Below are 52403 nucleotides of genomic sequence, written 5' to 3' on the forward strand. Positions count from 1 at the left end.
GGTGACCGATCCAGGCCCTGATCGCATGGTGGTGTTTCAGAACTATTCGCTGTTGCCCTGGCTCACGGTGCGCCAAAACATCGCCCTTGCCGTAAACACCGTCTACCCCTCCAAAAGCAACCAGGAGCGGCGCGAAATCGTTGAGCGCAACATCCAGACGGTGAATCTCAGCGCCGCCGCCAACAAATTTCCAGCCGAGCTCTCTGGCGGCATGAAGCAGCGGGTGGCGATTGCTCGGGCCCTGGCCATTCGGCCCAAGCTGCTGCTGCTCGATGAACCCTTTGGCGCCCTCGACGCCCTCACCCGAGGCAATTTGCAACAGCAGCTGATGCAGATCTGTCAGGAATCGGGGCTTACCGCCGTGATGGTCACCCACGACGTTGACGAAGCCCTGCTGCTCTCAGATCGGGTCGTGTGCCTGAGCAACGGACCTGCAGCCGGCATCGGCCACATCTTGAAGGTGCCCCTGCCGCGCCCCCGGGACCGGCTCACGGTGATGGACCACCCCGCCTACTACCAGCTACGCGCCGAGCTGATCCACTTCCTGCAGGAGCAGCGCCGGCTCAAGCAACTCGCCGCCACCTCGCGATGACCACCGCTACCGCTAGCCCTGCCTTCCTCGAGTTTCGGGACGTGGGCCAGGTGTTCCAGACTCGGCGCGGGCCATTTGAGGCCCTGCGTGACATCAATCTCCAGGTGCGGCAGGGGGAATTTCTCTGCGTGATCGGCCACTCCGGTTGCGGCAAGAGCACCCTGCTCAACATGGTGTCTGGCTTTCTGCAGCCCAGCCACGGTTCGGTGACCCTGCACGGCAAACCGATCACAGGGCCGGGTCCTGACCGGATGGTGGTGTTTCAGAACTACTCCCTGCTGCCCTGGCTCACGGTGTGGCAAAACGTGGAGATGGCCGTCAAAGCGGCCCGGCCCGAACTGGCTGCCGGCAGCCGGCGCGAGGTTGTGACTCACCACCTGGAGATGGTGGGCCTGATGGAGGCGCGCGCCAAACGCCCTGGGCAGATTTCGGGGGGCATGCGCCAGCGGGTGGCGATCGCCCGCGCCCTGGCCGTGTCACCAGCTGTGCTGGTGCTGGATGAACCATTCGGCGCCCTCGACGCCATCACCAAGGAGGAGCTCCAAGAAGAGCTGCTGGCGATCTGGCGCGAGCAGAAACCCACCGTGCTGATGATCACCCACGACATCGACGAGGCCCTATTTCTGGCCGATCGGGTCGTGATGATGACCAACGGCCCTGCCGCCGGCATCGGCGAAATTCTCGAGGTGCCCTTTGAGCGGCCCCGTCGCTACGAAGCCATCCAGGACGACCCCCGCTACGGCCAGCTGCGCAACCACGCCCTCGATTTTCTTTATCGCCGCTTCGCCCACGACGTGGATTAGATCAGGCCGGCGTCAGCGCCACCGCCGCAGCCTTGAGCTCCGGCTGCTTCGAAATCGGGCAGCCCAGCTCATGCATCAGTCGATTGGCTTCGCAGGCCAGCTCGCCTTGGGAAGCGCCCCAGTGCATCGGCAAAAACACGGTGCCGGGCCGAATGCGATCAGTGATTTGCACCTTCACCGATACCGCACCGCGGCGGGAGCGCACCTGGGCCCGGGCCCCAGCCACCAAGCCGGCGCGAGCCGCATCGCTTGGATGCACCTCCAGCAGCGGCTCGGGGTGGGTCTTGAGCGTCCGCGCCACATGGGCCGTGCGGGTCATGGTGTGCCAGTGGCCCAGCACCCGCCCCACCGTGAGCACCAGTGGATAGGAGTCGCAGGGGGGTTCGGCCAAGCCCAGGGGCGGATCGGCCCAGAGGCGTGCCTTGCCGGAAGGGGTAGGGAAGGCCAGATCGGCGTAGAGGCGCGCTGCGCCGCCGCCGGGGGCGGTGCCGGCGGGGAAGGGCCACTGCTGGGGGCCGTGCTCGGCCAGGAGCCCGTGGCTGAGGCCGCTACTGTCGCAGAGCCGGCCGGCCGTGAGCGCCACGAATTCGGCATACACCTCCGCTGCGGAGGCGTAGCTGAACTGATCGACAAAACCGAGGCGCCGGCCCAACTCCGCAAAGATCGCCCAGTCGGGCCGGGCCTCGCCGGGGGGCTGGCGGAAGGCAGAGCAGAGGGTGACGCGGCGCTCGGAGTTCACCATTACGCCAGCCTTCTCGCTCCACTGGGCCGCCGGCAGCACCAGGTGGGCCAGGGCCTCGGTTTCCGTGCCGGCATAGGCCTCGCTCAGCACCACCAGCGGGCAGTTCGCCACCGCCGCCCTCACCCGATCGAGGCTGGGCAGGCTTACTAAAGGGTTGGTGGCCGCCACCCACCAAAGATCGAGCTCGCCGCGCTCCATCGCCTCGATCTGCTGCCACACCGCCAAGCCGGGCTCTGGCGAGATCGAGCCAGCAGCAAATCCCCAGTGGCTCTCCACCTCGGCCCGGTGCGCTGGATCACCTACGGCGCGGTAACCGGGCAACAGCTGGGCCAGCCCACCCACCTCGCGGCCACCCATGGCGTTGGGCTGGCCGGTGAGCGAGAAGGGACCGGCGCCAGGGCGGCCGATCTGGCCACTCACCAGGTGCAGGTTGCAGATCCCGGCCACGGTGGCGCTGCCCTCGCGGCTCTGGTTCACCCCCATCGACCAAAGGCTGAGCGCGCCGGTGGCTTGGCACCACCACTCAGCCAGCTGGCGCAGGTCGGCCTCGGCGATGCCGCACACCGCCGCCGCCCGGGCCGGCTGCCAGGCCCGCCAGAGGGTCTCGAGCTCGGCAAAACCCTCGGAGTGGGCCGCCACGCAGGCCTGATCCACCCCGCCATGCTCCAGCAACAGGTGACCCAGGCCACAGAGCAGGGCCAGGTCGCTGCCGGGGGCGATCGCCAGGTGCAGGTCGGCGGCATCGCTAGTAGCGGTGGCCCGTGGATCCACCACCACCAGACGCGGCCCATTCCCCTTGCGCCGGCGCTTGAGCAGCCGCTGGAACAGCACCGGATGGCACTCGGCCGTGTTGGTGCCGATCAGCAGCACCAGATCGGCCAGATCGAGGTCGTCGTAGCAGCAGGGCGGGCCATCGGAGCCGAGGCTGCGGGCATAGCCAGCCACTGCCGAACTCATGCACAGGCGCGAATTGGCATCGAAGTTGTTGCTGCCCAGGGCGCCCTTGAGCAACTTGTTGGCTGCGTAGTAGTCCTCGCTGAGGAACTGGCCGGAGCCGTAGATCGCCAGCGACTGTGGCCCCTTGGTGGCCAGGGTGGCATCGATGCGCTCCACCAAGATGGTGAAAGCCCGCTCCCAGCTGATTGGCTCAAAGGGCTGGTCGGTTCGCGCACGCCACAGGGGCTTGGTGAGGCGGTTGGGGTGCAGGGTTTCACCCACCGTGGCGCCCTTGATGCACACCTGGCCCAGCGACGAGGGATGGTGGCGGTCGCCGCGGGCGATCCAGGCACCGCCGGGCTCAGCTGGAGCCTTCAGTTCCAGGCCGCAGCCCACGCCGCAGTAGGGGCACTGGGCTAGGGCAGCTGGAATGGCGGCAGGGCTGGCGGGATCACTGGCCATGGGGCCATTGGATCAAGCCAGCGCGCCCGATGATGGTGCCAGTTGTTACCGCAGTTCCCCCTGGGCTCTCCCCAAGCCAGCACCTGCTTCCACTTCGAAGCCGACTTCAGCGCCGTCCTGCGCTGCATTCCGATGGCCGTGCGGCGCAAGCTCGATCTGGCCGGCGTGAAGCTGAAGCTGCAGCACTGGAGCGAGCTGGGCGAGGCCGAGCGCGCTGAGCTGCTGGCCTGGGCTGACGACCCCACCGCCATCGAGGCGTTGCGCCAGCACCTGCTGGCACGCACCACCGCCCTCAGCGCCGGCCAGGCCAAGGACCTGCCCCGACCCGACGCTGAACCCTGGCAGCAGTCCGACCAGCTGCCCGAAGTGCTGGCCGCCTCCTGCGCCCAGCTGGGCCTGGAGATCCGCAGCGGCGGCTGGGCGGAGCTGGACGAACTGCAGCGCTTCGCCCTGGTGAAGCTCAGCCACCCGGGCCACGAGCACCGCAACCTGCCGCGGGCCCTGGCGGAGTTTGGGCTGCTGGCAGAGGCGCCCTGACCTGCCGCCAGCCGCTCAGAGCGTCACCACTTGCGGTAAGGCAGGAACTTGCCGTTCATCGTCACCACCACCCGATCACCCTTCGGGTCTTCCTGCTTGGCCACCGTCAGGCTGAAGTCGATCGCCGACATGATCCCATCGCCGAACTGCTCCTGGATCACGTCCTTGAGCGGCAGGCCATAAATCTGCAGGATCTCGTAGAAGCGGTAGAGCAGCGGATCGGCGGGGATCACCGGATCGAGGGCCCCCTTCACGGGATAGGTGGTGAGAGCAGCCGGAAGGGCAGGCTGGCGGTCCACACCTCACCTTGACCAAGACAGTCGCCAAGATCGGCGAAGCTGAGCCCGCTGCAGCGCTTGGCGTCGAGCAGGGTCGTGGTGTGGGGAGGCAGAGCCATGGAGGAACCGGACATGCGGCGGGACCCTACGGATGGGCACGGTCATGCCTGGCAGCCGTTGCTACAACTGCCCCTGCGCGCCTGCCTGCTCAGCGGTGGGGACAGCCGGCGCATGGGCCGGGACAAGGCGTTACTGCCCCACCCTGAAGGCGGCACCTGGCTGGAGCGCAGCTTGCGCCTGCTAGCCCAGCTGAAGACGCCGATCACCCTGCTGAGCCGCCATGGGGCGCATCTGGAGCAAGCGGAAAAGTTGGCCCTCGAGCTGGCCCCGGGCTCGCCGATGACGGCCCTGGCAGAACCACCGCCCTGGGAGGGGCCGCTGCTGGCCCTGCACCGGCTGATGCAGCAACACCCGAACGAGCAGCTACTGCTCTGCCCAGTGGACATGCCGCATCTCAGCCTGGCCGCCCTGCAAACCCTGCTGGCGGGCGCAGCAATAGGGAGCCCGACCAGGCTCCATCTGGCCCACGACGGTGAGCAGCTGCAACCGCTGCTGGGCCTGTATCCGAACAGCGCCCCAATCCGCGCCCACCTGGCCGCGGCGGTGCAGCGGGGCGAACGGCGCCTGCAGAGCTGGCTGGTGGAACTGCCCTGCCAGGCGGTGCCGCTGGATCCCCGGGCCATCCGCAACGTGAACCGGCCTGAGCTTGGTCAGTTGGCCTAAGCCAAGTCAGGCGTCTTCAGCCGGCGACATACAGCACCCGGCCATCACGAGCCACATCGCCAAACACATGCCAACGGGAGCCACTCATGCGCCCGGCATCAGCGCTCAGTTGAAGCGCTTCCAGCGGGCCAGCTTCTCCGCCGGCGTGAGCTGGGGCTGGCCCACGATCACCGCAAGATCCAGATCTGAGCCGGCTCCAGCGCCAAGGGATGGCGCCAGGGAATGGTGGGCGGCGTGAAAGGCTCGGCAGCGGAGGCGACCATGTTGAAACGCTACCGCCAACATCAGCCCGCGAAACCCAGGAGCTTCGAGGCGGCCAGCAGCAGCACCAAGGCCAGACAGCGACGGATCCAAACCACAGGCCAGTGGCGGCTACCAAGCCGCGAACCCACCGCACCGGCCAGCAGCACTATCAGCAACATCCAGCCCAGCTGGGACGGCAGGGCCGGCAGCAGGGCTTGATGTTGCTGGCGGGCCAGCAGCAGGCCGGCCAGGCCGCTGAGCGAGTTGCCGAAGATGAACAGCGACGACACCGCTGCCGCCTGGCGGGTGGAGGCCCAGCTGCAACACAACAGCAGGGGCGTGAGAAACACGCCGCCGCCGGTACCGGTGAGGCCGGCCAGCAGCCCCAGCCCAGCACCGCTAAGCACCAGCAGAATCAGCGGCGGTTGCGTCAAGCGCTCGGGATCGCCGGGCTGGCACAAAAAGCGCAGGGCCGAGGCCAGCAGCACCAGTGCGACCAACCGCTGAAACCAGAGCGTGGGCAGATCTAGCCACCCCCCCAGAAAGGCCATCGGCAGGCCGGCCAGCAACACCGGCCAGAACAGCCGCCAGCACAGGTGGCCGGCTCGCCAGAACTGCCAGCTGCCCTGGGCCGCCACCGCGGTGTTCAGGATTAAGGCAAGCGGCTTGATCTGCTCCGCCGGCAGACCTGCCAGAGCCAGGACGGCGATATAGCCGGAGGCGCCAGCATGGCCCACGGCGGCATAGAGAAAGGCCACCAGGGCCAGGAGCGGCAGCAGCCAGAGGGTCACAGCCAGCTCCGCAGCTTCACCACACCCTCAAGCCACAATCAGCCCTCTGCCGCGCACCAGCACGGGCACCCGCTTGAAAGCCGGCGTGCCGCTCTCGGGATCGCTAACCGCCCGCATCAAGACGTTGGCCTCTGGATAGAACATCAGCGCCGCGCCACGCCGCACCGAGCCGGGGATCAGCTCGATCCCGTCGAGCTGGCCCGCTTCGCCCTGGACGGTCACCCGCTGGTGGGCCCGCAGACCACAGGCGGTGAGATCCTCCGGGTTGACCAGAATCGTCTGGCGGTGCGGCATGCCCCGATAGCTGTCGCCCTGCTTGTAGACCACAGTGTTGTGCTGACCGTAACTGCGTGCTGTGATCAGGTTCAGCACTAGTCCCTGCTCGCCGACAGCCAGCCCGCCGAAATGATCCGCATCCGGCAATCGGAGCTCAGGCAGCGGCGTGACCGCCAGCTGGGCCCGGCCAGTGGCGGTGGCGAAACGGGGCTCCTGGAACACCCGGCCGGGCACCTCGAATTCCTTCTTGCTGGCGTCAATCTCGGCGATCGCGGCGTAACCGGGCACGGTGCGGGCGATGAGCTCGCGCACATACACGGGATCCTGCAGCCGCCGCCAATCGATCGGCTCGATGCCGTGCAGGCGGTGGGCCAGCTCGGCCAGGAACTCCACCTCGCTGATCAGCTGGCCGCTGCCCAGGTGGGTGCTGCCGGGCTCGTTGATTCGCACCCAATTATTGCCCGATTCCACCGTGGTGCGGTGGGGGGTTTCGAAACGGTTGAACACCGGCAGCAGCAGGGTCTGGCGCGCCGCCAGGCCGTGGAAGTGGCCGGTGTTGGGCTTGGTGGCCAAGTAGATAATCGTGTCTATGCGGCCGAGGGCGGCCTGGGCCTGGCGGCTGTCGGGGTTGGCGCCGTACAGGTTGCCGCCCAGACAGAGCAGGGAATCGACGGCGCCGGCAGCGGCCGCCTCGATCAGGGCGCGGGTGTCGTAGCCCCGGGTGGGGCTGAGGGGCCGGCCGAGCAGCTGCTCGAGCGCCAGCCGCATCGGCTCGCGCAAATTCACCGTCACCCCCATCGAGCCGAAGCCCTGCACGTTGGAGTGCCCGCGGATCGGCATCGTCCCCGCCCCCGGCCGGGCCACGTTGCCCGTGAGCACAGCCGTGTTAGCGATCGCCTGCACGTTGGCGGTGCCGTTGGCGTGGTGGGTGATGCCCATCGCCCAGGCGAACACCACCGCCTTGCACGCAGCCAGCCGGGTAGCGGTGTGCTCCAGCTCCTCGCGGCTGAGGCCGCAGCAGCCCGTGATCGCCTCCCAGCTGGTGGTCTCGATCTGCTCGATCAGGGCCTGCCAACCATCGGCATGGGCCTTCACGAAGTCGAGGGCGATGGCGCCACGCTCCAGCAGGGCCTTCTGCAGCCCCAAAAACACGGCGGTGTCGGAGCCTGGAATCGGCTGCAGGAACAGCGAAGCGATCTCACTGCCTCCGCCGAGCATCGAGCGGATCGGGAAGGCGGGCGAGCCGAACTTGAGCAGCCCCGCCTCCAGCACCGGATTAATCACGATCACCGTGCCGCCGCGCTCGCGCAGGCGGATCAGCTCGTTCATCAGCCGCGGATGGTTTGCCGGCGCATTGGAGCCCACCAACACCACTCCATCGGCTTGCTGGAGGCTCTCGAGGCTCACCATCGAGGTGCCGCTGCCAAACACCCGGCCTAGGCCGATGCTGGAGGGGGCATGGCAGAGGTCAGAGCAGTCGGCCAGGTTGTTGGAGCCGAGAGCCCGCAGCAGCAGTTGCAGCAGGTAGGCGGCCTCATTGGAGGAGCGCCCGGAGCTGTAAGAAGCAACCCGCTCCGGCGACGGCCTAGCGAAGGCCGCGGCGCTGAGGTCTTGCACTTCTTCCCAGCCGATCGGCTCGTAGTGGTCGCTGCCGGCTCGCTGAATCAGGGGTCGATCGAGCCGGCCCAGCTGGTCGCATTCGGCGGAGCTGAGCTGCTGCAGCTCGGCCAGGCTGCGGCCGGCAAACACCTCCGCTGGCACCGCGGACTGCAGTTCCGCTCCGATCGCCTCCACACTCTTGAGGCAGCGCTGCAGCCGCTCACCCAGTTCATCGCGAAAGCCACCGTTCTGGCCGCCCGTGCCCCAGGCGCAACTCAGGCAGGCGCTTTTGTGGTTGAGGGTCTGCCAAAGCCGCAACCCCGTTGGTGAGAGGGTGGCGCGGGCCCAGCCGTCGATCAGGGGCCAGCCGCCCCCGCTGGCGGCGTCTTCTGGGGCCGGTGGCTCAGACGATGCCTTTGACTGGAAAGCGGCTGGCGAACCAGATTGCTCAGGCGCCATGGCTGCTATGCCGGTGTTTTTCAGAGCCTAGGGGTATGGCAAGGTCGCTCTTTATGAATCGCAGCCCAGCCAACGCAGCAAGCAGCGCCCGAAACCCCGAGTGGTAAGTGGGGCTGGGCTGTAGCTATAGCGTTGCGGCCATGGCCAGCGCCACTAACCATCCCAAAACCGTAGCCAGCCGCGTCCCCCCAAACGACCGACTGGGCCGGCCACTTGGGGTGCTGCGGCTGTCGCTCACGGCCCGCTGCAACCTGGCCTGCCCCTACTGCCTGCCGGATGGCAAGGAGCCACCGGGCCTGCTGACGCTGAAGCAGCGGCTGGGGGTGATCGGGGCGGCGGTGAACCTGGGAGCCCGCAGCCTGCGGCTTACCGGCGGAGAGCCGCTGCTGCACGGGGGCTTGGAGGAGCTGATCGCCGCTGTGCAGCCCCTGCGCGCCACATACCCGGAGCGTCCCGGCCTGGGGGAGATCGCTCTCACCAGCAATGGCCTTTTACTAACCGCTGAGCGAGCCCAGCAGCTACGCGCCGCAGGCCTCGACCGGATCACCCTCAGCCTCGATGGCACCACGGCTAGGTCTGTTGCCCACATGGCTGGCCTGGCCGATGCCGCCGCCGGCGAGCGGGCCTTGGCGGCGGTGCTGGCGGCGATCGAGCACGCCCGCGCCGCCGGCTTTGATCCCGCCCGCGGCGCCCTCAAGCTCAACGCTGTGATTCAGCGCGGCGCCAACGATGACCAGGTGCTGCCCCTGGCGGCTTTGGCACGGGAGCGGGGGCTGGAGCTACGGCTGATCGAGTTCATGGACGTGGGCAGCCGCAACGGCTGGCAGTACGAGGCGGTGTTGAGCGCCGCCAAGATGCTGGAGCAAATTGGCAGCAGCTGGCCGCTTGAGCCGCTGGGCCGCACCGCCCACGGCACCGCCAGCCGCTGGCGCTACCGGGATGGGGGCGGCAGCCTGGCTGTGGTGGCATCGGTGAGCGCACCTTTCTGCGGGGACTGCAACCGTCTGCGGGTTACCGCAGATGGCGTCGCCTACACCTGCCTTTTTGCCGCCCCGGGCAGCGGCTTAGATCTCAAACCATGGCTGAAGGAGGAGTCAGACGCCGCAGAACTCGAGCTAGCCATGGCCGCCCTCTGGAATCAACGAAGCGACCGCTATAGCGAAGAGCGCAACACTGCAAAATCTGCCAACAGCACACACGCCGAGATGGCCTACCTAGGGGGCTGAATGGATAACCAAACAGCATCAGCCTCGCCAAGTGGGCATACCTCCAGCCATGAAAGTGCCCCGATGGCGCCATAGGGCCTCAGGAGTCACAGTGATGTGGTTGGCGGCTGCCAACTCAGCGGCCTCCTGGGTAGACCGGGTGGTCAGCAAAGCGGCAGTAAATGCAGGATCGCGCCGCGCCAGCTCTTTGAGATCGTGCAGAGCAGCCGTAGATTGCGCTTGGCAGGTAGTCATCTCACTTTCCTCAACTATCTGTATTCAGGCTAAGAAGCCTTATTGAGTTCAGAGGTGAGTAAAAACACCCGTCTTGTCTGACATCTAAGGACAAGGCTCATACCTCCCGCAACCGCGGCAGGAGCTGCACCAGATTGCAAGGGCGGGTATCTGCATTGAGCTGGGCAGCAATCAGCCGGTCCCAGGCTGTCTGCACCGCATCAAGGGAACCCGGCAGCACAAAAATCACGGTGCCATTAGCCACCCCCGCCAGGCAGCGGCTCTGCAGGCTGCTGGTGCCAATCGTTTCAAAGGAGAGCACCCGAAACAACTCACCAAAACCATCGATCGTCTTATCGAGCAGGGGTGCCACCGCCTCCGGGGTGCCATCCCGGCCGGTGAGCCCGGTGCCGCCACTGCTGATCACCACCTGCACAGCAGGATCAGCAATCCAGCTACTGATGGCGGCACGGATCTGGTAGCGGTCGTCCGGCACCAGCAGGCGCTCCACCAGCCGGTGACCGGCCGCCTCTAAGCGCTGCTGCAGGGCATCACCGCTGGAGTCCTCAGCCAATGTGCGCGTGTCCGACACCGTGAGCAGGGCGATGGCGAGGCTCACGGGCAGGTCTCAGGCGTTTGGGGCATTCTGGGCGGCGCAGCTAGGAGCTCCCTAGCGATCACTTAGCCCCAACCCTGCTGCTGCAAGCCATGGCCGTCTCCACCGATCCGGCATCGCAAGTGCAGGTACGCCTTTTCGCCGGCTTGCGAGAAGCGATGGGCTGGAGCGAGCAACTGGTCGAGCTAGCCCCAGCCGCTGGGGAAGCCAACCCTGCTGGCACAACACCTGAACAGCTCTGGCGGCAGCTAAACCTGCAGCCCGCCTATCCCCCCGCCGGCGTGCGGGTAGCAATCAATCAGCAGTTCGCCGCCTGGGACTCAAGCCTGTTCGCTGGCGATGAGCTGGCCTTCCTGCCGCCAATCAGTGGTGGCTAACGCGATGTTGGCAATCCAGCTGGAAACGGTGCCGTTCGAGCCGCTGTCGGTCCTGGCCGAGTGGCAGGCGCAGCTAGCCCTTTTGCCTGGCGGCATGCCGGCGGCCGAAAGCCAGTTCATCGGCAGGGTTCGGGGCTGCGATGCCACCGGAGAGCCCCTGGAAGCTTTGGAGCTGGAGCACTACCCCGGCATGACCGAGGCCTGCATCGCCTCCCTGTCAGCCGCCGCCGCGGGCCGGCACGGGGCGACTGCAGTGCTGGTGAGACATCGGATCGGTCTGGTGTTGCCGGGAGACCCAATCGTGCTGGTGGCGGTAGCGGCTGATCGCCGCGGCCCGGCCCAGCGCTGCTGCCAAGAGCTGCTGGAGGCCCTCAAGCACGAAGCCCCATTCTGGAAACGGGAATGGAGCCAGGGGGTGGGTAGCTGGATCACGGGCAATACGCCCCTATGAAGCTCGGGCCCAGGGAGAAGTCCGCGACTCAGCAGACCCCAGCTGTCTGTGCCACATTCAGAGAAATAAAAACTTGGAGAGCTGGCCGTGCACATGGTGGCGAATTTTTGGCCCGGAGCGACGCTGGAGCAATTCCAAGTGGAACTGGCCCAGCTGGAGGGGAAGGAGCAACCTCAAGCCCAGCTGCTGCGCACGGTGGCGGAGGTGGAAGGGGGTCTGATGATCGTGTCCCTTTGGGAAGGGCAGGCGCAATACGAGAGCTGGGCTGAAGCCACCCTGATGCCCCAGATCGATCTTCCAGGGGGCATGGACGGTCGCCCGGAACAACGCAAGGGGCTGGTGGTAGATCACTACTCCGTGCTGGCAGCCAGCTGAGCAGTTGGGGCCGCGGCAGGCTCGCGGCTCAGAAGATCGGCAACCGCAGCAGCTGGGCCCAGAGCTGCGTTCCCGCCGCAAGATTGCCCAGCTCCGCCGGGATTTCCAGCAGCAGATCGGCCCCCTGCAGCGAGCCGATGCGGGAGGAGGCCTGGGAGCCCTCCACCCGGGCCAGCAGAGCCCCATCTGCCGCCACCACCAGCTGGGCGCGGGCCAGCTCCGGCCTCCCCGCCCCGCGCCGCAGCTCCTGATCCAGCCGCACCCGCAGACGGGGGAGCACCTGGATCACGCCACCCTCCAACCGCTGCAGCGCCGGCCAGAGCAACTGCAGAGCCGTGATCGCCGCCGCCACCGGATTACCCGGCAACCCAAAAAAGGGCACGCCTGCCACCTCTCCCCAGGCAAAGGGCCGCCCCGGCTTGAGGAACAGCTTCCAGAAGCTCACCTCCCCCAGCTCCCCCACCAATTGGCGGATCCAGTCGCTGTCGCCAGCGGAGACGCCGCCGGTGCTTACCACCAAATCGCAGCCGGCCGCCAGCTCCCGCAGGGCCTGGCGCAGGGGCTCGGGCTGATCGGCTACCAACCGCTGCTGCGTCACCCCATAACCCAGCTGCTCCAGCAAAGCGGCAAGCAGGACCGAATTGCTCTCCCAGATCTGGCCAGGGCCCCGAAGCAATCCGGGACTGAGCAATTCATCACCACTGATCAACAAACCCAGCCGCGGCCGCTTGGTCACCGTGAGCTGCTGCACACCGCAGCTGGCCAGCCTGCCCAGCTCGGCAGCCCCCAGCCGGCAGCCCACCGCCACCAACTCCTGCCCGACGGCAGCCTCCTCCTCTGGCCCGCGGATCCAGGGGTTAGGACCGGCCGGGCGCACCAGCTCCAGGCTGGGACCTTGGGGCAGCTCCAGCGGTTGCACCAGCTCTTGGGGCAGCACCCGAGCGCTGCCCGTGGGCACCACGGCGCCGGTGAGGATGCGCACCGCCTCACCCGCTGCCACGGCCGAGCCATAGGGGGCACCGGCGGCCGAAGTGCCCCGCAGGCGCCAGCGGGCACCCACCAGCGGCTGCTCGGATCCGGCAATGGCGTAGCCATCCATGATCGAAGCCCGGAAACCCGGCACGGCTGCCGCCGCCAGCACCCGTTCAGCGGTGATGCGGCCCAGACAGGCCGCCAGCGGCAACGCCTCGCAGCGCCCCAGGGGCTGCAGCGACTCCAGGATCTGGGCCCGGGCCTGGTCGAGGGGCAGGCCCTCCGGGCCGAAGGGCTCACTCATGCCGTTGCCAATCCCCGCTGCGGCCGCCACTTTTGGCCAGCAGCCGCACCGGACCGATGGTCATGGCGGGATCGGCGCTCTTGAGCATGTCGTAGAGGGTGAGCAGGCCCACCTGCACGGCCGTGAGCGCCTCCATCTCCACTCCGGTGGGACCGGTGGTGCGGGCGATGGCGCGCAGCCGCAGGCCACTGCCATCGGTGGCAGGCTCCAGCTCCACGCTCACGCCGCTGAGGGCAATCGGGTGGCAGAGCGGAATCAGTTCCCAGGTGCGTTTGGCCGCCTGGATCGCTGCCACCCGCGCCACCGCCAGCACATCGCCCTTGGGGGCCCGGCCCTCCAGCACCAAGGCCAGTACTTCGGGGGCCATCTGGATGAACCCCTCAGCCGTGGCCTGGCGGGCGGTGGCGGGCCGATCGCCAACCTCCACCATGTGCACCTCGCCAGCGGCATTGAGGTGGCTCAACTGAGCTGCCGACATCTCCTAGTCCTCAAACCGAGCGCCAGGCCCAAGCATGGATTGCCCGACGCCAAACGTCCCCACCTTCCCCCATAACGTGAGGGTCGCTTCCCCCTCGCGATGACCGCTCGCCGCACCATCCCGGTCCTGCTGCTTCTGGCCGCCGGCCTCGCCCCCCTGGCGCCACCCAACGCCCAGGCCGGCCCACTGCTGCGCCGCGCCCAGGAACGCAAGGCCTGCCAGGAATTCGCCGGCAAACTCCAGGCAGCATCCGCCAATCTCCAGCAGGCCCAACTGGTGTATCAGCAGGGAGTGCTGAAGCTGGTTGAAACCTTCGGCGAAAACCCCTGTGGCGACATCCCTGCACCCACCGCAGCTGCTCCAGTCACCGCACCAGTCACCGCGAAGCCCGCCAATCCCCAGCAGGCTCAGGCCTGCCAGGAGTTTGCGAGCAAGCTGCAGGGCGCCCAGGGCAACCCGGCCCAGGCCCAGCAGATTTATGCGATGGGCAGCCAGAAACTGAGCGGCATGTTCGGCCCGAACCCCTGCCCCAACTTGCCCAAGCCCTGAGCGCCCCCCCTTGTCTTTACCCCGCCCCTCCACCTTCTTCTGCGCCTTCCTGACCCTGCTCAACGACCGGCTGGGGGAAAGCATCGTCTTTCCGCTGCTGCCCTTTTTGCTGGCGGGCTTCACCAGCGATGGCCGGGTGCTGGGGCTACTGGCGGGTAGTTACGCGGTGGCTCAGTTCGCCTTCACGCCCCTGATCGGTGCCCTCAGCGACCACTACGGCCGCAAACCGGTGATCAGCGTCTGCGTGGCAGGCTCGGTGCTGGGCCTGGCCCTGTTTGCTCTCACCATCAGCTTGCCCTGGGCCAACCTTTGGCCCGCCGCCCAGGCCGCCGGGTTGCCCCTGGCCCTGCTGTTCGGGGCTCGGTTGATCGATGGGGTGAGCGGCGGCACCGCCGCCACAGCCAGCGCCGTGCTGGCCGACATCTCGCCGCCAGAAAAACGGGCTAAGGCCTTCGGCTTGATCGGGGTGGCCTTTGGCCTGGGCTTCATTCTTGGCCCCGCCCTAGGCGGGCTGCTTGGCCAGATCAACGTCACCCTGCCGCTGCTGGTTGCCGTAGCCATCGCCGTGCTCAACCTGGTGCTGGTACTCACCGTGCTGCCAGAAACCCACCCGCCAGAAGCACGCCGGGCCATGCCGCGCAAACGGGATCTCAACCCATTTGCCGCCCTGCAACGGGTGTTCACCAACCCCCAGGTGCGGCGGCTTTGCGTGGCATTTTTTCTGTTTTTCCTGGCCTTCAACGGCTTCACCGCCGTGCTGGTGCTCTATTTCAAGCAGGCCTTCAACTGGGGGCCCGGCCTCGCGGCCTCAGCTTTCCTGGTGGTGGGCGTGGTGGCCACGGTGGTGCAGGGCGGCCTAATCGGCCCGCTGGTGAAACGCTTCGGCGAATGGCGCCTCACCCTCGCTGGGTTGGGCTTCGTGATCGCCGGCTGCCTGCTGATTCCCCTGGCCACCCGGGCCAACGCCCAACCAGTGGTATTCAGCGCTGTGGCGATCCTGGCCCTCGGCACCGGCCTGGTCACCCCCTGCCTGCGCAGCCTGGTCTCCCGCCGCCTCGACAGCGAAGGTCAGGGCGCCGCCCTGGGCAGCCTGCAGGGGCTACAAAGCCTGGGCAGTTTTCTAGGCCCCCCGCTGGCGGGCCTGGCCTACGAGACCACCGGGCGCCAGAGCCCCTTCTGGCTTGGCATCGCCTTGCTTGTGGGCGTGGCCCTGCTGGTGGCCGGTGGCCTACCTGGCCGAAATTCAGCGATGACAGCAGGACTACACGGATCGGACAGTTGAGATTGCTACGTTGCCGCTAATCACAGTCAGGATGCGGCATGGCGGAATCAACGGCTGAAACCCAGCTAGCTCCCGAGCTGTATTTAAACCGTGAACTTAGCTGGCTGGAATTCAACTACCGGGTGCTGGCACAAGCCCTAGACGAGCACACACCGCTACTTGAGCAGGCGAAGTTCAGCGCCATCTTCAGCAACAACCTCGATGAGTTCTTCATGGTGAGGGTGGCCTCGCTGAAGTCCCAGATCGATGCCGGGGTGAGCAGTCTTAGCGATGACGGACTCACCGCCCAGCAACAGCTTCAGGCGATCCGCACCAAGCTGCGCCCCCTGCTGGAAATGCAGCAGCAGCACTACCGCCACTCCCTTAAGAGCCATCTCTGCGACTACGGCGTTCACCTCACCGACTACGCCAACCTCAACGCAGCCCAACGGGATTGGCTGAACGCCTACTTCCAGAGCGCCATTTTCCCGGTTCTCACCCCCCTGGCGGTGGATCCCTCCCACCCCTTTCCCTTCATCAGCAACCTGAGCCTCAACGTGGCCGCCCTGGTGCGTGACCCCGATACGGGTCAACAGGAATTCGCCCGGGTGAAGGTGCCGCAGAAAAACCTGCCCCGCTTCGTCCAGATCCCCCCCCATCTGAGCGGCAAGCAACCCGAAGCCGTGTACACGGCCGTGCCTCTGGAGCAGGTGGTGGCCTTCAACCTCGGCCTGCTGTTCCCAGGCATGCACGTGGAGGGTCACTACTTCTTCCGCGTCACCCGTGACGCCGACCTGGAATTGCGCGACCTAGAGGCCGACGATCTGATGGAGGCCCTTGAGGAGGGCCTACGCAAACGCCGCCGCGGCGGTGAGGTGGTGCGGCTGGAGGTGGCCGATGAGATGCCGGAAGCGGTGGTGCAGCTGCTGATGGAGGGCACCGCCGTCGAGGCGGAAGACGTCTACCGGGTCAACGGACCCCTGGGTCTCGACGATCTGATGAGCCTGCTGGCCATTCCCTTGCCCCAGTTAAAGGAGAAGCCCCACAAGGGCCGCACCACACCAGCCCTGGCCCGCACCCAGAAGAGCCAGCTGGAAGACGGCTCGATCAAGGCGGAGGAATTTGAAAGCATCTTCTCGGTGATCCGCCGGGGAGATGTGCTGCTGCATCACCCCTACGACCTGTTTTCCACATCGGTAGAGGAATTCCTCAACCAGGCCGCCGATGACCCCTCGGTATTGGCCATCAAGATGACCCTCTACCGCACCTCTAAGAATTCAGCTGTGGTTGCGGCACTGATCCGGGCCGCTGAAAACGGCAAGCAGGTGATGGCCCTTGTTGAATTAAAAGCCCGCTTCGATGAAGACAACAACATCCAATGGGCCAAGCAGTTGGAGGCATCTGGGGTGCACGTCGTCTACGGCGTGCTGGGCCTGAAGACCCACACGAAAATCCTGCTGGTAGTTCGCAAGGAGAAGGAGCGCCTCAACAGCTACGTACATATAGGTACGGGCAACTACAACTCCAAAACATCCAGCCTCTACACCGATATCGGCCTACTCACAGCCAGGCCGGAATTCGGTGCCGACTTAGTGGAGTTGTTCAACTACCTAACCGGTTTCTCAAAACAGCAAAGCTTCCGCCGCTTACTGGTAGCTCCAGTGACGCTGCGCAGCCGCATGGAAGGCTTGATCCGCCGCGAAATCGAGCATGCCCAGGCCGGCAGGGGCGGCCATATCCGGGCAAAGATGAATTCCCTAGTGGATCCATCGATCATCGCCCTGCTGTACGAGGCCTCTCAGGCTGGCGTCATGATCGAGCTGGTGGTGCGTGGCATGTGCAGCCTGCGGCCCCAACTGGAGGGCATCAGCGACAACATCCAAGTTGTGAGTGTGATCGGTCGCTTCCTCGAACACTCGCGGCTGTTTTGGTTTGGTAATGGCGGCGAACCCGAACTTTTCTTCGGCAGCGCCGACTGGATGTCTCGCAACCTAGACAGACGAGTTGAAGCGGTAGCCCCAATAGAAGATCCAAAACTGCGCCATCAGCTTGAGCAGGTCATCGATCTCTACCTGAATGACACCGGTGCCTGGCACATGGACAATCAAGGAAAGTTCAGTCAACGACAGCTCGAAGGCGAACAACATCTGGTTCAGCGGGAGATGATGCGTCGCTGGCGAGGCGGTTTGGTGGCTTGATCTGCAGCATTCCATACAGGAAATCTTCCAAATCAAGCAGACACAACCAACGCAACAGTGCTACATTTCGGCCAAATTCAATACGGAGGCTTGGGTGTGGGGACGCCTTTGCAATCCGCTTCAGACGCTGTTGACAGCAGCGTCTCGAAGCAGTCGCCATCATTGATGGCGCCAAATGCTGCAGCTAGCAAATCTGCCTCGGCAAAGGTACGCGCCGCCACAGGCCCCAAAGCCGGGGGCCGGCTTAGTGCCGATTCAATCGGCTGGTATCTAGGCACCATTGGCCGGGTGCCCCTGCTCACGGCCGCCGAAGAAATTGAGCTGGCCCACCACGTGCAGGCTGGCAAACGCTTGCTGGAGCTGCCTGCAGGGGAACACACCCCCAAGCACAAGCGCCAGCTGCGCATGGCCCAGCGGGCACGTGATCGCATGATGGCCGCCAACCTGCGCCTGGTAGTGAGCGTCGCCAAAAAGTATCAAAACCAGGGGCTTGAGCTGCTGGATTTGGTGCAAGAAGGGGCGATCGGCCTAGAGCGAGCCGTTGACAAGTTCGACCCAGCAATGGGCTACAAATTTTCGACCTACGCCTATTGGTGGATCCGTCAGGGGATGACCCGGGCCATCGACAACAGCGCCCGCACGATTCGTCTGCCGATTCACATCAGCGAAAAGCTGTCGAAGATGCGGCGGATCAGCCGGGAGCTTTCCCATCGCCTCGGCCGCCAGCCGAATCGCCTCGAGCTTGCCCATGCCATGGACATAGCCCCGCGGGACCTCGAAGAGCTGATGGCCCAAAGCGCTCCCTGCGCCTCCCTCGATGCCCACGCCCGCGGCGAAGAAGATCGCAGCACCCTGGGCGAACTGATCGCCGATCCGGCCAGCAACGAGCACCTGGACTCGATGGACCGGCACATCCAAAAGGAGCACCTGGGCACCTGGCTCTCCCAGCTAAACGACCGGGAACAGCAAATCCTCAAGCTGCGCTTCGGCCTGGAAGGGGCCGAACCTCTCACCCTCGCGGAGATTGGCCGACTGATCAATGTGTCTCGGGAGCGGGTGCGGCAGCTGGAGGCAAAAGCGATCATGAAGCTGCGCCTGATGAGCGACTACCAGCAGGCCGCTTGAGCCCATGGCCGCTGGATGGTCGCAGCAGCTGCTGGGAGTGGCGGCCGTTGCTGGCTGGCTAGCCCTGTTGGCGCTAGCGGCGCTGCAGGTGCGGCGGCGCTGGAATGGTCAACGGGAATGGAGTCGCAAGTTGGTTCACATCGGCACCGGCGCCGTGGTGCCGATCGCCTGGGCCAGCGGCATCGATCGCCTGATCGCCATCCCCGCCGCCGGCATGGTCACGCTGCTGGCGGCAATGAACCATCGCTTCCGCCTACTGCCAGCCATCGAAGATGTGGGTAGGGCCAGCTACGGCACCATCGCCTATGGGGCCTCAATCACCCTGCTGCTGCTGCAGTTTTGGCCGCAGCAACCCGCTGCCGTAGCCGCTGGCGTGCTGGTGATGGCCGTGGGTGATGGCCTCGCCGGACTGCTGGGTCCCCTGGTGAGCTCCCCTTGCTGGCTGGTGTGGGGCCAGCGCAAATCCGTCGTTGGTACCGGCGCCATGGCCGCTGGCAGCCTGGCCATGCTGCTGCTGGTTCGCCAGCTGGCGATCGCGGCTGGCCTGCCCCACCCGGAGCTGCCCGCCCTGCTGGCCATTAGCACCACTGCAGTGGTGCTGGAGCAGGTGGCGGTGGGGGGCCTCGACAACTTCACCGTGCCGCTGGCGGCCGGCTGGCTCTGGCAACGGCTCAGCTAGCGCACTGGCTTAGCTAGCGCACCGCCTCAGCCAGAGTTTCGAGCACCTCCGCGGTGGTGGCCAGATCGATGCAGGCATCGGTGATGCTCTGGCCGTAGGTGAGCTGGCTTAGGTCTGACGGAATCTTCTGGCTACCAGCCACAAGATGGCTCTCCAGCATCACGCCCATCACGTGGCCAGAGCCGGCGCGCAGTTGTGCGGCCACCTGGGCTGCCACCTCGCCCTGGCGGCGATAGTCCTTGTTGGAGTTGCCATGGCTGCAATCCACCATCACCCGAGGGGGCAGACCGGCTTTAGCCAGCTCAGCAGCGGCTTCCTGCACCGCCTCTGGGTGGTAGTTAGTGCCACGCTTGCCGCCCCGCAAGACCAGATGGCCATCGGGATTGCCCGTGGTGGTCACAATGGCGGCGTGACCGTCGTGGTTGATGCCCAGGAAATGGTGGGTCTTTGCCGCCGCTTCCATGGCATTGATGGCGGTAATGGCACTGCCGTCGGTGCCATTTTTAAAGCCGATCGGCATCGACAAACCCGAAGCCATCTCCCGGTGGGTCTGGCTTTCGGTGGTGCGGGCGCCGATGGCCGTCCAGCTGATCAGATCGGCGATGTATTGGGGCACCACCGGATCGAGCAGCTCGGTAGCCGCCGGCAGGCCCATCTCGGCTAAATGCAGCAAAAGGCCGCGAGCCACCCGCAGTCCCGTATTGATGTCGTAGCTGCCATCGAGGTGGGGGTCATTGATCAGGCCCTTCCAGCCCACCGTGGTGCGGGGCTTCTCGAAATAAACCCGCATCACGATCTCGAGCGCGTCCTTGTAGCGCTCATGGGCCTGGGCGATTGCCGCGGCGTATTCGTGGGCCGCGGCCACATCGTGCACCGAGCAGGGCCCCACGATCACCAGCAGGCGGGAATCGCGGCCATGCAGGATCGCCTTAATACGTTCTCTGGCTTGCTGGACCGTTGCCGTTGAACGATCGCTGATCGGCAGTTCGCGGTGCAAGAGCGCCGGAGGCACCAGCGGCCGGGTTTCCACCACATGCAAATCGGAGGTGGTGGTGGTCATGGGCCTGAGGCCGTCAGAACGGCGCCGCGGAGTCGCCTTCCACCCTAGTCAGCAGCGATTGCGACCACCAAGGGGCCGGCTGCCAAGAACAATGGGGTGTAGATCGACGCGACCGGGCATGTCTGCAGCCACCTTCCTCCCCAGCTACCGCGCCGCTGCGGCCGAGCGCGAAGCCCTGGGGGTGCCGGCCCTGCCCCTGAGCGCCACACAAGCCAGTGCACTCACGGAGCTGCTGAGCGCACCGCCCGCCGGCGAGGAAGACTTCCTGCTGCACCTGCTTAGTGAGCGCATCCCGCCGGGAGTGGACGAGGCGGCCTACGTGAAGGCCGACTGGCTCGCGGCTGTGGCCCAGGGCACGGCTACTAGCCCCCTGGTGAACCCAGTGGCGGCAGTGAAGCTGCTGGCCACAATGATCGGCGGCTACAACGTCAGCGCCTTAATCGAGCTGCTCAGCAACTCCGATCCAGCCATCGCCAGCGCCGCCGCCGAAGGGCTGAGCACCACGCTGCTCGTCTACGACGCCTACAACGAGGTGCTGGAGCTGGCCTCCAGCAACGCCTACGGCCAGCAGGTGATCGACAGCTGGACCGCCGCCGAGTGGTTCACCGCCAAAGCCGAGCTGCCCGCCGAGATCACCGTGACCGTGTTCAAGGTGGAGGGTGAAACCAACACCGACGATCTCTCCCCCGCCACCCACGCCACCACCCGTCCCGACATCCCCCTGCACGCCATGGCGATGCTGGAAACCCGCATGCCTGGCGGCCTGGAGCTGATCACCCAGCTCAAAACCAAAGGTCACCCGGTGGCCTACGTAGGTGATGTGGTGGGCACCGGCAGCTCGCGCAAATCCGCGATCAACTCCGTTCTCTGGCACACCGGCAGCGACATCCCCCACGTGCCCAACAAACGCGGCGGCGGGGTAATCCTGGGCGGCAAGATCGCACCAATCTTCTTCAACACCGCCGAGGATTCCGGCGCCCTGCCGATCGAGTGCGACGTGTCCGCGCTCAATTCCGGCGATGTGATCACGATCCGCCCCTACGCCGGCACGATCGAGCGGGCCAGCGGCGAAGCGAATGCCGGCGAGATCGTGGCTCGCTTCGAGCTCAAGCCCAGCACGATCACCGATGAGGTGCGCGCCGGCGGCCGCATCCCCCTGTTGATTGGCCGCTCGCTCACCGATAAGTTGCGCGCCCAGCTGGGGCTACCCGCCAGCGAGCTGTTCATCCGCCCGGTGGCCCCGGCCGACACCGGCAAGGGCTACACCCTGGCCCAGAAGATGGTGGGCAAGGCCTGCGGCCTGGCGGGCGTGCGCCCCGGCAGCAGCTGCGAGCCGCTGATGACCACCGTGGGCTCCCAGGACACCACCGGGCCCATGACCCGCGATGAGATGAAGGAGCTGGCCTGCCTGGGCTTCAGCGCCGATCTGGTGATGCAGAGCTTCTGCCACACCGCCGCCTATCCCAAGCCAGTGGATCTCAAAACCCACGCCGAGCTGCCGGATTTCATGGCGTCGCGCGGCGGTGTGGCCCTGCGCCCCGGCGACGGCATCATCCACAGCTGGCTCAACCGCATGCTCCTGCCCGACACCGTGGGCACCGGCGGCGACAGCCACACCCGCTTCCCCCTGGGCATCAGCTTCCCGGCCGGCTCGGGCCTGGTGGCCTTCGCCGCGGCGATCGGCGCCATGCCGCTCGACATGCCCGAATCGGTATTGGTGAAGTTCTCCGGCTCCCTGCAGCCGGGCGTCACCCTGCGCGATGTGGTGAACGCCATCCCCTACGTGGCGATCCAGCAGGGCCTGCTCACGGTGGCCAAAGAGGGCAAAAAAAACGTATTCAACGGCCGAATCATGGAGATTGAAGGGCTGCCCGATCTCAAGCTTGAGCAGGCCTTTGAACTCACAGACGCCACCGCGGAGCGCTCTTGTGCCGGCAGCACAATCAAGCTCAGCGCCGAAACGGTGAGCGAATACCTAAACAGCAACGTGGCACTGCTGAAAAACATGATCGCCCGCGGCTACGGCGATGCCCGCACCCTGGCCCGCCGCATCAAGGCCATGGAGGCCTGGCTGGCCAACCCGGAACTGCTAGAGGCCGATGCCGATGCGGAGTACGCCGCCGTGATCGAGATCGATCTCGATCAGATCACAGAGCCGATCCTGGCCTGCCCCAACGACCCCGACAACGTCAAAACCCTCTCCGAAGTAGCCGGCGCACCTATCGATGAGGTGTTCATCGGCAGCTGCATGACCAACATCGGCCACTACCGCGCCGCGGCCAACGTGCTCGAAGGCCAAGGCGAAAACGCCGCCCGCCTCTGGGTGTGCCCCCCCACCCGCATGGACGAGGAGACGCTGAAGCAGGAGGGCTACTACGCCACCTTCGAAGCGGCCGGCTCCCGCATGGAGATGCCGGGCTGCTCGTTGTGCATGGGCAACCAGGCCCGCGTCGAAGACAACACCACGGTGTTTTCCACCAGCACCCGCAACTTCAACAACCGCCTCGGCAACGGCGCCCAGGTGTACCTGGGCAGCGCCGAACTAGCGGCGGTATGCGCCCAGCTGGGCCGCATCCCCTCCAGAAACGAATACCTGAAAGTCGCCGCCGAAAAAATCGACCCCTACGGCGCCGAGCTCTACCGCTACCTCAACTTCGACCAGATCGAAGGCTTTGAAGACAGCGGCCGCGTGCTTAGCGCCGAGGACGAGGCGAAGGTGCTGGAAGGGGTATGAGGGAATAGGGCTGCGCCCACTGCACAACCTGGCGCAGTTTGGTATCAATCCTTACAACAAATCGAAGAAATCAGCTGGCCTAACTGACGTCCCTAGGGTCCAGAGGTTGGCTGAACAGCATCTCCATGCGTCGCATTTCTCTGCTCGCCGGCGGCATCGCCCTAGCCCTCGCGGGTGGCCTAAGCCTCACCGGCTGTGACCAGGTCACCCAGAACGCCAAGGACGCCGCCACCTCCGCTGCCACGGGTGCCGCCCAGACGGCCCTAGGGCCGGCCGTGACCCCGGTGCTCGACCTGCTCAAGCAGGGCCAAAGCAAGGTGGCCTCCGGCGATCTAGCCGGTGCCGCAGCCTCCATGGGCGGCTTCCAGGCCATCTGGGAGAAGGCCGCACCAGTGGTCAAGCCCCTGGCCGGGGATAAGTGGACCTCCATCGAAAGCGCTGCCCAAGGCTTAAGCGGCACCTTCAGCAAGGGCACTCCATCAGCTGCCGATGCCAACACCGCAATCAGTGGCCTGCTTGGCCCCCTTTCCGCCCTGGCCGGTAAGTAAGTCATGCCTGCCGTGGTGAGACGCTGGATGCCTACAGCCGTCGTCTCATCTGAACCAGGAAATCCTGCTGTTCGAACCCGCCCCAGCTGAGGCCGGTGCCCTGCGTGCCGTGCTGGCCTTTCCCAGCACTTACACGGTGGGCATAACCAGCCTGGGTTACCAGGTGGTGTGGGCCACCCTGGCCCAACGGGCCGATGTGGATGTACGCCGCCTATTCACCGACCAGGGCGATCCAGCGCACCGCCACTGCGACCTGTTTGGCCTGTCGCTGAGCTGGGAGCTGGATGGGCCGGTGCTGCTGGATCTGCTGGAGCAGCAGCGCATCCCGATCTGGGCGGCCGAGCGCGGCGAAGACGATCCGATCGTTTTCGGCGGTGGGCCGGTGCTCACCGCCAACCCCGAGCCGCTGGCACCATTTTTTGATGTGGTTTTGCTGGGCGATGGCGAGCTGTTGCTGCCCGCCTTCATCGATGCCCTGCAGGCAGGCCGCGGTGCACCCCGGGCCGAACGGCTCAGGCAGCTGGCGGCCGTACCCGGCGTGTACGTGCCCAGCCTCTATGCCCCCCGATACAGCCCCGAGGGCGATCTGCTCGCGGTGGAGCCAACAGAAGCGGGTATCCCGGCCACGGTGGCCAAGCAGACCTGGCGCGGCAACACCTTGAGCCACTCGGCTGTGATCACCCCGGAGGCGGCCTGGCCCTCGATCCACATGGTGGAGGTGGCGCGCAGCTGTCCGGAGCTGTGCCGCTTCTGTCTGGCCAGCTACCTCACCCTGCCGTTTCGCACCCCCAGCCTGGAAGACGGCCTGATCCCAGCGGTAGAGAAGGGTTTGGTCGCCACCCAACGCCTGGGATTGCTGGGGGCCTCAGTAACCCAGCACCCCCAATTCGCCGACCTGCTGGCCTGGCTCGACCAGGACCGCTTTGAAGGCACGCGGGTGAGCGTCAGCTCGGTGCGGGCCGCCACCGTGACCGCCGAGCTGGGCCGAATTCTGGCCAAACGGGGCAGCAAATCGCTCACGATCGCCATCGAGAGCGGCAGCGAGCGCATGCGCCAGGTGGTGAACAAGAAACTCGCCACCGAAGAGATTTACGCAGCCGCCCGCTACGCCAAGGAAGGCGGGCTCACGGGCCTGAAGCTCTACGGAATGGTGGGCCTGCCTACGGAAGAAGAAACCGATGTGGAAGCCACCGCCGAGCTGCTGCTAGCTCTGAAAAAAGCCACTCCCGGCCTGAGGCTCACCCTGGGAGTGAGCAGCTTCGTGCCCAAGGCCCACACCCCGTTCCAGTGGCAGGGGGTGCGGCCCGAAGCCGACAAGCGACTCAAGCTGCTGGCCAAGCGGCTCAAGCCCAAGGGCATCGAGCTGCGCCCCGAAAGCTATGGCTGGAGCGTGATCCAGGCGCTGCTGTCGCGCAGCGACCGGCGCCTAGCACCGGTGATCGCCGCCGCCCGCGGCAAACACGAGAGCCTGGGGGGCTGGAAGCAGGCATATCGGGCGGTGCGGGAGCAAACCTCAGGCCCCGAGAGCCCACCAGCCTGGGAGGAAGTGATCCACACCACCTGGCACCCGGAACGGGTCCTGCCCTGGGCGCACCTCCGCGGCCCGCTTGAGCCGGCTGTGCTGCTGCGACACCGGCAGGAAGCGCTCGCACCTCGCCCCTAAGCCAGGGCCAGGTGACGTTAATAGCCCAGCAGACGTGGCAACGGTCGTCATGCCCTAGGAGTTTGCAGAAAAACCGCCTAGACGCCCGTGCTTTTCCCGCTCGAGAGCTCATCTGGCTCCGATCGGGGTGGTTTTCGTCGTTTCAGGGGCTGAGGGCGGCCGATTTCATGCCTTTTGGCCGGTGAGGATCCCGGATCGCGGCCGCTTGGCCACGCCTCTGGGCAACCCACTGCTTGATCCAGCAGTCGCTGAGGCGGAACTGAGGGGCGAGCTTCTGTCGCGTAGAGATAACAGAAGGTGGGATTGAGTCGATCGAGAGCCTGATCCGCCCGCCAGTTTCCGGATCCACCGCAGCGGATGACTGACCGGGAGCCGCTGCGCTCCCGGTGAGCTCGCATCAAGGCTGGGCAGTTGTCCTATTTCGCGCAGGCTTGGTTTTTCACCAAACTCTTAAAAAAACCGCTCGCCTGCGCCAGGACCGTGGTTCTGGCCGGTCCTCCCCGGGGACCCCGGAAAGGGTTGCCGCCTGTGGGTGTGTTCTTGTAAGCTTGGTCTAAGAGTAGCCAATGGGCTTGACAAGTTCGGGCCATAGGCGCTAAGAATAATCAATTTTTTAAAGGTTATGAAGTCTCTGTCAATGGCACTTTTGCTGGCTCCGGTGGCCCTGATCCCGCTAGCAAGTACCCCTGCCTCTGCCCTCTCGATCGTTTCGTACACCAGCCAAGCGAGCTACGAAGCGGCACTGATCCCGGGCAGTTTCTCAACTGATAATTTCAACGATTTAACTGATGGATTTAAAGCTTCTCCTCCCGGCATTAATAGAACGGCGGGTAGTTACAGTTACAACATTTCTGCACCGGTTGGATTGTATGTCGACTCTCCAGATAACCCTATTAGTTTAAATAAAGCCATACAGGCCGCCCAACAAAAAACGCCTTTGTTGATTAGCTTTACCGGCGTCAGCCCTACGGCTGTTGGCGGTAGAATTTTTGTTTCAGATGATACTTTATTACCTCTCTCTGGTATCCTTAATGTGAAAATTAACGACACTTTCAGTCAGAATTATTCTACTACCGATTTGGCTTCCAATTACCTCGGTTGGACGAGTGCTGACGGGACGCGCATTACGTCAATTGCCTTTACTTCGACGGCTGATGCCACTTACGCAGCCGTTGATAACTTCACCCCAGGGCAAGCCGTCCCCGGGCCCCTGCCAGTGCTTGGTGCCCTCGTGGCCTTCCGCTATTCCCGCAAGCTGAGGAAGCGGCTCGCCGCCTCGACTCTGGTATCTGATTCCACCTCCGCCTAACTCTGCGGCGTTGCCGGCCGTCTCACGCCAACCATCCACCTGTGCGGCGGCCCCCGCCTCCTGCCTCGCCCTGCGCCGCCGGCTCTGGCTCACCCTGGCGGCGCTCACGGCGGTGGGCCACATCACGATGGTTAGCCTCACCCAGGAGAGTCCAACACGGGCGTTGATGTCGCTATTGATCTGGGGTGGCGCCCTGATCTGCCTGGAGGACCAGCTGCCGGAGCTGGCACCGGCCCCCAGCGCCTTCAGCCTCGGCCTCGGCAGCTTGCTGCTGGCGGTTGGGTTGCAGCGCACAGCCGCGGTGCTGCACCTCGATTCGGCCGCGGTGCTGCTGCCGATCTGGCTGGGCACCGGCCTAGCGCTGCTGTGCTGGCCGCTGCGGCGCCTTTTGCGCTGGGGGCCGTCGCTGCTGGTGTTGGCCCTGCTTCCGCTCTCTGAGCTACTCACTCGGGTGCTGCCTGAGCCGCCCCTCAGCCACCTCACCGCCCGGCTCTGCCAGGGGCTGCTGCTCCTGGGCGGCGTCGATGCGGCCGCCGCAGGCCGCCAGGTGACACTCAGCGGCGGCAGCGTGCTGATATCCGAAACCTGCGCCGGCATCGATGTGATCGCCCAGCTGCTGGTGATCGCAGTGGTGTTCGTGCTCGCCTTCCCCCTGCCGCTGCGCCGCAGCCGCTGGCTGCTGCTGGCGATCGCACCGCTGGTGGCCTTGCTCGGCAACGCGTTCCGGATTGCCCTGCTGGCCCTGATCAGCGCCAGCCAGTGGCCTAATAAGGACTGGTGGTTTGGGTTCTTCCACGAGGAGAGCGGCTCGCTGATGTTCTCGGGCCTCAGCGTGGCGGTTTTCGGCTGGATCTATCTGGCCGTGCTGGAGCGGCAGCTACAGGCACGCGAACAGCGCATCTGACTGCAAAGGATTTTGGAAGTAAGGATTTTAAAGGTATATTTTCATGGTATTACATGGGCAAGCTTGGGTTAACGTAGTATATCCAATTGGGATCACTCCATGAGCCTTCCGCCAGAAGCCTCAGCCAGCAGCGATCGCAGCCGCCGCGAGGGCTCATCCCGTTCGCGCTCCTCGTTGAGGCGCTCGTCTTCATCCCGGCACCAGAGGCGCAAACCCTGGCTGGGGTTCATTGCGCTGCCCAGTCGCCGCCGCCTGCTTCACGAACGGCGTCGGCTGGTAAAGGCCATCAGCGGCCTGCGGCTAACCAGTATCCGCCTGCCGAAGCTGCCCAGTAGCCGCCGCCTGCGTCATGAGCGGCGTCGGCTGGTAAAGGCCATCAGCGGCCTGCAGCCGACCAGTATCCGCCTGCCGAAGCTGCCCAGTCGCCGCCGCCTGCTTCACGAGCGGCGTCGGCTGGTAAAGGCCATCAGCGGCCTGCAGCTGACCAGTATCCGCCTGCCGAAGCTGAAACTCCAGCTGCGCCTGCGGCTGCCGGCGCTGAGAAGCCCCTTCGCCAACCAGGGCAGCGGCCTTAATCGCCGCCAGCTTCTGGCGGTGAAATGCGGGATCCTGTTCCGGGCGCTGGCCGTTGTTTATGCGATTTCGGTGCTGGCCGGCCTGATCCCACCCCAGTTCACAAACCCCGGCTGGTATCTGCGCTTCACCACCCAGCTGGTGAACAACGGCTCGATCATGCTGCTGGCGCTCCTCTGCGGCAGCCTGGGCAACTATTTCGACCCCGCTGCCAAGGGCGGTCGCAATCTGGCCAGGCCCCTGCTCTGGGCCAGCCGGCTCACCACGGCCCTGTTCGCCGCCACGGTGGTGATCCAGCTGGTGGCCGGGGGATTCTTTGTGCAGCAGGTGGTGGCCCAGAACAGCGCCCAGATGCGGGGGCTGGAACGGCAGCTGGCCGTGGTGGCCGCCGAGATCAACGACGCCAAGGAGGGCGCCCAGCTCAACGGCATCATGCAGCGGCTCGGCGGCCTCTCGATCCTGCCGGCCTCGATCACCAACCAGCCCCTGGCGGTGCGCAAGCAGTCAATGGCCAACAGCCTGGCCGTAAACCTCAAAATTGCGGAGGACCGCTTGGCCCAGCAGACCCGCCAGCGGTTCGTGAGCCTGGCGATCGACTCGCTGCGGATCGTGATCACCGCCCTGGCTATGGCGGTCGGCTGTCAGGCCTGTGCGCAGTGGAACGGCAGATACAAACCGGTGAACCCCAGCACCAACCTCGCCGCCTGAGGCCTTGGCGATTTCTCCCCGGCTACAGGTGCTGCTGCTGGGCTGTCTCACGGCAGCCGCGGCGGCGGCACTCGGGTGGATCGTGCTGGCGCCCACGCCCCTGCCAGCGGCGTTGTCTCCGCTGCCGGGCGCCCACACCATCCCCGGCTATCGCATCGTGCCTGCCGGCGGCCTGCCCGCCGCCGCCGGCCGCCGGCTGGCCCGCAGCGCCCTGCTCCGCTATCGGGTTCTGCCGCTGAGCGGCGGCCCGCCGCTGGCGCTAACGCTGGTGAACCTGCACAGCCGCAGCCACAGCAGCTTCCAGCTGGCGGCGCTCACCCGTGGGCCCGATGCCCCCGCCGGCCTGGCCCTGCGTCAGCGGCGGCTGCTGGGGCTAGGCCCGCCCATGCCAGCCAGCCTTGCCGCCGGCCGCCTCAGCGGGGGCGAGGCGGCCTGGCAGAGCTGCCTGGTGGCCTCGGCCGGCAGCAGCCGCGGCGGGGTCACCCAGAAGCAGCTCACCGAGCTGCAGCGACCCACCGCCCAGACGCCTGGCTTCCGCCCGTTCTTCAACAACCCCAGGCGTGACGCGGCTGTGGCGGAGGAACTGGCCCAGCTGGTGGGCCTTCGCGCCAACGTGCGCTGGCAGTGCCTGCTGGTGAGCGCCAGCACTGCCGCCGGCCCCGGCAGCCGGGAGCGGCTGCAGCGCTTCTGGCAGGCGGCGGCGCTGCCGCTGGCGGCCTGGGCGCGATGATCACGGTGGTGAGCGGGCTGCCGTGCGGATGCCGCCAACCGGCGTGGCTACTACGAAGCCGAGGGACGGGCGGTGAAGGTGATCCACCAGCTCCTCGAGCAAGGGGATGGCCTGGTTGGGCCGGCCGCTGCGGGAGCAAACCTCAGGCCCCGAGCGCCCACCAGCCTGGGAGGAAGTGATCCACGCAACCTGGAACAGCGAGCGGGTGCTGCCCTGGGCGCACCAAGAGGGACCGCTGCCTGCGGCGACTCTCGCCAAACACAGGCTTGATGCGTTCAGCGAAGCTGCCTGAACCTCAAGCAAACACCGCCGTCCGCCCCCGGTAAACCATCACCTGGCGCTTGAGGTGCAGGCGCACGGCCCGGGCTAGGGCCAGGCGTTCGCAGTCGCGGCCGAGGCGGATCAGGTCTGGGACCTCATCGCGGTGGCCCACGGGCACGGTGGATTGGGCAATGATCGGCCCCCCATCCAGCTGCTCGGTCACGTAGTGACCAGTGGCACCGATCAGCTTCACGCCCCGCTCCCAGGCCCGGTGATAAGGCTGGGCGCCCTGGAAAGCAGGCAGGAAAGAGTGGTGGATGTTGATCACTCGATGGAAAGCATCCGGTGGATCAAAGCTCTCCAAAAATGCCGGCGTCAGCACCTGCATGTACTTGGCCAGGATCACTAGCTCGATGCCGTGCTCGGCAAGCAGCTCCAAGTGCCGTGCTTCTGCCTCCTCCCGGTTGGCGGCTGAGATGGGCACATGGGCAAAGCGGGCCCCAAATTCCTCGGCCAGGGCGCCAAGGTCGGGATGGTTGGAGATCACCAGCGGCACCTGCATGGGCAACTCCCCCGTGCGCGTGCGCCACAGCAAATCCAGCAGGCAGTGGTCCTGCTTGCTCACGAAGATCGCCACCGGCGGGCGCACATCTGAGAAGTTCACCGTGTATTGGCCACCCAGGCGCTCCGCCAGGGCACTGGCCGTGGGACAGATCGCCTCCCGCGGCAGCCCGAAACCCTCAAGCTGCCACTCGATCCGGCTCAAAAACAAGCCGGCGCCCTGATCGCTGTGGTGGTCGGCGTGCACGATGTTGCCGCCGTTAGCCGCCACCCAGCCAGACAATTCCCGCACCAGTCCGGGTTTATCCGGGCAGATCATCTGCAGGATGGCAGTGGCGGTAGTCATGGCCATGGTCAACGTCAGTTCAGACGTAGCACCTCGGCGGCATGTAGGGCCAGGTTGCGAGGGGCAACAGACAGGCCGGAAGAGCCAGCCCGCCCCGATAAACTCACCCCCACGAAAAGGTATTGGTACCTGCTGATGGCTTCTGCGCGGATTCCTGCGGTTTTCACTGCTTTCAGCCAAAGTGCTTTCAGCCAAGCTGCTTTCACCCAACAGCTGCGCCGTTTGCTGGTGCTCTGCCTTGCCACCGTGCTCTGCCTCGGCCTGAGCGCCTGTGACGGCAGCCAGGGCAAGAAGCCGCCGACCATCAGCCCAGAGGACATGGCCCTGATCGAGCGCCAAGCGGAGGGCTTCCTGGCAGCCCGCAACCGCCTGCCCGAGTTGGCCGCCCTCGTAAATGATCGCAACTGGGTATTCACCGCCAATTTGATCCACGGCCCCATGCAGGAAGTGGGCCGGGAAATGAGCTACATCAACCAAAGGCTGCTGCCCGCCGACCGCCCCGAGGCCGAGAAGCTTGCCACCGCCCTGAAAACGGCCCTAGCCCAGCTCGATGAGGCGGCCCGCCTTCAAGACGGCGACAAGCTGCGCAAGGGTTACATCAAGGTGGCGAGCGGTTTTGGTCTCTATGCCCAGGTGTTGCCCACCCAAGTGCAGGAAGACCTCAAGCAGATCTGATTAAGCAGACCCATCCCGTCGGATCAGCCGTTAGGCGCCTTTCGATCGCTGTAATCGGCGCCGGCTTAGTGGGCCGGGCCTGCGCCTGGCTACTTCTGCAGCGTGGCCACCGAGTTTTGCTGATTGATCCTGGCCTGGACGGCCAGCGCGACCCCAGCTCAGGCAGCGAGGCGGCCCTGGGGGTGCTCATGGCCCAGGTGTTTCACCGCAACAGCGGCCGAGCCTGGCGGTTGCGTCAACGCAGCCTGGAGCTCTGGGGCCAATGGCGTCAGCAGTTGCAGGGCCAGGGCTGGGAGCTGCCCTGGCGGCCCGGCTTGCTGCTGCTGGCCAGCACGCCTGAGGAGCTGGAGCGCCAGCGCCAGTTGGTGGCAAGCCGGCGGCAGCAGGGATTTGCCTTGGAGCTCTGGGACCAGCCCCGGCTTGACGCCCTGGCACCAGCCCTGCCGATCGGAGCCCTGGGCGGGCTCTACTCTCCGGCCGACGGGCAGCTGGATCCCGGGCCCGCCCTCGCAGCCCTGCTAGCCGATGGCCTGCGGCTGGGTCTGCAGACCTGCTGCGATCGGGTTGAGCGCCTCGAGCAACGCCCCGGTGGCTGGAGCGTGCACACTCGCAGCGGCGAGCTTCTGAAGGTGGATGCTTTGGCGCTGAGCGCCGGGGTGGCCAGTGCCGCTTTGCTGGCGGACATAGGCCACCAGGTGCCCATGGAGCCGGTGTTAGGCCAGGCCCTGGAACTGGAGTTGCCACTCCCCACAAACTGGAGTAGCGCCAAAACCTGGCCTGGGGCACTCTCCTGGCCAGGGGCAGTGGTGTGGCAGGGGCTCAACCTGGTGCCCCGTGCCAGCGGCAGGCTTTGGCTTGGGGCCACCCTGGAGCCTGGCGATCAAGCCGATCCGGCCGCCCTCGCCAACCTGCAACAGCTGGGTGGTGCCGCGCCAGAGTGGCTGCAACAGGCCACCGTGGTACGCCAGTGGCAAGGCCACAGGCCCCATCCGATCGGCCGCCCTGCGCCCCTGCTCGAGCAACTGGAGCCGGGCCTGGTGCTGGCCAGCGGCCACTACCGCAATGGCGTGCTGCTGGCACCGGCGACAGCGGAATGGGTGGCCGACCAGCTGGAGCAAGGCTGACAAACCAGCCAGGCCCCTGACCCAGCAAAAAGCCCCCCTTTCGGGGGGCTAAATAAAGATCACCTAAAGGCGCTCAGTGATTCTGATCACTTGCTCTCGGTGAATTCCGCATCGATCACGTCGTCGCTGGAGGCAGAGCTAGCCGCATCGGCACCAGCACCATTGCCACCAGGAGCGGCGCCGCCGGCCTCAGCTCCTGCAGCCTGCTGGTACACGGCGGCACCAGCGGCATACAGGGCCTGCTGCAGGGTCTCGAGCTCAGACTTCATGGTGTCGAAGTCTTCCTTAGCGATCGCCTCCTTGAGCTTGGCGGAGGAGGATTCCACCTTGGCCTTGTCCTCAGCTCCCACCTTGTCGCCGAGCTCGCCGAGCTGCTTCTCCGACTGATAAACGAGGGTTTCGGCCTGGTTCTTCAGGTCGATCTTTTCGCGCTTCTCCTTGTCGGTAGCAGCGTTGCTCTCGGCATCCTTAACCATCTTCTCCACCTCGTTGTCGCTGAGGGTGGAGGCTCCAGTGATCGAGATGCTCTGCTCCTTACCGCTGCCCTTGTCCTTAGCGGTGACGCTGAGGATGCCATTGGCATCGATATCGAAGGTGACCTCGATTTGGGGCACGCCGCGGGGTGAAGGAGGAATGCCGTCGAGGCGGAAGGTGCCGAGCGACTTGTTGTCGCTGGCCATCTCGCGCTCACCTTGGAGCACGTGGATCTCCACATTGGTCTGACCATCCACCGCCGTGGAATACACCTCGGTCTTCTTGGTGGGGATGGTGGTGTTGCGGGTGATCATCTTGGTCATCACGCCGCCAAGGGTCTCAACGCCTAGAGACAGGGGGGTGACGTCCAACAGCAGGATGTCCTTGACCTCACCGGCCAACACACCGCCCTGAATCGCGGCACCAACGGCCACCACTTCATCTGGGTTAACGGTTTGGTTGGGGTCCTTGCCGGTAACGCGCTTGACCAGCTCAAGCACCGCCGGAATGCGGGTGGAGCCACCCACCATCACGATTTCATCGAGTTCAGCAGAGGAGAGCTTGGCGTCCTTAAGGGCCTGCTCCACCGGCACGCGGCAACGGTCGATCAGCTTCGAGGCCAACTCCTCAAACTTGGCCCGGGTGAGGGTGAGATCGAGGTGCTTAGGACCCTCCGGGGTGGCCGTAATGAACGGCAGGTTGATTTCGCTTTGGGAAGCGCTTGAAAGCTCAATTTTGGCCTTCTCTGCCGCTTCAGTTAGACGCTGCAGCGCCTGCTTGTCCTGGCGCAGATCAATGCCCTCATTGGCTTTGAAGCTGGCGGCCAGGTAATCAACGATCACCTTGTCAAAGTCATCGCCGCCCAGGTGGGTGTCACCGGAAGTGGAGAGCACCTCGAACACACCGTCGCCCACCTCGAGCACGGAGACGTCGAAGGTGCCGCCGCCCAGGTCGAACACCAGGATGCGCTCATTGCTCTTGCGATCGAGGCCGTAGGCCAGGGCTGCCGCAGTCGGCTCGTTGATGATGCGCAGCACCTCAAGGCCAGCGATCTTGCCGGCGTCCTTGGTGGCTTGGCGCTGGGAGTCGTTGAAATAGGCGGGAACGGTGATCACCGCTTGGGTCACCGTCTCTCCGAGATACTTGCCAGCATCTTCGGCGAGCTTGCGCAACACCTGGGCGCTCACCTCCTCGGGGGCAAACTGCTTATTGAGAACGGGGCACTTCACCTTCACATTGGCGCCGGCCTTTTCAACGCCATAGCTCACTTCCTTCGATTCTTCGTTGACTTCATCAACGCGACGTCCGATGAAGCGCTTCACCGAATAGAAGGTGTTCTCCGGGTTCATCACCGCCTGACGCTTGGCGATTTGGCCCACCAGCTGATCCTGGTTTTTGGTGTATGCCACCACGGAGGGTGTGGTGCGAAACCCTTCAGCGTTGGCAATCACGGTGGGCTTGCCGCCCTCCATAACGGCGACACAGCTGTTTGTGGTGCCTAAATCAATGCCAACGACCTTGCCCATGGGTTACTAACTCCTTACGGTGAGTGGATCTGACTGGAAGCATCTTCAGCAGCTGGGGCCATCCCAGGCGAGGGGTGGTTCCCGAACAGGTCCAGCCAGCCAGCCCACCTTCATGCCCCAGCCGATCTCCGGAAGCACTGCCCTTGCTGGGGTTCTCGGGGATCCGGTGCGCCACTCCCTGTCGCCGGCAATGCACAACGCAGCCCTGGCGGAGCTGGGGCTCAACTGGGTGTACTTGGCCATGCCCACCAGGGCAGACCAGCTGGCGGTGGTGGTGCAAGGGCTGGAGGCCATTGACTGCCGCGGCCTCAACGTGACCCTGCCCCACAAGCAGGCCGTGGCTGGCCTCTGCCGCAGCCTCTCGCCCCTGGCGCAACGGGTGGGTGCGGTGAACACCTTGGTGCGGCACCAGCAGGGGGGCTGGGTGGGGGAAAACACTGATGTGGAGGGCTTCTTGGCTCCCCTACGCAGCACTGAGCAGAACTGGCAGGGGCGGCGAGCGGTGGTGCTGGGCTGTGGCGGCAGTGCCCGGGCTGTGGTGGCAGCCCTGGTGGAACTGGGCTGCAGCTCGATCGCCATGGCAGGCCGCAGCAGCGATCGACTCGCAGCCCTGCTGGCCACCTGCCACAGCTGGGCGCCCCAACTGCGGGGGCTGGAATGGGCTGAAGGCAGCGCGGCCCTAGCCGAGGCCCTGGCCCTGGCAGACCTAGTGGTCAACACCACGCCCGTGGGCATGGCTGCCGCCGGCAATCCGGATGCGGCCCGGCACTGCCCCCTCAGCCCCGGCGAACTGGAAGCCCTGCAACCCGGCTCCACCGTGTACGACTTGATCTACACACCCAGACCCACAACCCTGCTGCTGGCGGCGAGCCAGCGGGGCTGCCGGGGCCTGGATGGCCTGGAGATGCTGGTGCAGCAGGGGGCCGCCTCCCTGCGGCGCTGGAGCGGACTTGAGCAGGTGCCGGTGGCAGCGATGCGCGCGGCAGCCCTAGCCCAGCTGGGCCCCTAGCCTGAAGGCCCTGGAAGTTTCTCCATCCATGCAGGATCCCCCGATCTGGCAGCGAGTGCTGGCGGCCCTGGCCTACCTGTTGCCCTGGAGCGACGCCTTCTCCTTCGGTCGGGGGCTGTTCGGCCTGTTCCCGGCCCTGCAGTGGCTTGGGGTGCCGATCCTGCCGATCGCCCTGCTGGAGCAGGCGGTGCCCTTTGGCGGGCTGGTGCTGTTCCTTGTGCTCTTCCTCGCGGTGGTGCGGAACAACAAGGTGCCCTACGTGATCCGCTTCAACGTGCTGCAGGCGATCCTGATCGACATCGTGGTGGTACTGGTGAGCCTGGCCTTCCAGGTGCTGCAGCTTGGCGCCCTGGACTTCGTCGGCAAAACCCTCAGCAACACAGTGTTTATCGGCATTTTAGTGCTGGTGCTGTTTGCTGTATTGCAAAACCTGCGGGGTAAGGAAGCCGATATTCCCAGCATCTCGGAAGCCGTTCGGATGCAGCTGTAAGGTGTTTGATCCGTCGCTGGTGGGCATCAGCCCGCCGGCCGCTGCCCCAATTCCTGAGGCGACAACCCCGAAGCGACCATGACGCAGCCCTACTACGAGACCATGTACATCCTTCGTCCGGATATTCCGGAGGAAGAGGTGGAAACCCATGTCGCCAAGTACCGCGATCTGGTCACCGAATCCGGTGGTGAAGTGCTGGATTGCCAGATGCGCGGCAAGCGCCGCCTGGCCTATTCCATCGCCAAGCACCGCGAGGGCATCTATGTGCAGCTCAACCACAACGGCGACGGCCAGCAGGTAGGTCCGCTGGAGCGGGCCATGCGTCTCTCGGAAGATGTGATTCGCTATCTCACCGTCAAGCAAGACGGCCCGATGCCGGCACCACGCACCCTGCCCGGCGCCAGCACTGAAGCCGCGCCCATGGAACCAGCCACCGTCTAACTGGGACCCAGTTTGACCTGAGTATTCAGTTTGACTTTGGGACTCCAGATAGGTGCGGAGCTAATACAGGCCTGGCTTGTAAAAAATCGGGCCCACTCGTAATCTCCGCCCATGGAGCCTGACGCCATACCACCAGCACCGAAGTGGCAGCCGTCTGTCACTTCGGTTTTTTCGTGGCATCAGCAGCAAGAGCGCCAAAACCAGCTGGAACAGGAACTTGCCAAAACTCGGGAAGAGCTTCTGGCCATGCAGGCCCTGCTCGAAGACCTACCCGGCCTCTTTGAAGACAAGTTTCGGCAGCGATTGCAGCCGATGCTCGACCAGCAACAGCGACTGATCAACGACAACGACAACCTGCGCCAGCACCTGCTGCAGTTACAGCCTGGCAGCGATACGGGTACCCAGCGCCTGCTGCTGCCCCAGCAAGAGCGTGCCAGACCACGACTGCGCCAAGCCCTACTCCATGCCTTCGGCTTCAGCCCGAACCAGGAGCCCTAGCGCCGGCGCTGATTTGCCGCCCAGAGGCGGGTGGGCAGACCCCACACGTAGATAAAGCCCTCGGCAGCCTTGTGGTCGAATTGATCTTCGGCGCCGTAGGTGGCCATATCGGGCACATAGAGGCTGTGGCTGGCACTGCTGCGGCCCACCACGGTGGCATTGCCCTTGTGCAACTTCAGCCGCACCGTGCCGTTCACGGTTTGCTGGGTGCGCTCCATGAAGCCATCAAGCGCATCCTTGAGCGGGCCATACCAAAGGCCCTGATACACCAGATCCGCCCACTGCTGCTCAAGCTGGCGCTTGGTGCGCAACACATCGGCCGCCAGGGTGAGGCTCTCCAGCTCCTGATGGGCCTTGATCAACAGCAGCAGGCCAGGGGTTTCGTAGATCTCCCGGCTCTTGATACCTACCACCCGGTTTTCGACCATGTCGAGGCGGCCGAAGCCGTGGCTGCCGGCCAGGGAATTTGCGTGGCGGATCAAGCTCACCGGATCGAGGCGCAGGCCGTCGATGCTCACCGGGTTGCCCTGCTCAAAACCGATCTCAACGGTCTGGGCCTGATCCGGCGCCGCATCCACTGACACGGTCATGGCGTAGATCTCCTCGGGCGGCTCCACGTTGGGATCCTCGAGGGGACCGGCTTCGATCGAGCGGCCCAGCAGGTTGAGGTCGATCGAATAGGGCGATTTCTTGCTCACCGGCGAGGGAATGCCACAGCGCTCGCCGTAGGCGATGGTTTGCTCGCGGCTCATGCCCCACTCCCGCGCCGGGGTGAGCACCTTGAGGTCGGGGGCGAGGGCGCCGATGGCCACATCGAAGCGCACCTGATCGTTGCCCTTGCCCGTGCAGCCGTGGGCCACCGCATCGGCGCCCACCTCGCGGGCAATCTCCACCAGTCGCCGGGCGATCAGGGGCCGGGCCAGGGCTGTGGAGAGGGGATAACGGCCTTCATAGAGGGCGTTAGCCCGGATAGCCGGGAAGGCGAATTCGGTGATGAAGGGCTCGATCAGGTCACCCACGATCGACTGGCTGGCCCCTGAATCGAGCGCCTTCTGGCGAATCGGCTCCAGCTCGTCGCCCTGGCCTAGGTCGGCGGCGAAGGTGATCACCTCCTCCACGCCCCACTCCTGCTTCAGGTAGGGAATGCACACACTGGTGTCTACGCCGCCGGAATAGGCCAGCACCGCCTTCTTCGCCCGACCCATCAACGCCTCTCCATGCGTTCAGTTGCTCGATTCTCCCCTGTCGGGGTGTGGCAGCGACCAGTGGGTCAGCAACCACAACCCCACTAGCAGGGGCGGCAGGCCCACCAGCAACCACACCACCCCCTGCTGCAGGGGCAACGGCTGGGGCCAGCGCTCGCCCGCTGCAGCCAGCGCGGCACTGAGGGCCAGGGCCAGGGCCCAGACCCTCAGCACCCCGGCTAGGGGGCTGGCCTTTTGGCTGCTGGTGGGCATGGGCTGGAGGGCTGCATTTGCTTTGCAGCTATGGTGACTGATTGGTCTGTATGGGCCTAGCCCCAGACCTAGCTACCGGTAGGCGCACGCATGAGCACACTCGCGACCAGTGACAGCAGTCGACTCGACACAATCAATCCCTCGCTGACCCGCTACCGGCGCAGCGATCCAGCTCCGGTTCTACCCCTACGCGATGAGCCCGATCTACTGAGCTGGCTGGAGAGCAGTGGCCGCCTGGTGGCCGATGAAGAAACCGCCAGCACCGAAGTGAGCACGGTGGAAGAGGAGGAGCTTTCCGCCCTGATGGGCGAGAAGGAGGACTACAACAAGGACGACGAACAACAGGACGAAGACTGGGAAGACTGAGTTCCGCAGGGGAAACTGGGGCGGTCGCCGTCCCTTTCCCTTGGTTGTTTCGACCCCGGCTGCCCTACTCAGCAGTTTGTTGTTGCTGGCCTGTCTGCTGTGCGACTGGCTTAGCGGCGCGCCCCAGCTCACCTTGCCGCTGCTAGTTGCCGGCCTGATCAGCGCTGGAGTCACCGGTTGGGGGGTGCCGCGACTGCGGCAGCTCAAGCTCGGCCAGGTGATTCGCGCAGAGGGGCCCCAGGGCCACCTCAGCAAGGCAGGCACACCCACCATGGGCGGACTGCTGGCGGTGCCCGTGGGGGTGCTGGTGGGCGGCCTGCTGAGCCCAAGCGATCCCCGCCTGCTTGCTGTTGCCGCCGTAACCCTGGCCTACATGGCGATCGGCGCCATCGATGACTGGCGCAGCCTCACCCGCCGCACCAACACGGGCCTCACGCCCCGGGGCAAATTGCTGCTCCAGGCCGGCGCGGCCCTGTTGTTTCTGATCTGGGCCGCAGCGGGCCAGTGGCTGGGTGGGGCCTCCCCCGGCGACATCGCCCTGCCCCTGGGCTGGGTGCTGCCGATCGGTTTGCTGATCTGGCCGCTGGGGTTGTTTGTGTTTATGGCCGAAAGCAACGCCACCAACCTCACCGATGGCCTCGACGGCCTGGCCGCAGGCTGCGGCGCCGTGGTGTTCACAGGCATGGGGCTGCAGCTGATGCTGCGCGGCCATGAAGGCGATGCGGCTATGGCCGGTTTCTGCGCCGCGATGGCTGGCTGCTGGCTGGGCTTTCTCGTCCACAACCGCCACCCGGCTCGAGTGTTCATGGGCGACACCGGCTCACTGGCCATGGGAGCAGCCCTCAGCGCCGTCGCCTTGCTCTCCAATAGCCTCTGGCCCCTACTGCTGATGGGCGGCGTCTTCCTGGCGGAATCGCTGTCGGTGATCCTGCAGGTGTGGGTGTTCAAGGCCACCAAAGACCCAGTCACGGGCCAGGGCCGGCGCCTGTTCAAGATGGCGCCGTTGCACCACCACTTCGAGCTTGGTGGGCTCAACGAACAAGTGGTCGTAATCCGCTTTTGGCTCGCCAGCCTGCTACTGGTGGGATTGGGTTTAGTGCTGCTGCCCTAAGCCCTGCCCTCGCTTATCACCCATGGCTTACTTCACCTGGAAGGAAACCGGCCTCAGCTCCGACTGCGCCAGCCTGGCCGCCATGGCCGCCCGCTTCGAGGAGGCCGCTGCCCTGATGCGCCGCATGGCCAGCGAGGGCTTTCAGCTGGAGCGCCACAGCGATGGCCAGCACATCACCCACCCGGATCCAAACGTATTTGAGGCCTATGGCTTCATCAACGAGGAATCGCCGGTGCGGCAGCTGACGTTGCTGAGCTGAGCTGGCAACGCCCAACCTGGGGATCAGTTTCGACGCAGATAGCCCACCAACCACACCACCACAAAAGCCAGGGAGGAAAGGCCTAAGTAGATCAGGGCCCATTTCTGCAAGGTGGCGATGTCCCAGCCAAATAACAGGCCGTTGGCAGCGTCCCCAGCCGTACTGAAACCCAAGGGCAATCCCAACAGCCAAGCCATCAACGCGCCCCGGTGTGCAAGAAGATCGGTTCCATCTTGCTGTCCTGCCCGCGATCCGGGCGACCACCATGACCTTTCCCACCCCTGCCACTCTTCCGGCCACCTTGATGCTGCTCGGCAGCGGTGAGCTGGGTAAGGAGGTGGCCATCGCAGCCCAGCGCCTCGGCTGCCGGGTGATCGCGGTGGATCGCTACGCCAACGCCCCAGCCATGCAGGTGGCTGATGTCGCTGAGGTGGTCGCGATGACCGACCCAGAAGCCCTCAAGGCGGTGGTGCGCAAGCACAGGCCCGATCTGGTGATTCCAGAGATAGAAGCTCTAGCGGTTGATGCCCTCGCGGAACTGGAAGCGGAAGGCATCTGCGTGATTCCCACAGCCCGGGCCACGGCCGTGACCATGAATCGGGACCGCATCCGCGACCTGGCAACCACTGAGCTGGGGCTGCGCACCGCCCGTTTTGCCTACGCCAGCAACGCCAGTGATCTGGCAAGCGCCGCTGCGAGCCTGGGCTGGCCGGTGGTGGTCAAACCGGTGATGAGCTCCTCTGGCAAGGGCCAAAGCGTGGTGCGGGGCCCCGAAGAGATTGACGCCGCGTGGGAAGCAGCAATGGCGGGTGCGCGAGGTGCCGGGGAGCTGGTGATCGTGGAGGAGTTCCTGCACTTCGAGCTCGAAATCACCCTGCTCACCGTGAAGCAATGGCAAGGGCCAACGCTCTTCTGCCCGCCGATCGGGCACATCCAGGAGCGGGGCGACTACCAGTGCAGCTGGCAGCCAGCCCAGATGCCAGCTGCCGCTCTAGAGGCAGCCCACGTCATGGCCCGCAGCGTCACCGACAACCTGGGCGGCGCCGGCCTGTTTGGCGTTGAATTTTTCCTATGCAAAAAGCCCGGCAGCAGCTCCGGTCAGCCAGATGAGCTTGAGGTGGTTTTCTCCGAGCTCTCACCGCGCCCCCATGACACCGGCCTGGTGACGCTGGTTGGCCAGAACCTGAGCGAATTCGAACTACACCTGCGAGCGGTGCTGGGCCTGCCGATCCCATTGATCCAAAGCCTGGGAGCCGCTGCCAGCCGGGTAATTCTGGCCGACAGCGAAGGAGAAGCGGTCTCCTATAGCGGCGTGAAGGAGGCCCTCAGCGAAGCCGATACGGAGGTGCTGCTTTTCGGCAAGCAGCAAGCCCGCCCCCTGCGGCGCATGGGCGTAGCCCTGGCCCGCGGCGGTAGTGAGGAGGAGGCCCGCCGCAAGGCAGACACGGCCGCAGCCCACATCCGGGTGCGGGCCTCCAGCTGAACAAGCGGCGCTCACCCCCTGGTGTAGCAGGGATCCGGCCCTTAAGGTGCGCTGAATAGGAGCGGATATGAGCCAGGCCCAACCCCGCCCGCGTCGCAGCCGACGCGAAAGCAACCGCGGGGCTGTGGTCACCGACCTGCGCAACCGTCGCGAGCTGCGTCAAACAGCACCGAGCAATAGCGCCAAAGCGAAAACTGCCGCAAACCCTCGTCAACGCAAACCGCCAGTTCTGGTCTTCTTGCTGGGTATCGGCCTGGGCTATGGACTTGCCGGGCCCCTGCCGCAAATGGCCTCAGGGGTTTGGGCAGCCATGTTGCACGGACCCAGCCAGCTCACCAGCCTGATCAATCCATTCGGGGGCGGCAACCGGCGCGTTCTTGTGATTGGCACAGACAAGGTGGGCGAAAACACCGATGTGATGTTCACGGTGCAGCTCAAAGACGGTGTCACCCAGCTCACCCAGGTGCCGCGCGACACCTTCGTGGAATCAGCCGAATACGGCGTTGTAAAAGCCAATGCCCTCTATGCATTTGGCGGCATGGGTGCCCTGAAACAGGAGCTCACCAGCCTGCTGAATGCTCCAGTGGATCGCTATGTGCGGGTGAATATGCGCGCTGTGGAGCACCTAGCCGATGCCATTGGCGGCGTGGAAGTTGATGTGCCTAAACGGATGTATTACGTAGATAATGCTCAGAACCTATACATCGACCTCTATCCAGGACTGCAGGTGCTGAAAGGTGAGCAACTGGAAGGCTTCCTGCGCTTCCGCCATGACGAGATGGGAGATCTAGGGCGGATGGATCGCCAGAAGCTAGTGCTGGCACAGGTTTTTCGCAAACTAGCCCAGCCGTCCACCCTGGCCCAGCTACCAGAACTGCTGAAAGTCACCGGCGAAGACATCAAAACCGATCTTTCGCCAGTCGAGATGGGCCAACTGATCTCAGCGATGGCCAGCACCAAGCTCAGTACCCAGCAGCTTCCTGGCCGCCTGTTCTGGCACAACGACCTCAGCTACTGGATGCCCGACGGCAATAGCCACTACGCCGGGGTTGGCAGCGACCAAAGCAGCCCATAGGTTGGTATTGGACTTGGGTTGGGCATGGCAATCGCAATCACGCTAAATCGTTTGCTATGCCTCGGCACTGGACTGCTACTAATTGCTGGCAGCTATGGCTGCGACGAGCTCTCCCGTGCCCACCGCAAGGATGACCCCGCCTCAGCACTAAACGCAAAAACGTCAAAATGGCGCGGCAACTCCTCCGATGGTTCTTACAGCAGGGTTGACCAAGTAAGCACGGGCAAAAACAGCTTCGCCTTCACCGAAACCTGGTATAAAAAAGGTCCCAAACCCCTCAAAACATCCGGCTCTGGCCGCTTCGAAGCATCAAACAACACCAACATCTACATATACAGCAAGCCCAAGGGAGTGGTGGTGGTACGCACAGAAGAAAGCCCCGACGAGATATCCACAGTAGACACAGTAATAAACACCACCATTCCCCTATTCAAGGTAGGAGAACAGATTACCTACACGGTGCGGGAATAGGCCGACCATTCAGCGCCTCCAACACATAATGGAGCCGGACAGAATCAAAGTGTTGCTCAAATGAACAAATAGGCAACACTCTTCTGCCGACAGCGCAGTAATCCAAAGTCAACTTACCAAGCCAACAGCTCATGGCGAGAAAAAAGGGAGCTTCTCAATACTCCCCATACGTTGATTTGCCCTGATTCAGGGTGGAGTTACCCCAGAGAACCAACTATTGAGAAAGAAAATTAAAGGCTTCAGCAGCCCGCTCGTCCGGTTTACCGGAGAAACCACCAGGTTCAGGCACATGAGCCATCAGGACGTCGGCAATGAAGCGATCCGATGACTCCTTGGAGTCCCAGATTGCCACAACCAACACACCACCATCAACGGCTCCAGCTGCGTGATGGAGCTGTCCCTTTGGCAAACCACCCTTTGGATGAACGGCTGCGACTTCATCCCGATACTGCTCTTCCGTCGCACCTGGCCAGAAATGGGTAAGGATGTAAGCCATCGATCAATTTGAGATTGAGTCAAACAAATATTACCGCCAAAAAAGGCTATTTAGATTACGCAATATTAGTTTTCTGTTTCTCCAGCCCCCCTCTGCCAGGAAAGTTGACGCCTCTCCATCTCGACCACTTTTCCACCAGGGGGCTTGAAGGAGCAGACCAATGCGCCACTACAGCGAGGCCGTCAAAGCTGATATAAGAAAGCGGATGAGTCCGCCGCACCGGCAGACCGTGGCCCAGATCTCAGCAGAGCTGGGCATTCACGTGGCCAGCCTCTACAACTGGAGGAAGACCTGGCGTCTGCTGGAAAGGGACATAACTGCAGGGCGCCAAGGAATATTGGGGATATTTCTAATGGTTCTACTGGTTCTTTTGAAGCAGAAAGTACCAATAGCTGCACTTGAGAGACCACTAGCACTGGATATCACCAGTGCAGGTAGAAACAGAACATACCTCAGACAATCGCCAGATTCGTCAGTGCCCCTGAGAACCCAGTGATTTCGATCAAGCTATCACTAGTACTTGAGAATCCAGCAGTCCCATCGTTAAGTGCAAGGAAGGTACGTGCGGTTTGCCCTGCACCAAAGGAGAAGCTTCCAGCACCGTTCCTGGCAAAGTTGGCAGCTGTCAGAACAGAAGCAATAGCAGTAGCAGTTAACGCACTGACACTACCAAGTTCTCTGAGGTTGGCAGCTGTGACAGCAGTGGGACCATCAAGGATGTCCGTGCCAATCGTGAAGTCAGTGATGCGGTCAAAAGCGGCAAATCTGGAATCAGCAAGAGCAAAACGGAAGGTATCGGCACCAGTGGATCCTGTGAGGGTGTCTGCTCCTGCCCCACCAATCAGCGTGTCAGATCCATCACCACCACTGAGGATGTTTGCTGCTGAGTTGCCTGTGAGGGAATTATTTAGTGAATTGCCAGTGCCGTTGATGGCAGCAGAACCTGTAAGTGTCAGATTTTCAAGATTTGCACCAAGCGCGTAGGTGACGGAGGAATGAACAGAATCAGTACCTGCATTGATGTCTTCTGTTACCACGTCGCCAGTATTATCAAGGATATAGGTGTCGTTACCAAGACCCCCTGCCATATTGTCTGCTCCAGTGAGTCCACTGAGTGTGTTGTTGCCACTGTTGCCGGTGATGCTGTTGTTTAGAGCATTGCCAGTGCCGTTGACGTTACTAGTCCCCGTGATAATGAGGTTTTGGTACTGACTGGCAAGGGTGGTCGTTGATGCTGTGATGAAAGTATCGGCAAATCGGTTGGAGAAGGAGGCAAGGTCGTTGCCGGATAGGTCCTGGACAACTCCAGAGGTTTGGTTGCCTGTGGGGTCGGTGTAGGAGACCCTGAGGTTTACGTTGGACGCAGGGGCGGTGCCGCTGAGCGTGAGGATGATCTTGGTTGGATCGTTCTGATCAAGGGCTACTGTGCTAATTGTTCGGGCAGTTATCTGATTACTGGTATTGAGCGTGGCAACTGCAAATGCGGTGGTTGGCACTGACTGCGCAGTGATAGTTTCTGAGAACTTGAGGATGACGGTGGTTCCCTGGGTGCTGATACTGGAGATGGTGGGTGGGGTGATGTCAGCCGGGACTTCTAGTACGTCAATGACAGAGGCAGTAACTGCCTTGTCAAAGGTGAGTCCTGGAGTGCCGTTATCGGTGACGCGGATATTGAGGTTGAGGACTGGATTGGTTTCAAAGTCAATGGCTGCACCATTTTTGACTTTGACTTGATTGCCTTCGATCACCACCAGGGCATTGTCGGCATCATTGGTTCCGTTACCAGCGACCAGGGCATAGTTAAAGGAGGAACCAGCATCTGGATCCGTTGCTGAGAGAGTGCCAATGACCGTTGCAGCAGAACTGTTCTCCTGAACGCCACTGCTGGTGAAGACCAGGTCAGTTGGTGACTCATTGATGTCGATGACAGAGGCAGTAACTGCCTTGTCAAAGGTGAGTCCTGGAGTGCCGTTATCGGTGACCCGGATATTGAGGTTGAGAACGGGGTTGGTTTCAAAGTTAATGGATGCACCAGAATTGAGCCTGACTTCATTTCCAACAATGTCCACCAGGGCATTGTCGACATCATTGGTTCCATCACCTGCCACCAAGATATAGGTAAAGGAGGAACCAGCATCAGGGTCCGTTGCCGATAGGGTGCCAATGACGGTGGTAGCAGGACTGTTCTCCTGAACACCACTGCTGGTGAAGACCAGATCAGTTGGTGACTCATTGATGTCGATGACAGAGGCAGTAACTGCCTTGTCAAAGGGGAGTCCTGGATTGCCGTTATCAGTGACCCGGATATATAGAGTCAGAACAGGGTTGGTTTCAAAGTTAATGGATGCCCCAGATTTGACTTTGACTTGATTGCCTTCGATCACCACCAGGTTGTTGTCAGCATCGTTGGTGCCGTTACCCGCCACAAGGGCATAGGTAAAGGTCGAACCAGCATCGGGGTCAGTTGCGGCAAGGGTGCCGATGACGGTTCCAGCGGCACTGTTTTCGTTGATGCCGCTGGAGGTCAAGGTGAGGTCAGTTGGTGCCTGGTTGGCGGTGATAAGCACTGCCGTCTCAAATCCAGTGAGTACCAGATCCACTTCCAGCAGGTTGATGGTGAGGGTCTGCCCGGTTGGACTGCTGATGTAGGTCTGTAGCGCTGCCAGCTGTCCTGTGCTGATCAGGTTCTGCCGCTCCTGGGCATTGAGCCGGAGAGTGAGATGATCGCTGCCCAGCCCGCCATCGAGGCGGAGTTGGCGTTTGAGTGTCAGGGCAGTGGTGCCATTGAGATCCAGGTCGGCAATGTCGGTGCCGGCGTCTAGACGAATGACCTCAAAGCCATTGAAGGCAGTGGAGACCGCATTACCACTGCTGGTGGCAGTGCCCGCGCCGCTCTGGCTGAGGACGACGGTGTTGATGGCGGAGCTGAGGGTGAGATCGTCAGTGCCTGTGCCACCAGAGAGGGTTCCTGTGAGGGAGCCGACTGCCGCGAGGATGGCGTTGTCATCACCAGCAGCAAGGTTGATGTCGGAGATGTTGGTGAAAGCCGTGCCATCGGCGGTACCGGAGTTGGGACCAGTGATGGAAACGACATTGCTGTTGGTGTTGAGGGTGAGGCTGTTGGTCTGTAATCCACCACCACCACCGGAGTTTCCGCCTCCACCTCCAGAATTACCGCCACCACCTCCACCACCGATATTCTGGAAGCCGGAGAAGCTGCCGCCACCGCCACTGCCGTTATCGATCACGATTGTGCCGCCATCACCAATCGAGATCGTGTAGCTGCCATCGACGATTAAGGAGTTGCTGCCACCACCACCATCGAGGATGCCGTTAAGGCGTCCACCGGCTTGGATGGTGACGGTGTCGTTGCCGCCTTCCAGGTAGATGTTCTCGATGCTGGAGAAGGACACCAGATCGAGGGTGCCTTCATCGAGCCCAGTGAGTGTGAGGTTGTTGGCAGAGGCATTGCCATTGAGGCGATCAAAGCCTGCACCACCATTGAGGGTTAAAGCCGCGGTCGTACCTGCTGCATCGGTGAGGGTGGCTGTATCAGCAGCACTGCCGAGGTTGATGCTGCTCAGCAAGGTGCCGGCATAGGGACCGGAGGTGGCAGCAGAGCCAAAGCTGATGCCGTCGATGCTGCCGGAGGATGTGGCAGTGATCAGGAGGGTGTTTTCTGCCGTTGGGTTGGCAATGGAAAAGGTGTAGTCCGCCGTTTTGGTGGTGTTGCCGTCGGTTGCCGAGACCTGGAAGGTTTCGGTGAGGGTAGAAGTGCTCTGGTTCTTGATGGCAGTGCCGTTGCCGGTGTAGGTAGTCAGACCGGCAGAGGAGACAGCGAGGGTGCCGTAGAGCCCGCTGGTGGATGCGGGTCCATAGGTGATGGGGATAGTGCCGTTGAAATCGGCGGCATTGTTGATGGCAATGGAGCCTGTGGAGGCAGTTGGCAGCGTTGCGGAGAAAGCTGGATCGAGGAACTGGAGCGACAGTGTCGCTGGGTTCAAGTCAGGTAGTTCACCATCTGGAAGGAAGAGGTTGCTGGATTCAAAGCCCGTGAGGGTGAGGTCCAGGGTGCTCAGTGCCAGGGTGATGGACTGATTGGTTGGGTTGCTGAGATAGGTGGTGAGAGCAGAGAGAGTTTGAGCAGAATGGAGGAAATCGAGTTCTGCTTTGGTGAGCTTGAGGGTGAGCTGATCGGTACCCAGTCCGCCATCAAGGGTGAGGTACTGCCTGGACGCAGGAGCAGTGGCAGAGGAATTGATGGAAAAGACAGCAGTGTCATTGCCATCGAGAAGGTTGATTGACTCAAAGCCGCTAATGGAGGTGCCTGCCGCTGTGCCGTTAAGGGTTTGATCAATGGAGAGGCTGTTGGCGCCGCTGTTGAGGTTGAGGGTGTCGGTGCCCGCACCCCCGTCTAGAAGTCCAGGCAGTGCTCCGCCTGATGCGATCGTTGCGGTATCGATGCCGCCTTTGAGATCGATAGAATAGAAGTTGACGAAGTTTGTTCCATCAACGACACCAGACCCAATGCCTGTGAGGATGACAGAGTTGGCATTATCGTTCAGGATAAACCGGTTGTAACCACCATCCACAATCGCTCCAGGTGGCTGTGAAGGTGGCAGGACGATCGGCGGATCGGAAGGGGGTGTGATTGGAGGAAGCGTTGGAGTACCACCTCCTCCACCTTGGGTTGGAGGGTTCCCACCAGGTGGCAAGTAGACGACCTTGCTAACTGAGCCACCGCCATTTAGAAGCCCTGTAAGTTGCCCACCAGGTCGGATATAGACGGTGTCATTGCCAGTCCCGAGGTTGACATTCTCGAAGCCTGAAAAAGTTATGCCATCAAGGGTCCCTTGATTGATGCCTGTAAGGACTAAAATGTTGTCACGCGCATTGCCGTTGAGCGTGTCGGTGCCATCGCCGCCAGCAATGGTCATCTGAACATCCGCGATGACAGTATCTGCAATGGTGGCGGTATCAGCACCACTGCCTAGGTCGATGACTTCAATGTTTCCAGCGCTATTGCTAAAAGAGCCTCCGTCGATGATGGCATGGGAGCTATTCTCTATGGAAAGGCTGTTGTTCCTTGCGCCTGATAGGGATATCCTGCTAATCTTTGCGTCAAAAGCACGAGTACCGATAGCCGTTATCGAGCTCGGTATTGTGACGGAGCTGATGTTTGTGACGCCAAAAGCATCGATTCCGATTGTCGCCACTCCTTCCGGGATTATTACTCCCGTAAGCTGTGTGCTGTAGAAAGCTCCATTGCCAATCGTCAGCAGGGTGCTTGGCAGGGTAATTGATGTGACCGGGGCTCCATTGAAAGCATTGTCATCTATATGAGTGTATCCTTCGGGTATTAAGATCGTTGCCCCTTGTAGCGCCATTAACGCCTGCGCATCAGCTACTGTGAACTTAACTATAGATTCTTGTATTGGCTTCGATTTAGTGATGCCAATCTGGTACTCAGAAGTCATCGAGGCATCAGAGAAAACAGAGACCTCAAAGGATTCTCCAGAATCAGCATCGACTTTTAGAGAGTGCTGAATATCAAGTTTGCCGTTGGCAATGATGCCATTGCCACTCAGAGCGCCTGACACAAGATCATCTGCAGTGGTGCCTGTGACTTTCCACCAGACCTGAGCACCTTCTGCAAGGTTGCCTGATGCCAGTGTTCCTGCAGTGATGTTGATGGATGTGGTGAAGAGCCCAGAACCTTCTTTGACTTCTCCTTGGCGGGTTATGGAGAGGGAGAGGGGGATTTCGATAATGCCATTAAAATACTTTGCCTTTCCGCTGGGGTCAGGATTACCTCCATCGGGATAGTCTCCTATGTCATTCCACGATCCGACGCTATATCCCCAGGGATTTGAAGACCACATATGAACATAGTTTTCGCCGATTCCACCATTGGGTTCTGACGGGAAAAAGTTTCTATAAGCGCTTGTCTCGCCTGAAATCCATTTGAAATCACCCTCTAGACTCCTATCAGTCAACCCAATCCAAAGACCTTGGTACTCACCAGTCTTATTAGAGAAGTTTGATATTAGGAAGTTATTTTCACCTGAACTTGATATAGTTGCAAGGTGACCACCCAAGGCAACCGCTGTCAATTCAGCGCCAGTCCAAGTAGGACCATCTACGACTGTATATAAGGAATTTCCACGAATTGCCTCCTTGATATCATTAACGCCAAGTATGAGCACCTTTTCTGTGTAGAGACCGGCAGAATCTGTAGTACGTACACGGATTGAATAGGAAGCCTTCACTTCAAGATTGGGTGAGGTGCTGATCAGTAGTTGATCACCGCTAATTGTGAAGTCACTGTTGCCTGTCGATCCCGTACCCGAAACCAGAGAGTAGGTGAACGTGTCGCCTGAATCTGGGTCAGTGGTTGAGAATGTTGCTACAGGAGTATTGAGGGCAATGTTCTCGTCGAAATTTGATGCGGATGTGGTGATATCGGTTGGTGCTGAATTAGCGGAGACAAGTAGGGCTGTTTCAAATCCGACAACTGCCAGATCCACCTCAAACAAGCTGATGGTGAGGGTTTGCCCTGATGGATTACTGATGTAGCTCTGCAAAGCAGCCAGTTGATTGGTTGCGATGAGGTTCTGGCGTTCTTGGGCATTGAGCCTGAGGGTGAGCTGATCGGTGCCCAGTCCCCCTTCCAGGCGGAGTTGACGCTTCAGTGTCAGGGCAGTGGTGCCATTGAGATCCAGGTCGGCAGTGTCGTTGCCAGCGTCTAGACGAATGACCTCAAAGCCATTGAAGGCAGTGGAGACCGCATTACCACTGCTGGTGGCAGTGCCCGCGCCGCTCTGGCTGAGGACGACGGTGTTGATGGCGGAGCTGAGGGTGAGATCGTCAGTGCCTGTGCCACCAGAGAGGGTTCCTGTGAGGGAGCCGACTGCCGCGAGGATGGCGTTGTCATCACCAGCAGCAAGGTTGATGTCGGAGATGTTGGTGAAAGCCGTGCCATCGGCGGTACCGGAGTTGGGACCAGTGATGGAAACGACATTGCTGTTGGTGTTGAGGGTGAGGCTGTTGTTCTGAGGGGTACTACTGCCACCGCCACCGACACCACCGCCTCCGGAGTTGCCACTACCACCGCCGATGTTCTGGAAGCCGGAGAAGCTGCCGCCACCGCCACTGCCGTTATCGATCACGATCGTGCCGCCATCACCGATCGAAATCGTGTAGCTGCCATCGACGACCAGGGAGTTGCTGCCAGCACCGCCATCGAGAATGCCGCTGAGGCGCCCACCGGCTTGGATGGTGACGGTGTCGTTGCCACCTTCTAGGTAGATGTTCTCGATGCTGGAGAAGGACACCAGATCGAGGCTGCCTTGATCGAGTCCGGTGAGTGTGAGGTTGTTGGCGGAGGCGTTGCCATTGAGGCGATCAAAGCCAGCACCACCATTGAGAGAGAGTGCTGCGGTTGTGCCTGCGCCGTCGGTGAGGGTGGCGGTATCTGCTGCCGCACCGAGGTTGATGCTGCTCAGCAAGGTGCCATTGTATTCTCCATCATTAATGTATGGTCGGGAAAAATGCCTGGAATAATTAGAGGCCAACGTCCATAACGAATCCCGTCCAGGATGCCATTTCCTGTTTCCGTAATTAACAGGGTGTTTTCTGCCGTTGGGTTGGCAATGGAAACGGTGTAGGTGCCCGTTTTGGTGGTGTTGCCATCGGTTGCCGAGACCTGGAAGGTATCGGTGAGAGTGGACGTGCTCTGGTTCTTGATGGCAGTGCCGTTGCCGGTGTAGGTAGTCAGACCGGCAGAGGAAACAGCGAGGGTGCCGTAGAGCCCGTTGGTGGAAGCGGGACCATAAGTAATGGGGATGATCCCGCCAAAATCGGCAGCATTGTTGATGGCAATGGAGCCTGTGGAGGCAGTTGGCAGCGCTGCTGAGAAAGCAGTATCGAGGAACTGGAGCGACAGTGTCGCTGGGTTCAAGCCAGGTAACTCATTGACGTTGAGGACTGCAGCGGTGACTGCTTTGGTGTAGGTGAGCCCACCGTTGTCGGTGACCCGAATATTGAGGTTGAGAACAGGGTTGGTTTCAAAGTCAATAGAAGCATCAGATTTGACCCTGACTTCATTTCCAACAATGTCTACAAGGGCATTATCGACATCATTGGTTCCGTTACCAGCAACAAGGGCATAGGCAAAGGTAGAGCCAGCATCAGGATCTACAGCGGAGAGAGTACCAATGATCGATCCAGCAACAATGTTCTCCTGGATGCCATTTGTTGTGAAGGCCAGGTCTGTTGGAGCATCATTAACATTGGGGACTGAGCCTACGGATGTGGTGACGGATTCAGAGAAGCCTTGAGCGTCGGTGTAGGCGGTAAGGAGACGTAGCTGCTTGCCTTCATCAGCAGCAGCAATGGTGTAGCTAGCGCTGTTGGTGCCGACGTTGCCCCAGGTGCTGCCGTCAGTAGAGGACTGCCAGGTATAGGAGAATCCACCAGAGCCATTGCCATCAGGATCAGCTGTTGCAATAGCAGCGGTGAGGGTCTGGCCTACAGCACGGGTGCCTGTGATGGAGAAGACGGCATCACCGTTATCCACGACTGTTGGCGGGGGGGTGTCTGGATTCCCATTTACCGGGAAATTAGGATTGAAATTGGCAGCAGTAAAGGCTGTTGCGGTGGTATTGCGGAAGATGGCAAGAACGGTGGCGGACCCTGTGAGACCGGCCGTGCCATCGGGATCAAAG

49 protein-coding genes and 3 pseudogenes (1 of these 52 running past the window's edge) are annotated in these 52403 nt (G+C 63.0%); 32 read left to right on the plus strand and 20 right to left on the minus strand.

Going from position 1 to position 52403, the window contains the following annotated elements:
* Both KBY99_RS05410 and KBY99_RS05415 read left to right on the plus strand, forming a co-directional pair.
* Positions 1–580, plus strand: a pseudogene (locus KBY99_RS05410) (nitrate ABC transporter ATP-binding protein) (its annotated part extends 224 nt beyond the left edge of the window); the annotation flags it as partial.
* A gap of 8 nt (positions 581–588) precedes the next feature.
* Positions 589–1395 (plus strand): ABC transporter ATP-binding protein, encoded by an 807-nt coding sequence (locus KBY99_RS05415; protein ID WP_254997832.1) that lies wholly within the window; start codon positions 589–591, stop codon positions 1393–1395.
* A gap of 1 nt (position 1396) precedes the next feature.
* Here KBY99_RS05415 and KBY99_RS05420 read toward each other — a convergent pair whose 3' ends face one another.
* Positions 1397–3535, minus strand: coding sequence for a molybdopterin oxidoreductase family protein (locus KBY99_RS05420; RefSeq protein ID WP_254997834.1), 2139 nt, complete (start codon positions 3533–3535; stop codon positions 1397–1399).
* Positions 3536–3577: 42 nt separating this feature from the next.
* On the opposite strand from KBY99_RS05420, the gene KBY99_RS05425 reads away from it, so the two are divergent.
* Complete coding sequence (locus KBY99_RS05425; protein ID WP_254997836.1) at positions 3578–4072, plus strand: nitrate reductase associated protein; 495 nt, start codon at positions 3578–3580, stop codon at positions 4070–4072.
* Between the two features lie 23 nt (positions 4073–4095).
* Here KBY99_RS05425 and cynS read toward each other — a convergent pair.
* Positions 4096–4469 (minus strand): annotated as a pseudogene (gene cynS, locus KBY99_RS05430) (cyanase).
* 13 nt (positions 4470–4482) lie between these two features.
* Here cynS and KBY99_RS05435 point away from each other — a divergent pair.
* Positions 4483–5133, plus strand: a complete 651-nt coding sequence (locus tag KBY99_RS05435; RefSeq protein WP_254997837.1) for a molybdenum cofactor guanylyltransferase — start codon at positions 4483–4485, stop codon at positions 5131–5133.
* A 105-nt stretch (positions 5134–5238) separates the two neighbouring features.
* Here KBY99_RS05435 and KBY99_RS05440 read toward each other — a convergent pair whose 3' ends face one another.
* The 3 genes from KBY99_RS05440 to KBY99_RS05450 are packed head-to-tail and all read right to left on the minus strand — an operon-like array spanning position 5239 to position 8501.
* Complete coding sequence (locus KBY99_RS05440; protein ID WP_254961776.1) at positions 5239–5418, minus strand: hypothetical protein; 180 nt, start codon at positions 5416–5418, stop codon at positions 5239–5241.
* The gene (locus tag KBY99_RS05445; protein WP_254997839.1) at positions 5418–6167 is read right to left on the minus strand and encodes a sulfite exporter TauE/SafE family protein; all 750 of its coding nucleotides are present in this window, start codon (positions 6165–6167) and stop codon (positions 5418–5420) included. The genes KBY99_RS05440 and KBY99_RS05445 overlap by 1 nt, the downstream gene beginning before the upstream one ends.
* Positions 6168–6194: 27 nt before the next feature.
* Positions 6195–8501, minus strand: a complete 2307-nt coding sequence (locus KBY99_RS05450; RefSeq protein ID WP_254997840.1) for an FdhF/YdeP family oxidoreductase — start codon at positions 8499–8501, stop codon at positions 6195–6197.
* Positions 8502–8641: 140 nt separating this feature from the next.
* On the opposite strand from KBY99_RS05450, the gene KBY99_RS05455 reads away from it, so the two are divergent.
* A complete protein-coding gene (locus KBY99_RS05455) occupies positions 8642–9727 on the plus strand; it encodes a GTP 3',8-cyclase MoaA (RefSeq protein ID WP_254997841.1) in 1086 nt (361 codons plus the stop codon).
* A gap of 18 nt (positions 9728–9745) precedes the next feature.
* On the opposite strand, the gene KBY99_RS05460 is transcribed toward KBY99_RS05455, so the two are convergent.
* Both KBY99_RS05460 and moaB read right to left on the minus strand, forming a co-directional pair.
* Complete coding sequence (locus KBY99_RS05460) at positions 9746–9961, minus strand: hypothetical protein (protein WP_254992977.1); 216 nt, start codon at positions 9959–9961, stop codon at positions 9746–9748.
* A gap of 97 nt (positions 9962–10058) precedes the next feature.
* Complete coding sequence (gene moaB / locus KBY99_RS05465) at positions 10059–10559, minus strand: molybdenum cofactor biosynthesis protein B (RefSeq protein ID WP_254997842.1); 501 nt, start codon at positions 10557–10559, stop codon at positions 10059–10061.
* Positions 10560–10648: 89 nt separating this feature from the next.
* On the opposite strand from moaB, the gene KBY99_RS05470 reads away from it, so the two are divergent.
* From KBY99_RS05470 to KBY99_RS05480, 3 genes are all read left to right on the plus strand, one after another.
* On the plus strand, positions 10649–10933 hold the full coding sequence (locus KBY99_RS05470; protein ID WP_254931210.1) for a MoaD/ThiS family protein: 285 nt from the start codon (positions 10649–10651) through the stop codon (positions 10931–10933).
* Positions 10896–11384 carry a molybdopterin synthase catalytic subunit gene (locus KBY99_RS05475; protein WP_254997843.1) on the plus strand — a complete coding sequence of 163 codons (489 nt, stop codon included), beginning with the start codon at positions 10896–10898 and terminating at the stop codon, positions 11382–11384. Before KBY99_RS05470 ends, KBY99_RS05475 begins: the two co-directional genes overlap by 38 nt.
* A 93-nt stretch (positions 11385–11477) precedes the next feature.
* Positions 11478–11759 (plus strand): hypothetical protein, encoded by a 282-nt coding sequence (locus tag KBY99_RS05480; RefSeq protein ID WP_254997845.1) that lies wholly within the window; start codon positions 11478–11480, stop codon positions 11757–11759.
* A gap of 28 nt (positions 11760–11787) precedes the next feature.
* Here the strand turns inward: KBY99_RS05480 and KBY99_RS05485 are convergent, their stop codons facing one another.
* Together KBY99_RS05485 and moaC are read right to left on the minus strand one after the other, a co-directional pair.
* On the minus strand, positions 11788–13035 hold the full coding sequence (locus KBY99_RS05485; protein ID WP_254997846.1) for a molybdopterin molybdotransferase MoeA: 1248 nt from the start codon (positions 13033–13035) through the stop codon (positions 11788–11790).
* Entirely contained in the window at positions 13028–13513 is a 486-nt protein-coding gene (gene moaC, locus KBY99_RS05490) for a cyclic pyranopterin monophosphate synthase MoaC (RefSeq protein WP_254997847.1), read from the minus strand. The genes KBY99_RS05485 and moaC overlap by 8 nt, the downstream gene beginning before the upstream one ends.
* 99 nt (positions 13514–13612) lie before the next feature.
* Here moaC and KBY99_RS05495 point away from each other — a divergent pair, with 99 nt between their 5' ends.
* The 5 genes from KBY99_RS05495 to KBY99_RS05515 all read left to right on the plus strand — a co-directional run bounded on the left by KBY99_RS05495 (position 13613) and on the right by KBY99_RS05515 (position 19325).
* Positions 13613–14062, plus strand: coding sequence for a hypothetical protein (locus KBY99_RS05495; RefSeq protein ID WP_254997848.1), 450 nt, complete (start codon positions 13613–13615; stop codon positions 14060–14062).
* A gap of 10 nt (positions 14063–14072) precedes the next feature.
* Complete coding sequence (locus KBY99_RS05500; protein WP_254997849.1) at positions 14073–15344, plus strand: MFS transporter; 1272 nt, start codon at positions 14073–14075, stop codon at positions 15342–15344.
* Between the two features lie 38 nt (positions 15345–15382).
* A complete protein-coding gene (ppk1, locus tag KBY99_RS05505; protein WP_254997851.1) occupies positions 15383–17521 on the plus strand; it encodes a polyphosphate kinase 1 in 2139 nt (712 codons plus the stop codon).
* Positions 17522–17617: 96 nt separating this feature from the next.
* Positions 17618–18646 (plus strand): sigma-70 family RNA polymerase sigma factor, encoded by a 1029-nt coding sequence (locus KBY99_RS05510; protein WP_254997852.1) that lies wholly within the window; start codon positions 17618–17620, stop codon positions 18644–18646.
* A 4-nt stretch (positions 18647–18650) separates the two neighbouring features.
* The gene (locus KBY99_RS05515; RefSeq protein WP_254997854.1) at positions 18651–19325 is read left to right on the plus strand and encodes a diacylglycerol/polyprenol kinase family protein; all 675 of its coding nucleotides are present in this window, start codon (positions 18651–18653) and stop codon (positions 19323–19325) included.
* A gap of 13 nt (positions 19326–19338) precedes the next feature.
* On the opposite strand, the gene KBY99_RS05520 is transcribed toward KBY99_RS05515, so the two are convergent.
* The gene (locus KBY99_RS05520; RefSeq protein ID WP_254997855.1) at positions 19339–20385 is read right to left on the minus strand and encodes a 3-deoxy-7-phosphoheptulonate synthase; all 1047 of its coding nucleotides are present in this window, start codon (positions 20383–20385) and stop codon (positions 19339–19341) included.
* Between the two features lie 118 nt (positions 20386–20503).
* On the opposite strand from KBY99_RS05520, the gene acnB reads away from it, so the two are divergent.
* The 3 genes from acnB (at position 20504) to KBY99_RS05535 (ending at position 25330) form a co-directional block, all read left to right on the plus strand.
* The gene (gene acnB / locus KBY99_RS05525) at positions 20504–23119 is read left to right on the plus strand and encodes a bifunctional aconitate hydratase 2/2-methylisocitrate dehydratase (protein ID WP_254997856.1); all 2616 of its coding nucleotides are present in this window, start codon (positions 20504–20506) and stop codon (positions 23117–23119) included.
* A 125-nt stretch (positions 23120–23244) separates the two neighbouring features.
* Entirely contained in the window at positions 23245–23667 is a 423-nt protein-coding gene (locus tag KBY99_RS05530) for a hypothetical protein (RefSeq protein ID WP_254997857.1), read from the plus strand.
* A 109-nt stretch (positions 23668–23776) separates the two neighbouring features.
* On the plus strand, positions 23777–25330 hold the full coding sequence (locus KBY99_RS05535; RefSeq protein ID WP_254997859.1) for a B12-binding domain-containing radical SAM protein: 1554 nt from the start codon (positions 23777–23779) through the stop codon (positions 25328–25330).
* A 239-nt stretch (positions 25331–25569) separates the two neighbouring features.
* Here KBY99_RS05535 and KBY99_RS05540 read toward each other — a convergent pair.
* Positions 25570–25759: pseudogene (locus tag KBY99_RS05540) on the minus strand (hypothetical protein); the annotation flags it as partial.
* 208 nt (positions 25760–25967) lie between these two features.
* On the opposite strand from KBY99_RS05540, the gene KBY99_RS05545 reads away from it, so the two are divergent.
* From KBY99_RS05545 to KBY99_RS05560, 4 genes are all read left to right on the plus strand, one after another.
* Positions 25968–26639, plus strand: a complete 672-nt coding sequence (locus KBY99_RS05545) for a hypothetical protein (protein ID WP_254997860.1) — start codon at positions 25968–25970, stop codon at positions 26637–26639.
* A gap of 10 nt (positions 26640–26649) precedes the next feature.
* Positions 26650–27543, plus strand: a complete 894-nt coding sequence (locus KBY99_RS05550) for an archaeosortase/exosortase family protein (protein ID WP_254997861.1) — start codon at positions 26650–26652, stop codon at positions 27541–27543.
* A gap of 99 nt (positions 27544–27642) precedes the next feature.
* Positions 27643–28824 (plus strand): hypothetical protein, encoded by a 1182-nt coding sequence (locus KBY99_RS05555; RefSeq protein ID WP_254997862.1) that lies wholly within the window; start codon positions 27643–27645, stop codon positions 28822–28824.
* 4 nt (positions 28825–28828) lie between these two features.
* Positions 28829–29554: a hypothetical protein gene (locus KBY99_RS05560; RefSeq protein ID WP_254997864.1), complete on the plus strand. Its 726-nt coding sequence runs from the start codon at positions 28829–28831 to the stop codon at positions 29552–29554.
* Here KBY99_RS05560 and KBY99_RS05565 read toward each other — a convergent pair whose 3' ends face one another.
* Together KBY99_RS05565 and purU are read right to left on the minus strand one after the other, a co-directional pair.
* Complete coding sequence (locus KBY99_RS05565) at positions 29555–29812, minus strand: hypothetical protein (RefSeq protein WP_254997865.1); 258 nt, start codon at positions 29810–29812, stop codon at positions 29555–29557.
* Between the two features lie 37 nt (positions 29813–29849).
* On the minus strand, positions 29850–30722 hold the full coding sequence (gene purU, locus KBY99_RS05570; protein WP_254961891.1) for a formyltetrahydrofolate deformylase: 873 nt from the start codon (positions 30720–30722) through the stop codon (positions 29850–29852).
* 135 nt (positions 30723–30857) lie between these two features.
* Here purU and psbQ point away from each other — a divergent pair, with 135 nt between their 5' ends.
* Positions 30858–31397 carry a photosystem II protein PsbQ gene (psbQ, locus tag KBY99_RS05575; RefSeq protein ID WP_254997867.1) on the plus strand — a complete coding sequence of 180 codons (540 nt, stop codon included), beginning with the start codon at positions 30858–30860 and terminating at the stop codon, positions 31395–31397.
* 53 nt (positions 31398–31450) lie between these two features.
* Positions 31451–32521, plus strand: a complete 1071-nt coding sequence (locus KBY99_RS05580; RefSeq protein WP_254997897.1) for an NAD(P)/FAD-dependent oxidoreductase — start codon at positions 31451–31453, stop codon at positions 32519–32521.
* A gap of 86 nt (positions 32522–32607) precedes the next feature.
* On the opposite strand, the gene dnaK is transcribed toward KBY99_RS05580, so the two are convergent.
* On the minus strand, positions 32608–34521 hold the full coding sequence (dnaK, locus tag KBY99_RS05585) for a molecular chaperone DnaK (RefSeq protein ID WP_254997868.1): 1914 nt from the start codon (positions 34519–34521) through the stop codon (positions 32608–32610).
* Between the two features lie 112 nt (positions 34522–34633).
* On the opposite strand from dnaK, the gene KBY99_RS05590 reads away from it, so the two are divergent.
* The 4 genes from KBY99_RS05590 (at position 34634) to KBY99_RS05605 (ending at position 36959) form a co-directional block, all read left to right on the plus strand.
* Entirely contained in the window at positions 34634–35530 is an 897-nt protein-coding gene (locus tag KBY99_RS05590) for a shikimate dehydrogenase (RefSeq protein ID WP_254997869.1), read from the plus strand.
* 10 nt (positions 35531–35540) lie between these two features.
* A complete protein-coding gene (locus tag KBY99_RS05595) occupies positions 35541–36020 on the plus strand; it encodes a Tic20 family protein (RefSeq protein ID WP_254997898.1) in 480 nt (159 codons plus the stop codon).
* Positions 36021–36098: 78 nt separating this feature from the next.
* A complete protein-coding gene (gene rpsF / locus KBY99_RS05600) occupies positions 36099–36461 on the plus strand; it encodes a 30S ribosomal protein S6 (protein WP_106502591.1) in 363 nt (120 codons plus the stop codon).
* A gap of 111 nt (positions 36462–36572) precedes the next feature.
* Positions 36573–36959 (plus strand): hypothetical protein, encoded by a 387-nt coding sequence (locus KBY99_RS05605; RefSeq protein WP_254997872.1) that lies wholly within the window; start codon positions 36573–36575, stop codon positions 36957–36959.
* On the opposite strand, the gene KBY99_RS05610 is transcribed toward KBY99_RS05605, so the two are convergent.
* Complete coding sequence (locus tag KBY99_RS05610) at positions 36956–38164, minus strand: argininosuccinate synthase (protein ID WP_254997873.1); 1209 nt, start codon at positions 38162–38164, stop codon at positions 36956–36958. The genes KBY99_RS05605 and KBY99_RS05610 overlap by 4 nt on opposite strands.
* Before the next feature lie 18 nt (positions 38165–38182).
* Positions 38183–38416, minus strand: coding sequence for a hypothetical protein (locus KBY99_RS05615; RefSeq protein WP_254997874.1), 234 nt, complete (start codon positions 38414–38416; stop codon positions 38183–38185).
* A gap of 90 nt (positions 38417–38506) precedes the next feature.
* Between KBY99_RS05615 and KBY99_RS05620 the strand changes: the two genes are divergently transcribed.
* The 3 genes from KBY99_RS05620 to KBY99_RS05630 are packed head-to-tail and all read left to right on the plus strand — an operon-like array spanning position 38507 to position 40152.
* On the plus strand, positions 38507–38782 hold the full coding sequence (locus KBY99_RS05620) for a DUF3134 family protein (protein ID WP_106502587.1): 276 nt from the start codon (positions 38507–38509) through the stop codon (positions 38780–38782).
* Between the two features lie 40 nt (positions 38783–38822).
* Positions 38823–39893, plus strand: a complete 1071-nt coding sequence (gene mraY / locus KBY99_RS05625; protein ID WP_409996531.1) for a phospho-N-acetylmuramoyl-pentapeptide-transferase — start codon at positions 38823–38825, stop codon at positions 39891–39893.
* A 22-nt stretch (positions 39894–39915) separates the two neighbouring features.
* Entirely contained in the window at positions 39916–40152 is a 237-nt protein-coding gene (locus KBY99_RS05630; RefSeq protein ID WP_254942684.1) for a hypothetical protein, read from the plus strand.
* 23 nt (positions 40153–40175) lie between these two features.
* Here KBY99_RS05630 and KBY99_RS05635 read toward each other — a convergent pair whose 3' ends face one another.
* Positions 40176–40349, minus strand: a complete 174-nt coding sequence (locus KBY99_RS05635; RefSeq protein ID WP_193486212.1) for a cytochrome B6 — start codon at positions 40347–40349, stop codon at positions 40176–40178.
* Positions 40350–40417: 68 nt separating this feature from the next.
* Between KBY99_RS05635 and purT the strand changes: the two genes are divergently transcribed.
* The 3 genes from purT to KBY99_RS05650 all read left to right on the plus strand — a co-directional run bounded on the left by purT (position 40418) and on the right by KBY99_RS05650 (position 43181).
* Positions 40418–41635, plus strand: a complete 1218-nt coding sequence (gene purT / locus KBY99_RS05640; protein WP_254997875.1) for a formate-dependent phosphoribosylglycinamide formyltransferase — start codon at positions 40418–40420, stop codon at positions 41633–41635.
* 67 nt (positions 41636–41702) lie between these two features.
* Positions 41703–42710 (plus strand): LCP family protein, encoded by a 1008-nt coding sequence (locus tag KBY99_RS05645; RefSeq protein WP_254997877.1) that lies wholly within the window; start codon positions 41703–41705, stop codon positions 42708–42710.
* 24 nt (positions 42711–42734) lie between these two features.
* Positions 42735–43181, plus strand: coding sequence for a hypothetical protein (locus KBY99_RS05650; RefSeq protein WP_254997880.1), 447 nt, complete (start codon positions 42735–42737; stop codon positions 43179–43181).
* A gap of 214 nt (positions 43182–43395) precedes the next feature.
* Here the strand turns inward: KBY99_RS05650 and KBY99_RS05655 are convergent, their stop codons facing one another.
* The 3 genes from KBY99_RS05655 to KBY99_RS05665 all read right to left on the minus strand — a co-directional run.
* A complete protein-coding gene (locus KBY99_RS05655) occupies positions 43396–43677 on the minus strand; it encodes a hypothetical protein (RefSeq protein WP_254997882.1) in 282 nt (93 codons plus the stop codon).
* A 452-nt stretch (positions 43678–44129) separates the two neighbouring features.
* Positions 44130–51185: a leucine-rich repeat protein gene (locus KBY99_RS05660; RefSeq protein WP_254997883.1), complete on the minus strand. Its 7056-nt coding sequence runs from the start codon at positions 51183–51185 to the stop codon at positions 44130–44132.
* Positions 51179–52403, minus strand: a 1225-nt coding sequence (locus KBY99_RS05665) for a cadherin repeat domain-containing protein (RefSeq protein ID WP_254997884.1), incomplete at its 5' end; no start/stop codon positions are given. The genes KBY99_RS05665 and KBY99_RS05660, both read right to left, overlap by 7 nt.

This window comes from Cyanobium sp. Maggiore-St4-Cus (assembly GCF_024345615.1).
Taxonomy (GTDB): domain Bacteria; phylum Cyanobacteriota; class Cyanobacteriia; order PCC-6307; family Cyanobiaceae; genus Cyanobium_A; species Cyanobium_A usitatum.

Bases quoted from the DNA above. Each gene is read 5' to 3' on its own strand.
- KBY99_RS05450 (WP_254997840.1), bottom strand. From the start codon at position 8,501: ATGGCGCCTGAGCAATCTGGTTCGCCAGCCGCTTTCCAGTCAAAGGCA.
- moaC (WP_254997847.1), bottom strand. From the start codon at position 13,513: ATGTCGGCAGCTCAGTTGAGCCACCTCAATGCCGCTGGCGAGGTGCAC.
- KBY99_RS05420 (WP_254997834.1), bottom strand. From the start codon at position 3,535: ATGGCCAGTGATCCCGCCAGCCCTGCCGCCATTCCAGCTGCCCTAGCC.
- dnaK (WP_254997868.1), bottom strand. From the start codon at position 34,521: ATGGGCAAGGTCGTTGGCATTGATTTAGGCACCACAAACAGCTGTGTC.
- KBY99_RS05440 (WP_254961776.1), bottom strand. From the start codon at position 5,418: ATGTTGGCGGTAGCGTTTCAACATGGTCGCCTCCGCTGCCGAGCCTTT.
- ppk1 (WP_254997851.1), top strand. From the start codon at position 15,383: ATGGCGGAATCAACGGCTGAAACCCAGCTAGCTCCCGAGCTGTATTTA.
- KBY99_RS05520 (WP_254997855.1), bottom strand. From the start codon at position 20,385: ATGACCACCACCACCTCCGATTTGCATGTGGTGGAAACCCGGCCGCTG.
- KBY99_RS05470 (WP_254931210.1), top strand. From the start codon at position 10,649: ATGGCCGTCTCCACCGATCCGGCATCGCAAGTGCAGGTACGCCTTTTC.
- KBY99_RS05485 (WP_254997846.1), bottom strand. From the start codon at position 13,035: ATGAGTGAGCCCTTCGGCCCGGAGGGCCTGCCCCTCGACCAGGCCCGG.
- KBY99_RS05435 (WP_254997837.1), top strand. From the start codon at position 4,483: ATGCGGCGGGACCCTACGGATGGGCACGGTCATGCCTGGCAGCCGTTG.
- KBY99_RS05635 (WP_193486212.1), bottom strand. From the start codon at position 40,349: ATGGCTTGGCTGTTGGGATTGCCCTTGGGTTTCAGTACGGCTGGGGAC.
- KBY99_RS05620 (WP_106502587.1), top strand. From the start codon at position 38,507: ATGAGCACACTCGCGACCAGTGACAGCAGTCGACTCGACACAATCAAT.
- KBY99_RS05555 (WP_254997862.1), top strand. From the start codon at position 27,643: ATGAGCCTTCCGCCAGAAGCCTCAGCCAGCAGCGATCGCAGCCGCCGC.
- purT (WP_254997875.1), top strand. From the start codon at position 40,418: ATGACCTTTCCCACCCCTGCCACTCTTCCGGCCACCTTGATGCTGCTC.
- KBY99_RS05615 (WP_254997874.1), bottom strand. From the start codon at position 38,416: ATGCCCACCAGCAGCCAAAAGGCCAGCCCCCTAGCCGGGGTGCTGAGG.
- acnB (WP_254997856.1), top strand. From the start codon at position 20,504: ATGTCTGCAGCCACCTTCCTCCCCAGCTACCGCGCCGCTGCGGCCGAG.
- KBY99_RS05475 (WP_254997843.1), top strand. From the start codon at position 10,896: ATGAGCTGGCCTTCCTGCCGCCAATCAGTGGTGGCTAACGCGATGTTG.
- purU (WP_254961891.1), bottom strand. From the start codon at position 30,722: ATGACTACCGCCACTGCCATCCTGCAGATGATCTGCCCGGATAAACCC.
- rpsF (WP_106502591.1), top strand. From the start codon at position 36,099: ATGACGCAGCCCTACTACGAGACCATGTACATCCTTCGTCCGGATATT.
- KBY99_RS05655 (WP_254997882.1), bottom strand. From the start codon at position 43,677: ATGGCTTACATCCTTACCCATTTCTGGCCAGGTGCGACGGAAGAGCAG.
- KBY99_RS05645 (WP_254997877.1), top strand. From the start codon at position 41,703: ATGAGCCAGGCCCAACCCCGCCCGCGTCGCAGCCGACGCGAAAGCAAC.
- KBY99_RS05630 (WP_254942684.1), top strand. From the start codon at position 39,916: ATGGCTTACTTCACCTGGAAGGAAACCGGCCTCAGCTCCGACTGCGCC.
- KBY99_RS05530 (WP_254997857.1), top strand. From the start codon at position 23,245: ATGCGTCGCATTTCTCTGCTCGCCGGCGGCATCGCCCTAGCCCTCGCG.
- KBY99_RS05415 (WP_254997832.1), top strand. From the start codon at position 589: ATGACCACCGCTACCGCTAGCCCTGCCTTCCTCGAGTTTCGGGACGTG.
- KBY99_RS05495 (WP_254997848.1), top strand. From the start codon at position 13,613: ATGACCGCTCGCCGCACCATCCCGGTCCTGCTGCTTCTGGCCGCCGGC.
- KBY99_RS05610 (WP_254997873.1), bottom strand. From the start codon at position 38,164: ATGGGTCGGGCGAAGAAGGCGGTGCTGGCCTATTCCGGCGGCGTAGAC.
- KBY99_RS05515 (WP_254997854.1), top strand. From the start codon at position 18,651: ATGGCCGCTGGATGGTCGCAGCAGCTGCTGGGAGTGGCGGCCGTTGCT.
- KBY99_RS05460 (WP_254992977.1), bottom strand. From the start codon at position 9,961: ATGACTACCTGCCAAGCGCAATCTACGGCTGCTCTGCACGATCTCAAA.
- KBY99_RS05545 (WP_254997860.1), top strand. From the start codon at position 25,968: ATGGCACTTTTGCTGGCTCCGGTGGCCCTGATCCCGCTAGCAAGTACC.
- KBY99_RS05590 (WP_254997869.1), top strand. From the start codon at position 34,634: ATGCCCCAGCCGATCTCCGGAAGCACTGCCCTTGCTGGGGTTCTCGGG.
- KBY99_RS05650 (WP_254997880.1), top strand. From the start codon at position 42,735: ATGGCAATCGCAATCACGCTAAATCGTTTGCTATGCCTCGGCACTGGA.
- KBY99_RS05480 (WP_254997845.1), top strand. From the start codon at position 11,478: ATGGTGGCGAATTTTTGGCCCGGAGCGACGCTGGAGCAATTCCAAGTG.
- KBY99_RS05455 (WP_254997841.1), top strand. From the start codon at position 8,642: ATGGCCAGCGCCACTAACCATCCCAAAACCGTAGCCAGCCGCGTCCCC.
- KBY99_RS05605 (WP_254997872.1), top strand. From the start codon at position 36,573: ATGGAGCCTGACGCCATACCACCAGCACCGAAGTGGCAGCCGTCTGTC.
- psbQ (WP_254997867.1), top strand. From the start codon at position 30,858: ATGGCTTCTGCGCGGATTCCTGCGGTTTTCACTGCTTTCAGCCAAAGT.